The following is a 57,671-nucleotide window of genomic DNA, read 5'->3' as shown; positions in this document are numbered from 1 at the left end:
GGAAGAACTGCGCGAAGGTGATGACGAAATATCTTTTATCCCAATTGTGATGGAAGTAGGAGACGTGGGTATAAAAAAAGGCTGGAAAGAGATCGACTGCACCGGTAGAACCTTCCTTTCTGAACGTAAATTCCCTAAATTGGATGCCGAAGTCGATTTTACTATTGAATAAAAAAACGGAGTCTTTTGGACTCCGTTGTATGTTTATATGGATGTGAATTAGTTAATTACTTTTATTCCGCTTGCCATAAATCTGATTTCCTCCTGTGGCTTGGTAATGGCGTCAATTTCTGCCTGAGACTTTTTCGCGTCTTCAGCGTAGTGCTTCTGTTCATCAACAGAAATTACTTTCGTTTCGGCATTTCCTTCAAGAATTACTGTTTTTCCTTTTAGAGCGGTAGGTACGAAGAACGCGTAGTCTTTCATTTTAACGAAAAATTTCTCGTTGTTATCTGTTTCCACTGTTAACCAGCAGCCTTTTTTGTCGCATACTTCAATTACTTTACCTTTTACCGCAACATTTTCCAGCTTTTTGCTGGATTTCAGTTTCTTCTGAAGCTTTTTAGCAGGTATCGCGTTTTTTTCCGCGGTTACAGAAGGCTGAGATCCATATACTTCACCAACTAAAGCATTTCCTGCGGGTGGACCCACTTTTTTTTCTGTTTCCTGAGCAAACATCACTGTAGAAAATGCCAGCGTTAACAAAAAGACAATTTTTTTCATTTCTTAAATTTTTTCAAAAATAATAAATTTTATTCATCCGAATCCCTTGAAACCAATATTTCATTCAAAAAATATAATTATCGTCAGCTAAAAATGCAAACGGTTACGGAAAATCTATATATTTACTTTTTAAAAGGCACACGGTAAACAGGTTTTAATTTCCAAAACCTTCATCAATTAAAAATTTATGCAGAAAAAACTTAAACTTTGGGACGCTACGATGCTCGTAATGGGTTCTATGATAGGCAGTGGGATATTTATAGTAAGTTCGGATATGATGCGGAATCTGGGTTCCGGTTACTGGCTGATTACCGTTTGGGTGATTACTGCAATTATGACGATCGCTGCTGCAATTTCTTACGGCGAACTGTCAGCGATGTTTCCCAAAGCGGGCGGACAATATACCTACATTACAGAAATTTTCGGAAAGATGACCGGTTTTCTTTATGGTTGGGGACTGTTCACCGTAATTCAAACAGGAACAATTGCGGCTGTTGCTATGGCTTTTGGGAAATTTACAGCCTATCTCATTCCGGCGCTTAATAATTCAGATCCTATTTTCCAGAGCGGAACTTTTCGGATTACCTGGGTTCAGATTTTAGCCATTGTAGTAATCCTTTTACTCACGTATATCAACACGAAAGGAGTTAAAAACGGCAAATTTCTACAGAACTTGTTCACCGCTTCCAAAATAATCGCGCTGATTGGGATCATTGTTTTCGGATTTCTGTTTGTGAAAGATTCTCAGTGGGCTTCAAATATGAGTTTTGGCTGGAACGGTTTTCAGGATTTCGGTAAGGAAGTGGGGAATGATTTGTTACCAACCGGCTGGAAATCCATCGGCAGCATTACGCTTTTGGGCGGAATCGCTGCTGCAATGGTAGGTTCGGTGTTCAGTTCAGTCGCCTGGGAAAACGTAACATTTGTTTCCGGAGAAATCGAAAATCCAAAGAAAAATGTTGTAAAATCAATGGTTTTGGGAACTACCGTAGTTATGGTTTTATACCTATTGGTGAATTTCGTTTATCTAAATGCTTTAGAGCGCGATGCAATCGCTTTTGCCGATAAAAACCGTCCTGCGGTCGCCGCCTCTGAAGTTATTTTCGGAAATCTTGGAACAGTAATTATGGCGGTTCTGGTTATGATTTCCACCTTTGGCTGTATCAACGGATTGGTGTTGGCAGGCGCACGGGTGTTCCAAACGATGGCAAAAGACGGTTTGTTTTTTAAACAGGCCATTGATAATAACAGAAATGATGTTCCGGAAAAGTCCCTCTGGATGCAGGGAATCTGGGCATCAGTACTTGCCCTTAGCGGACAATACGGCGATTTGCTCGACATGATTTCGTTTGTAATTGTGCTGTTTTATATGATCACCGTTTTCGGAGTAATTTATTTACGAATCAAAAAACCTGGAATCGAAAGACCTTATAAAACCTGGCTTTATCCGGTTACACCGCTAATTTATCTGATTATTGGTATGGCATTTTGCGTGCTGCTCATCTGGTTTAAGCCGCAGTACACTTGGCCCGGATTTATTTTAATTTTGCTCGGATTGCCTGTTTACTGGTTTATCAACAGAAAAAATGTTTGAGTAGTTTTTAGGAGCAACACGGTTTGTTTTTCTTTTCGAGTCTTCACCTGCTGTTCATTACAATCTTTTCAGCTGATCGGCGGCGGCAAAGCCGCCGCCGATCAGCTGAAAAAGGATTTCCATTGCCATCAGGGCTAGAATGTCATTCAGTTTTTCTTCCCAAGGGTTTTAAATTATTTGCCTTACTTTTAAAGAAAAATAAAAATGTCAGAATTAGTTCCGGTTTTCCAGTCGTCATATCTTTATGAAATCGAGCTCGCCAAAACCAAGCTCGCCTCGCGCGACATCCCAAGCCATATTAAAAACGAATACGTAAACAACATCGCTGTTTTTCCTATTTCCCAAAACTATTTTCTATTGGTAAACGAGCGGGATTTGGAAGAAGCGCTGAAAATTCTTCAGGAAACAAACGACATCGAAGGAGACGGAAATCCACTGTAACTTCGAAACACAGACAAACTTATTTTTTAGCCCCGATTGCAGCGTAAATCCTTTTTGGTACAATGCCAAAAAGATTGCAGCGGAAAGCGGGACTGCATTCCCTGAGAAGATCCCAGCTTCCTGCTCCTAAAAACCCTCAGTTTTCCTTTTGTCCTGCCTCATAATTCCTTATCTTTGGCTCAAATTTTACAACAAAATGATCGATTGGAAAACCGTAAAAGAATACGAAGATATTACCTACCAAAAAAGTGGTGCCGTGGCAAGAATTGCTTTCAACAGACCCGAAGTCCGCAACGCATTCCGCCCCAAAACTACCTCCGAATTATATGATGCTTTTTACCACGTTTCAGAAGATGCTTCTGTAGGCGTTGTGCTACTTACCGGCGAAGGTCCGAGCCCTAAAGACGGCGGACATGCATTTTGCAGCGGCGGAGACCAGAAAGCAAGGGGCGAACAGGGATATGTAGGTGATGACGGACGTCACCGTCTGAATATTCTTGAAGTTCAACGTTTAATACGTTTCATGCCGAAAGTTGTTATTGCGGTGGTAAACGGTTGGGCAGTTGGCGGCGGACATTCATTACACGTTGTTTGCGATCTTACTTTAGCCAGTGAAGAACACGCGATCTTTAAACAGACCGACGCCGATGTTACCAGTTTTGATGGCGGTTACGGTTCCGCATATTTGGCGAAAATGGTCGGCCAGAAAAAAGCCCGTGAAATTTTCTTTTTAGGAAGAAATTATTCTGCCAGAGAGGCGGAAGCAATGGGAATGGTAAACGCGGTGATTCCACACGCCGAACTCGAAGAAACATCTTATCAGTGGGCGCAGGAGATTTTAGGAAAATCGCCGATGTCGATCCGGATGTTAAAATTCGCAATGAATCTTACCGATGATGGAATGGTTGGCCAGCAGGTTTTTGCCGGTGAAGCAACTCGTCTTGCGTACATGACCGAAGAAGCCAAAGAAGGCAGAAACGCATTCCTTGAAAAAAGAAAGCCCGATTTCGGGGAAAACAAATGGATTTCTTAATTGGTTAATTAACCACCAACCACAACCACCAACTAAATGACAGATTGGATACAAGCCGCAAGATTGCGCACTTTGCCGCTTTCGATGAGCGGAATTATAATGGGTTCCTTCATCGCAAGATGGCGGATTCTCGAAAACGGCGGTACCTGGGACTGGCAGATTTTTGCCATGGCACTTTTGGTTACGCTGCTTTACCAGATTCTCTCCAATTTTGCCAATGATTATGGAGACGGAATTAAAGGCACAGATAAACTCAGAATAAACGAAGCCGAGCAGCGGGCAGTTGCTTCCGGGAGAATTACCCCAAACCAAATGAAGAATGCTGTGATTTTATTCGCCGTACTTTCCTTGATTGCTACAGTTGCTCTTTTATATCTGGCTTTTTTCAGGGAAAATTTAATGAACGAATTCTACACTTTTGTAGGATTGGGCATTGCCTGTATTTTGGCAGCGATAGGGTATACGGTGGGCAAAAAACCTTATGGATACTTAGGATTAGGTGATATTTTTGTGTTTGTTTTCTTTGGTTTGGTTTCGGTTTGTGGAAGTTATTTTCTTTTTACAAAAACTTTCCATTGGGACATGCTTTTGCCCGCAACAACAATCGGAATGCTGAGCGCCGCAGTTCTAAATCTTAACAATATGCGCGATATCGAAAGCGATGCACTCAGTGGAAAGAAAACTTTGGCCTTGCGAATGGGATACCGATATGCAATGGTTTACGAAATCGTTCTATTACAGCTACCCTTAATTCTGATGCTTGTCTTTATGATGATGAACGGCCTTCACGAAAAAGGAAACTATTATGCATTTATTTTCTTTATCCTCGTATTTCCGATGACCGCGCTGAGAAGAAAAATTATGCAGACCAAAGAACCGAAAGAGCTCGATCCATACCTGAAGCAGGTTGGGATTTTTACCCTTATTATAAGTGTTTTAGTAGCTTTCGGCCTGAATTATTTCAATTAAAAATAGTAATCAATGAAAATTCAATTCCTCGGACAAAACTGTTTTTTGTTTACTTATAACGGTAAAAATATTCTCAGCGACCCTTTTTATAATTTCCAGAAAGAAAAATCGGGATTTGATATTGCAATGCAACAAATTGATTATGTGTTAATTACGCATGCGCACGGCGACCATACAGCAGATGTGAAAGAAGTTTTACACTATCATCCTGAAACTCAAATTATTGCCCAACCAGAAATATGTGGATATTTCAGCCATCCGAATTCTGTTGACATCAACTTTGGCGGATCTGCCAAGTTGGATGATTTGAAGATTTCTATGGTTCCTGCGTCGCATACGTCCAGCTTTCCGGACGGAACTTATGGTGGTGAACCTTGCGGCTATATTTTTAGGTTTCCGGGTAAAAACATCTATTTTGCTGGTGATACAGGGGTAATGGCAGATATGGCGCTGTTTCCACAATTATTCGGAAATATTGATCTGGCGATTCTGCCGGTAGGTTCGCATTATACGATGTGTGCAAGAAAAGCAAGTTTTGCAGCTGCAGAACTTTTAAAAACGAAGAAAGTAATCGGCTGCCATTTTGATACATTTCCGCCCATTTCAATAAATCACGATGAAGCTTTGAAAATTTTTGAAGAAAAAGGGGTGGAGTTGTTATTGCCTAAGTTGGGAGAAACCTTTGAAATTTAGGCATAAAAAAATGGCAAGCGATCTACATCACACCGCTACAACCGTTTACCTTTGCTGCGTTCCCACCCTGGAGGATTCACAGGAGCTGGTTGTGTAGGACTTGCCGGTGCAAAGATAGGGCTTTAAATTAAAATTCAAAATTGAAAATAAAAAAAAATCAAAATTTATAAAATCTCTTATGGTTAAAAATGTTTATGCAGTTGGTTTTGTGCTGTTTATCGTAACAATGATTCTTTTCTTTGCTATGTATTTTTTGGGGATGAATGTTGATTATTTCAACAATTCTGTCCTTTTAAACGCATTCTTGCTTCCTGCCGTGTACGTGGCAGGCGCATATATATCTGTAAACTCGGCGAAAAAAATGGGGGAACCGATGGGTTTTCAGGCGGTTTTTGGGAGATCTTTCAAACCAATGTTTGTAGGCGGGTTTCTTTCCATTTTAACCATGTTTCTTTTCCTGAATTTTGCGGATAAAGGTGCCAAGGATTTGCTAAATTTCCAGTATATAGAAAGGCAGAAAACCGAATTGACCAACGAGTATGAAAAGGCTAAAAGTACGATGGTTAAAGATGAAGAGAAAGCTGAACTCGAAAAAAATTACCAGAACCGATTAAAAAGTTTCTCCCCGGAAATGATTAAAGATAAAGACATGTTTTCCTTCCGTCAGTTCACGTATTATTTCGGAGCGATAATGGTTTTTTACGTAATTTTGTCAGTGTTTTTTGCGAGCTTCTTTAGAAGTAGATTAGAAGAATAATTTAGTGGTTATCAGTGCTTTAAACATCAAAAGTATTAGCTAAAAATTTCAACAATATTAAATGAATTTATCCATCATAATACCTCTTCTCAATGAAGAGGATTCCCTTGAAGAATTATTTTCAAGAATTCACAACGTCTGCACGACCTCAAATCTTTCTTACGAGATTTGGTTTGTTGACGATGGCAGCACCGATCTTTCCTGGAGCATCATTGAAAATATGAAAGTTCAGTTTCCCCAGATTCATGGGATAAAATTTTCAAGAAATTACGGTAAGTCTCAGGCTCTACACGCAGCTTTCGAAAAAGCACAGGGCGAAGTCGTAATCACGATGGATGCTGATTTACAGGACTTTCCAGAAGAAATTCCGGATTTATACAAGATGGTGAAAGAAGAGGATTACGATATTGTTTCGGGCTGGAAAAAGAAACGTTTCGACAATGTGATGACCAAAAATCTTCCCTCAAAACTCTTCAACGCAGCTGCCAGAAAAGTTTCCGGAGTCGAACTTCACGATTTTAACTGCGGTCTGAAGGCTTATAAAAAACAGGTTGTAAAATCAATCGATGTTTATGGCGATATGCACCGGTACATTCCGGTTTTGGCTGCCAATGCCGGTTTCCGGAGAATTACCGAGAAAGAAGTACAGCATCAGGCAAGACCTTACGGGACCTCAAAATTCGGTACAGAAAGGTTTGTACGCGGATTTCTTGATTTAATCACGCTTTGGTTCGTAAGCCGTTTTGGCGGAAGACCCATGCACTTTTTTGGTGCAGTTGGTACCCTCATGTTTATTGTAGGATTTTTATCCGCATTCTGGCTCGGAATTTCAAAATTAATCGATGTTTCAAGAGGAATTTATGGACATTTGCTCACCAATAATGCATGGTTTTTTATTGCATTAACGATGATGATTCTGGGAACGTTGCTCTTCATTGCAGGATTTTTGGGCGAAATGATTATTAGAACAAACCGCGAACACAAAAATTATAATATAGACGAGGTAATTTAATCAAATGAAAAATCTGTTTATCTTACTCCTTGCTTTTACTGTCATTTCCTGTGGAGATATTTCTCCCAAAGGGAATATTGAAAGCAAAGATATTCCGCTTGATGAATTTGTTAACCTAAATTTAAAAGGCAAATTCCGCCTGTTTTACATCAAAAGCGACAGCAGTTTTGTGAACGTGGAAACTTACCCGAATATTTTAAATAATCTTAAAATCAAGGTTAAAGACAAAACCTTGAACATCGAGGAAAAGCGCGCTGTAAAAGACATTGACTTTTACAACGTTACCATTTATTCTAAGTATAATCTGGAGAAGGTTTCGATCTCCGACTCTGTAGAAATGAACATTTCCAGCGAAATTAAAACCGACAACTTCCGGTTGAATTTAAAAAATAATGGTAAATTTATTGGGTCAGTTAATTCCCGCCGGGCAGAAGTGGAAATGACGGGAAAAAGCCGCGCGAACTTCCTGGGCAAAACAAAAGATGCGGTAATTAAAATTTCCGATACCGCAAGCATTATCGCTCCTTACTGGAACATCGAAAATTTGAATATTTCCTCACAAAACGGAATTTATGCTGAAGTAAATGTAAAGGATTCGCTTAAAGGAACCATTAAAAATACGTCAAAAATGGTTTACTATGATGATCCGATCCGCGCGTTTAAGAGTGATAAAACGGCTAATGTTCAGAACAGGAAGATGGAGTAATAAAATTCAGTAATATAAACGTTATCAAATAAAATAAACATGACTACTTTAGAAAAAGCAAAACTCTGGCTTACAGATACTTTCGACAAAGAAACACAAAATACCATCCAAAACTGGATTGATACCAATTCTGATGACCTCGAGGATTCATTTTACCGTGAACTGGAGTTCGGAACCGGCGGAATGCGCGGAATTATGGGCGTGGGAACAAACCGACTTAATAAATATACTTTAGGACAGGCAACACAGGGTCTCGCAAACTACCTGCATACGCAGTTTCCCGGTGAAGAGATAAAAGTGGCAATCGCTTATGATGTACGAAATAATTCCAAGGAATTTGGTAAAATGTGTGCGGATGTACTTACAGCCAATGGGATTAAGGTTTTGCTCTTCAAAGAACACCGTCCGACTCCCGAGCTTTCTTTCACCGTTCGCGACAAAAAATGTAATGCAGGAATCGTGCTTACTGCGTCTCACAATCCGCCTGAATACAACGGTTACAAAGTTTATTGGAACGATGGAGCACAAATTGTTCCGCCTCATGATGATTTAATTATAAAAGAAGTTTATTCTGTAAAATTTGATGAAATTAAATTCAGCGGAAATGATGACTTAATTGAATGGATCGGCGAAGAGCAGGATGATGTCTATATCGATGCCTGCATGGAGAATTCGCTTTATCAGAAAGATAAAATCGGCTACGATAACTTAAACATTGTATTTACTTCGATTCACGGAACTACTTATAAAACAGTTCCTCAGGCACTTAAAAAAGCAGGTTTCACAAAAGTTGATCTGGTTCGCGAGCAGATGATTCCAAGCGGAAATTTCCCTACCGTAGAATCTCCAAACCCAGAGGAACCCGCAGCGTTGGAAATGGCGATGGATTTAGCCCGAATTACCAATGGAGACATTGTAATCGGTACTGACCCGGATGGTGACAGATTAGGTATTGCAGTGAGAAATTTAGATGGCGAAATTCAATTGCTGAACGGTAATCAATGCAACACTATTCTTACGTATTACATTCTGGAGCAGTGGAAAAAAGCCGGAAAAATTACCGGTAAAGAATTCATAGGATCCACGATCGTAACTTCTGATATTTTTATTGATATCGCAGCAAAATTTGGTATTGAATGTAAAATCGGCTTAACCGGATTCAAATGGATCGGTAAAATGATCCGGGAAGCGGAAGGTGAGCAGAAATTCGTTTGTGGCGGTGAAGAAAGTTTTGGTTTCATGACCGGAGATTTTGTGCGCGACAAAGATTCATGTGGATCAATTCTCCTGGCATGCGAACTTGCAGCCTGGTGCAAAGCCAACGGAAAAACGGTTTACCAGTATATGATCGAGATTTATGAAGAAATCGGTATGTACTATGAAGGTTTGATCAATGTTGTAAGAAAGGGAAGAAGCGGTGCCGAAGAAATCAAGCAGATGATGACAGATTTCCGTGAAAATCCGCCTCAGGAAATCGCCGGATCAAAAGTGGTGGAAGTTAGGGATTATCAGGAACAGACTTCGCAGAATATTACCGACAGCAAAAAATCTGTAATGGACGGAATTCCCAAATCTAACGTATTGATTTATTACACACAAGACGGAACCAAAGTCTGCGTAAGACCTTCCGGAACAGAACCGAAAATTAAATTTTATGTTTCTGTGAAGGATTCAATCGCTTCTGAGCAGGATTTCCGCGAAAAACTTATTGTTTTGGATCAGAAAATTAATCAGGTAAAAGCAGATTTAAAACTTTAAAAGTCAAAAATTAAATTACCTAATTGAGCAATCATATGAAAGTATCAAAACTCGCCCACAATCTTATCGGTTCAGAAATTATTAAAATTGGTAATCAGGTAAATGATCTGAAAGCGCAGGGCGCCGAGATCGCCAATCTTACCATCGGTGATTTGGATGCCAATATTTACCCGATTCCCGCAAGACTGAAAGAAGAAATTCAGAAGGCTTACCAAAATAACCTGACCAATTATCCGCCGGCAAACGGCCTTTTATCTCTGAGAAAAACTGTTTCCGAAGATTTAAAAAATCGCTGGAATCTTGAATATTCCGCAGATGAAATCTTAGTGGCAGGCGGCTCCAGACCTTTAATTTATGCTACTTTCAAAACGATTGTTGATGAAGGTGATAAAGTAGTGTATCCAATTCCTTCGTGGAACAACAACCATTATGCCTATTTGACCCACGCTGAAAAAATTGAAGTTGAAACGTCTCAGTCCAATAACTTTTTGCCGACTGCAGAGGAATTGAAACCTCATTTGGAAGGTGCAGTTCTGCTGGCTTTATGTTCTCCGCTGAATCCGACCGGAACAATGTTTACTAAAGATCAGCTCACCGAAATTTGTGAACTCATTCTGGAAGAGAATAAAAAACGCGGTGAGAATGAAAAACCGCTTTATCTGATGTATGATCAGATTTACGCGATGCTTACTTTTGATGAAGAGCATTTCAATCCTGTTTCTCTTTTCCCGGAAATGAAGAAATACACCGTTTTTATCGACGGGACTTCGAAATGTTTTGCGGCAACGGGAGTCAGAGTAGGTTGGAGTTTTGGTCCTACGGAAATTATTGACAAAATGAAAGCATTACTCGGCCACATCGGGGCCTGGGCGCCAAAACCTGAGCAGCAGGCCGTTTCGGTATTTTTGGGTGAGCCGGAAAATGTAGACTTTTTTGTGAATGACTTTAAGGGAAAAATCGCTGACAGTTTAAAAATTCTGCATACCGGAATTCAGGAAATGAAATCCCGCGGGTTGCAGGTCGACAGTATTAAACCGATGGGTGCACTGTATCTCACCATTGAGCTTGATTATTTAGGCAAAACAAAACCTGACGGTTCACAGATTGCGGATTCGTCTGACCTTGTATTTTATTTGATCAACGAAGCTGGTGTGGCGCTTGTACCATTTTCGGCGTTCGGAAATTCACGGAATATGCCGTGGTTTAGGGCATCAGCAGGTGGTTTGTCTTCGGACGAAATCAGAAATATGTTGCCAAGACTCGAAAATGCACTTTCAAAACTTTCTTAAGCATGAAAATTATCGCTGTGATACCCGCACGCTATGAAGCCAGCCGTTTTCCCGGAAAGCTGATGCAGATTTTGGGCGGTAAAACGGTAATTGCCACAACTTACCAAAATGTTGTAGCTACGGGTTTGTTCGATGAAGTATTTGTTGCCACGGATTCCGAAATCATTTTTGATGAAATCATCAAAAAAGGAGGAAACGCAGTGATGACAGGTCAGCATGAAACGGGAAGTGACCGAATTGCAGAAGCAGTTCAGAACATTGATTGCGATATTGTGGTGAATGTTCAGGGAGATGAACCTTTTCTGAAAACCGAACCGTTAAAACAGTTAATTTCCGTTTTTGAGGATGATTCTGAAGAAAAAATTTCATTGGCATCACTAAAAATTAAATTAAAAAATACGGAGGAAATAGAAAATCCTAATCATGTAAAAGTGATTACCGATAATCATGGTTTTGCGCTCTATTTCAGCAGGTCTGTAATTCCTTATCCGCGCGAAATTCATCCGGAGGTAGAATATTTCAAGCATATTGGCGTTTATGCTTTCAGGAAAAAGGCACTGATTACTTTCGCCCAACTTCCGATGAAACCACTTGAAATTTCAGAGAAAATTGAATGTATACGCTATTTGGAATACGGGATGAAAATTAAAATGATCGAAACAGATTTCGTAGGAGTAGGCATTGATGTTCCGGAAGACCTGGAGCAAGCACGGGCAATTTTAGGAGCGCGCGAGAGTTCTTAAATTCAAAAAGTATATATTTGACAAATAAACAGACCGATTAATGAGAAAGATATTGCTAGTATTCATCATGTTGATGAGCGGAATTGTTTCCGCACAAACCGCAAAGGAAATTATAGAAAAAAATATAGAACTCTCAGGAGGTTTAACCAACTGGAAACTTTTAAATTCGATCATCATTCAGGGAAGGCTTACATTAGGAATAAACGATCATTATCCTATTAAAATCTTCCAGGAAAGGCCAAATCTTACGAAAACAGTAATTACAATCAATAAAAAGGAGACTGCAATTGAAGGTTACGACGGTAAAAAAGGATATGCCATGAATTATGCGACCAATAAGCTGCAGGAATATCCGAACTATATTGCTGAAAGTTTCGATACCGATTTTATTGACTGGGAAAGCAAAGGATTTGAAGCAAACTATCTGGGAAAGGAGAAAGTAGGAGAAACATACTGTCATAAAGTTGAACTTATAAAAAATGTAAATAAAACACTGTATTATTTCGACTCTAAATCGTATATGCTGCTGAAGGAGGTAAAAACCGATGAAACGCTTGTATACAGTGATTACAAAAAAGTGGGAAGCTTATTGATGCCCTTTAGAATTGAATCTTCGACTCCTAAAAAAGACAGTGATTACGTTATGCTGATTAATAAGATTGAAACCAACAAGGTTCTGCCCCCGAATACTTTTAAATTTTAAGCTAAATACACCTTAAAAAAATGAAAAAAATATTTATAATTCTGTTGTCAATTGGTGCCTTTATTCAGAGTTGCACGCAGCAGAAAAAAGAAATTTCACAGGATAAAAACACAGCCATGAAAAATATTTATGATTATAAAGTAGAAAGTGGAGACGGTAATGAGATAAATTTTGCTGATTTTAAAGGCAAAAAAATTCTCATCGTAAACACCGCATCAGAATGTGGTTTCACACCACAATATGCTGATCTTGAGCAAATTTCAAAGGAATATGCAGACAAGGTTGTTGTTGTAGGTTTTCCTGCAAATAATTTTGGAGGGCAGGAACCTGGAACAAATGAAGAAATTGGAGCATTTTGCCAGAAAAATTTTGGAGTTACTTTTCCTATCGCAGCAAAAGTTTCGGTGAAAGGCGAGGATACTGCGCCGCTCTTTAAATATCTAACGGATAAGAACTTGAATGGCGTAAAAAACACGACCATTCTCTGGAACTTTACTAAGTTTCTTTTAGATGAAAACGGAAAATTAATTGACAGTTTCGTCAGCACAACAAAACCCACCGACGAGGCCATTACAAAATATTTTAAATAAAAAAACCGCAACATAATTGTTGCGGTTTTTTTTAGCGGTAACGCTCGTGTTCCTTATTTTTAGAAAATCTCGCGATAATCGGTTTGAAGAGACTTTTGTATTTCTCAATATCAAAGAGCTGGGAATCAGTTAGTGCTTTATACGTGAGCCATGCACCGAAAGGAAAGAGTACCATATTCGGTAACCACGCCGCCAGATAGGGATCCATTTTGCCGGACCAAGCCATGTTTTCAACGGAAAGATTTAAGACGTAGAAAATAATGAATACCACGATCGCGATTACAACAGGGAGTCCCAATCCGCCTTTCCGGATGATTGAACCCAGACTTGAACCAATCAAAAAGAAAATAAGACAGGTCACCGAATAAGAAAATATTCGCTGTTGGTAAATAATAATACGGGAATAGAATGCGTGTAATCCCTGTATCTGCTCACTTTTATTAATGTTAAGTTGCTTTACGCTTTCTACTTTATTAAATGCAGCATATAGCAGTTCCTGCTTTTTTTTCTGCTTCATGGTGTCCAGTTTCGGAGTCGGGAGGACGGCCTTTTTGGCTGGAGTTTTATCAATATAGCTTACAAAGCCGTTGGTTTGGTTGATCAGTTCACTGCTGATATTTCCTAAAACCACGTTGTTCTCTTTTTTAGCAGCGTCAATGGTGGAGTTGAGTTCGATAAAATTCTGGAAAGAATAATCATCAGTGATTTTCTCAGCCTCGAGAGCCTTATTGATAATATCTGAAATATTGAAATGTGAAACCAACGTATCAAACTTTATCGCCTGATCTGGCTGTTTAAGACGCTGGTTGTAATCGATATTACCAATATTGTCTTCAAAAATATGGCCATTGAACAACACAAGTTTTAAATAATTTCTGTTGTCCGCCTGAACAAATTTTCCTTTTTCGGCTACAATAGACTGCTGGTTTTCATAGGAATTCGCCATTTTATGAATGAAAACCCCTTCCAGATTTTCTCCGTTCTCTCCCGAAATCTTGTCGAATTTCACGCTGTAACCCGGAATCTGCTGTATAAACTGACCCGGTGTAAAATTCAGTGCGGGTTTAGTGGCGGCGATGTTGTAGAGCATGTTTTTCGCTTTCCGCTGAAAGTCGGGTATGACATTATTGGAAAAGACAAACAGAAACAGCGAAAAAATTATTGATACAAAAAACAGAGGCAACATAATTCTGGTGAGAGAAATTCCCGCAGCTTTCATGGCGGCCAGCTCATAACGTTCCCCAAAATCCCCAAAGGTCATAATCGAAGAAAGCAGTATTGTGAGCGGCAAAACAAGTTGTACAACAATTGCAGAAAGGTAGGAGAGTAATCTGAGAATTTCCCAATAACTCAAACCTTTTCCGGTAAATTGTGACAGCCGGATCCATATGATGTTAACCACAAAAATGAAAAACAGCACACTGAAAATAAAAATAAACGGTCCGAAGAAAGTTTTAATGACGTAGCCGTCGAGCTTTTTTATCATGCGTCAAATTTACCAAAAAAATCACAAGCATAAAGTGTTACAGCATTCAAAAAAAAGCCCTCTTTTTTGCAGAGGGCTTTAAATTTTGGAAGTGTTAAAGTTCCGTGTAAATATAGTTTTTATACTGTTCTTTATCAAAGTTAAACATGTTGCTGTTTAAGCTCTGATTCACTTTATAATCACTGATCGCGATTACCGAAACTGAGTTGTCTGTAGAGAACTGTTCAAGTTTAACGATCTGCTTTTTTGCATCATTAATAAACAGATTTACTTCTTTAATACCGTTTTTGGCAGTGGGAATAAGCTTGATTTGATCCGCATTTACTCCATTCACATTTTTTTTACCAATATATTTTACCGTGTAACCTTTCTTATATTCCTCGATATAATTTAAAGGTGAAAACATCTGCTCAGAACCTGTTGGTTTTGCTGCAGTGATTTCCTGGTCTTCGGCAGAAATATTATAGATTTTATTTCCATCAAAAATCTGCTCGGTTCCCATAATTTTAAGTTTATACTTATCCTTAGCGGAGTAGAAGATGCCGGGCTCCGTCTTGGTTACCGTTTTGCCGGCGCCAGTTCCGTATACAAATTTGAAGTAAACATTATTTTTAGATTTATAATTCTGCGCAACTGCATCCAATAAATTTTTAGCTTTTGCGTCAATTTTCTGTGCTGAAAAACTAGCGGCAGTACCGAGTGCAAAAATTCCAAGGGTAAATTTTTTCAATATACTTTTCATTCTTTTTTTTGTTTTTGGATTAAAATTTTTAAGTAAAGTTAAACTGTTGTTTAAAGTTTGCTTTATTTGCGCAATTCTTCCAAAAACTGTTCCAAAGAATTCAGATCACTGATCTGCACTTCTCTTGCCTTAGCACCGTTGAAGCCGCCAACAATGCCGCTTGCTTCCAGTTGATCCATGATTCTTCCCGCGCGGTTATAACCCAATTTAAGCTGACGCTGAAGCATTGATGTAGAGCCTTGCTGAGTTGATACAATGATTCTAGCGGCATCTTCGAAAAGCGCATCTTTTTCATTGGGATCAAATGCTCCAACGGTTGAAGTGGCTTCCTCGCTGGAATATTCCGGAAGCATGAAAGCACTGGCGTAACCCTTCTGTTCACCAATGAATTCTGCAATTTTTTCCACTTCAGGAGTGTCAACAAACGCACACTGAAGACGGAGGATTTCGTTTCCGTTGAAATAAAGCATATCTCCTTTTCCAATTAGCTGGTCTGCACCCGGTGAATCCAGAATCGTTCGTGAATCCACACTTGAAATTACCCGGAAAGCAGCTCTTGCCGGGAAATTTGCTTTAATCATCCCCGTAATTACGTTTACTGATGGTCTTTGGGTGGCGACAATAAGGTGAATGCCGACAGCTCTCGCTAACTGTGCAAGTCTTGCGATCGGGAGTTCAACTTCTTTACCGGCGGTCATAATCAGGTCCGCAAATTCATCTACGACCAAAACGATATACGGCAGATAGCGGTGTCCGTTCTCAGGATTCAGCTTTCTTTCAGTGAATTTTTTGTTGTATTCTTTTAGATTTTTACAGAACGCATTTTTAAGTAAATCGTAACGCTGATCCATCTCAATACAGAGGGAATTCAGGGTGTTAATCACTTTGTGGGTATCAGTAATAATAGCATCGTCACCGTCAGGAAGTTTTGCCAGATAATGTCGTTCAATTTTTGAATAAAGCGAAAGTTCCACTTTTTTTGGATCAACCATCACAAATTTCAGTTCGCTTGGATGTTTTTTATAAAGAAGTGAAGTAAGAATTGCATTGATACCTACTGATTTTCCCTGTCCGGTAGCTCCTGCCATTAGTAAATGCGGCATTTTTGCTAAATCTGCCATGAAAATTTCGTTGGAAATCGTTTTCCCGAAAACCACCGGCAAATCCATATCGGTATTCTGGAATTTCTGGGAAGCAATAACACTTCGCATAGAAACCATGGAAGGATTTTTTCTCGGAACTTCAATCCCAATCGTCCCTTTACCTGGCATTGGCGCAATAATACGGATTCCAAGTGCTGAAAGGTTCAACGCGATATCATCCTGTAATTTTTTGATGGATGCAACCCGTATTCCCGCTTCCGGAACGATTTCATACAAGGTTACGGTAGGTCCTACAGTGGCTTTGATTTCAGCGATTCCTACATTAAAATTTTTGAGTAGACCAACAATTTTATTTTTGTTTTCTTCAAGTTCATCTCTGTTGATGGAGATTTCCTCGTTTCCGTAATCCCTTAGCAGATCTACTGTAGGCATCTGGAATTTCGCCAGATCGAGTTTATGGTCATAAAGCCCGTGTTTATCAACAAGTTCCTGGGATTTTATGTCGGATTCGTCAAGAATATCTATGGTCTTAGCGACTTCAACCTTAAAATCAATGTCATCAGATTTTGTTGATGCTACATTATTGCCCGCAGTCGGATTTAAATTCAAGGAATTTCCATTATTCTCTGTTACGGTCACATTCGAAATTTCACCGTTGTCGAATGAAGTTTTATTTGGTGTTTTAATCGTTTCAAAATCATTACTGATTTCGACCTCAGGAAAACCTTTTACAGGAATTTCCGCTGCAAAAGGAATTGTTTTAGCAGGTGATTGAGCTGGAATTTCATTCCCTTCACTGCTCAGTCCGTCCAGTTCTTCATCCGCTTCGAAATTTTCAGAAGAATTAGGCATCATGGCCTTTACTCGTCCGACCGTATTTTCGTTTAGATCATTAAGTTTCGCTTTCACATTGGAGGGACTCAGGTTGAATTCCAAAATAAAATAAAGTCCGATGCTTACTAAAAGAACGAGCCACAATCCCGCCATCCCGATTACGGACAGTAAAAAATCCATAATCTGGAATCCGTAGACGCCACTCAGAACACCCTGACCTTTGGTAATTGCGCCCATAAAAATTGGCAGCCAGCAAATGAAGAACAAAGAATGACCAATGGTTTTCCAGGGCTTGAAATAATTCTTTTTGAAAATCATCATCCCAACCACAAAAAACAGGAAAGCTACTGCAAAAGCAGCAATTCCAATACTTTCAAAAATAAAAATATTGCCAAGCCAATCGCCAATTTTACCGAAAATGTTAGATGATTGTACCGTTTTATCCAACATTGTACCCGCCTGGCTTTGGTCTGCTTTCCAGTTTGAAAGGTATGATACAAAGGAAAGGGTAAGAACTACAGAAAGCAGAACGAAAAGAACTCCAAAAAATATACGTGGTTTCGAAAGGGTTTTATTCTGTACAGCAGCGTGGGGCGGCGTAGGTTTAGTATTTTTTTCCATAATATGAATGTGGGCAAATTTAATAATAAATTTAAAAGTTTTTTGAGAATTGCTATAATTTTTCACGCAAAATACTTGCTGTTTAAGCGCTTTATTAATGATTTCAGTTATGACTTCAAGATAGGGATTTGTTTCGGAATGGTATTTGAATTTTTAAAACCTAAAAACCCCTAAATTTTAAAAATATGGACAATAATAAAATAAAACAGTCAGAAAAATCTCACGAGGAAAAGAGAAGTTTGGAAAATGACGAGAACCAAGATATTGAAACGCAAAACTCAGCAACTATAAGGTTGAAAGACGTGCGCAACCCAGAAATAACCCAGGAAAATTACGTGAAAGATGCCGAAAATGCAATTCCTCCCTTAGCGTGGAAAAATCAGAAAAAAGCATACGATGATGCTTGGGAAAATAACAAAAACCAACAGTTAGGCGAAGAGGTGTGAAAACTTCTCTAATTTCACAATTTAAAATATTACACTATGATCCCAGAAAATAACATCCCCGAACAAAACGATGAACTTAAAGAAATGAATTATAATCCGCAGGAGGATATATTTAATAAGGAAGAACCCGTTCCTATCGACGGAGACGGAAATCCAATTCTTAACGAAAATTCTAACGACGGCATGCCTTACGGTCTGGATATTCCCGGCTCGGAAGATGATGACAATTTCGAGCAGATTACGGACCAGATTCCGGATGAAGAAAACGTTATTCACACAACAATTGATAATGAAGATGATTCCGGGGAAACAAATGAAGATTTTGTACCTTAAATTTCGGTTAGAAAACATAATATCTAAATTCTCTTTCAATGAAAGGGAATTTTTTTATGAACATAAGCTAGGATTGTATTTTTGAATTTCAATATCTTTAAAACTTTAATTTAATACTTCGAATTTTGGATACAAAAACCTTCCAGGAAAAGATACAGCAGGGAATCCCCAACGAACTTCCGCAACCAAAACCATACGAACCACACATCAATCACGCACCGAAGCGTAAGGAAATTTTAACGGACGAAGAAAAAAAACTTGCGCTGAAAAATGCCCTAAGATATTTCGAGCCGAAATTTCATGCAGAACTTTTACCCGAATTCCGCGATGAACTTGAAAATTATGGAAGAATTTACATGTACCGTTTCCGTCCGGATTACGAGATGAAGGCAAGGCCGATTTCAGAATATCCCGGAAAATCTGAGCAGGCAAAAGCCATTATGCTGATGATTCAGAACAATCTGGATTACGCCGTAGCACAGCATCCGCATGAACTTATTACCTATGGCGGAAATGGCGCCGTATTCAGCAATTGGGCACAGTATCTTCTGACGATGAAATATCTGTCGGAAATGACCGATGAGCAGACTTTAACAATGTACTCCGGGCATCCGATGGGACTTTTTCCGTCGCATAAAGAAGCACCGAGAGTCGTTGTAACGAACGGAATGATGATTCCGAATTATTCAAAACCCGATGACTGGGAAAAATTCAATGCATTAGGAGTTTCGCAGTACGGACAAATGACCGCTGGAAGCTATATGTACATAGGGCCGCAGGGAATTGTGCACGGAACCACCATTACAGTTTTGAATGCTTTCAGAAAAATAAAAAAAGAAACACAAGGCGGACTGTTTGTAACTTCAGGTTTGGGAGGAATGTCTGGAGCACAGCCAAAAGCAGGAAATATCGCCGGCTGTATTACGGTTTGTGCGGAAGTAAACCCGAAAATCACAAAAATCCGTCATGAGCAGAAATGGATTGATGAAGTTCACGAAAATATAGAGGAACTTATTCAAAGAGTAAAGACCGCAAAAGAAAACAGCGAGACTGTTTCTTTGGCGTACTTAGGAAATGTTGTAGAGGTGTGGGAAAAATTTGATGAGGAAAATCTTAAAATTGATATTGGTTCTGATCAGACTTCTCTCCATAATCCGTGGGCGGGCGGCTATTATCCGGCCGGGATTTCCTTTGAAGAATCCAATAAAATGATGGCAGAAAATCCTGATCTGTTTAAAGAAAAAGTTCAGGAAAGTTTAAGAAGACATGCTTCAGCCATTAATAAACATACCGCAAAAGGAACCTATTTTTTCGATTACGGAAATGCATTTTTACTTGAAGCCAGCCGCGCAGGTGCAGATATTATGGCAAAAAACGGCATTGATTTCCGATACCCAAGTTATGTTCAGGATATTATGGGGCCCATGTGTTTTGATTACGGTTTCGGGCCTTTCCGGTGGGTATGTACGAGCGGAAAAACTGATGATTTACAGAAAACAGATGAAATAGCATCAGATATATTAGAAGAAATCATGAAAAATTCACCTGTAGAAATTCAGCAGCAAATGGCGGATAATATCAAGTGGATTAAAGGTGCTCAGGAGAATAAACTGGTGGTAGGTTCGCAGGCCAGAATTCTTTACGCCGATGCAGAAGGAAGAATGAAAATTGCTGAAGCTTTCAATAATGCGATAAAAAGAGGAGAAATAGGGCCGGTTGTTTTAGGTCGTGATCACCATGATGTATCAGGGACAGATTCTCCTTACCGTGAAACCTCAAATATTTACGACGGATCAAAATTCACTGCAGATATGGCAATACAGAATGTAATTGGCGACAGTTTCCGGGGAGCTACCTGGGTTTCTATACATAACGGAGGCGGTGTTGGCTGGGGCGAAGTAATTAACGGAGGTTTCGGCATGCTGCTTGACGGAAGTGAAGATGCGGACCGAAAATTAAAATCGATGCTTTTCTGGGATGTGAACAACGGAATTTCCCGCAGAAGCTGGGCAAGAAATGAAGGTGCAGTTTTCGCCATCAAGCGTGCGATGGAAATAGAACCTAATCTAAAAGTAACGTTGCCTAATCTGGTCGACGAAAGTCTTCTATCATAAAATGCATTTGCAGAAAGATAAAGCACCCCACTAGGGGTGTTTTTTTGTGTATTAAAATATCATCAATAACTTTAATAGTGTATTTCTATACCAATTTAAATTAATTAGTATGATATTTGTCTACTTTTACATCAACAAAAAAATATCTTATTATGAAAAATTTATTTAAACTCTCAGCATTCATGTTTTTATTTGCTTTACTGCTCACCTCCTGTGAAGAAACTAGAGACGATTTTGAAACACCAAAAAGTATTTATGAACTCGCTTCTTCTGATGCGGATCTATCTAATCTGAAAGCCGCGATCGATAAAGCAGGGTTAGCTGGCACATTAGGCGCTTCAGGAAGTTTTACCATATTTGCACCATCAAATGCTGCATTTTCACAATTTCTGGCAGATAATGGTTTTGCCAGTTTGAACGATGTTCCCACAGCAGCTTTAAAGGAAATTTTGCTTAATCACGTACTTGCTTCCAAAGTAATGGCAGCGCAGGTGACCACAGGTTATGTTTCTACTTTAGCGAAAGGAAATGCCTCTTCTGCAAAGAATTTAAGCATGTACATTAACACCGCTTCAGGAGTGAAGATTAACGGAATTTCTACCGTTACAAAAACCGACATCAGTGCAAGCAACGGTGTAATTCACAAAGTGGATAAAGTAATTGGATTGCCAACTGTGGTAACTCACGCTTTAGCAAATCCTAATTTTTCTTCTCTTGTCACCGCACTTACCAGAAGCGACATGCCTAATTTTGCAGCTATATTAAGTGGAACCACCAACTCACCATTTACCGTTTTTGCTCCTACAAATGCAGCGTTTACTTCGCTGCTGACAGAGTTAAGCCTTCCTAATCTTGGTGCAGTACCTACATCAACTTTAGAGAATGTCCTAAAATATCACGTTGTTGCTGGTGCAAATGTATTATCAACTGATATTACCAATAATATGAGTGTCAATACATTCCAGGGTGGCACTTTCAAAATTACCACCACGGGCGGCGTAAAAATTACCGATGCCAATAACAGAATTTCGAATGTAATCGCTACAGATGTTCAGTGCAGCAACGGTGTTATTCATGCCATCGATAAAGTTCTTTTACCATAGTAGTTTAGTTTTAAATGTTAATGTTTGATAAGCGTCCCTTCCGCAGGGACGTTTATTTTGTAAATTGCGAAAATTTTAAAATCCATGAAATTTAAATTTATCATTCTATTCCTTCTTACGTCTTTATCACTGTACAGCCAGGTGGGAAGCATCAATATTAATGTATTTGATGACTTTAGTAAAAAACCGGTTTCCGCAACGGTGAAAATTATGGGTGGAACGGAGCTGCAATTTTCCGGAACCGGAAATATTCTGATTTCTGAAATCAGTTCCGGGACTTATACACTCGAAATAGTTTCAGAAGGTTACAGCCCAAGTTATCTGAATGAGATCAACGTAGTCCCAAACCAGAATCTTACTTTTTCAGTTGGATTAACCAAGTCCGCAACAGAAATTCAGGAAGTTACGATCACCAGAAAAGCGTATAAAACCACCGCAGAAAGTCCACTCTCATTGAGGAATATCACCAGTGAAGAAGTTCAGAAGAATGCCGGTTCAAACCGTGATGTTTCCAAAGCGATTCTCAGTTTTCCGGGAGTTGGCAGTACTGCAACCTTCAGAAACGACCTTTTCATCCGCGGCGGAAGTTCTGCAGAAAATAAATTTTATATCGACGGAATTGAAGTTCCCGTCATTAATCACTTTCAAACCCAGGGTGCGAGTGGCGGTCCGCGAGGCATCATCACTGTAGACTTTATTAAGGATGTCGATTTTTACAGCGGCGCTTTTCCTGCGAGAAGAAACGGTGTTTTATCGTCGCTTTTTGAATTTAATCTTAAAGAAGCGCGAAAGGAAAAGTTAGGCTATAAGGCAGTTGTAGGTTTAGATGATCTTCAGCTCATGGTTGACGGGCCACTTTCTAAAGACCAAACCTGGAGCGGATTGTTCAGCGTAAGAAAATCGAATCTTCAGCTGCTTTTTAAAGCGATTGGTTTACCGTTTCTGCCGAGTTATTACGACGGGACATTTAAAATCTCAAAGAAATTCCAGAGTGGTGATGAACTTTTTTTCCTCGGAATGGGTGCTAAAGACAGTTTTGAATTCAACGAAGATGCCGAACCTACTTTTACTAATTTAACATTAATTGACCGGCTCCCGAATTCGCCCCAGTGGAATTATACAGTGGGAACAGGCTATAGGCACCTTGCAGAAAACGGAAACTGGCTTTTCACTTGGAGCAGAAATATGCTGGACAACCGTGCGCTGAAATATTACAGAAACGTCGAAACTCCCGAGAATCTGCTTTACGATTATAAATCTCAGGAAATTGAAAACAAAATGCGTGTTGACCGTAATTTTACTTTCTCAGATTATCAGTTCAGTACGGGTGCGAACATCAATTTTGCAAAGTATTTCAATAATTCTACCATCAAAAATGTGACTCAGAATGCTGTTAATTTTGATGATTTTACCTCGGAAATTAATCTGATTCAATACGGATTTTATCTTCAAACTGCTAAAAAATTCATTGATAACAGGCTTCAGCTTTCTGCGGGATTCCGTTTGGATGCAAGTGATTATTCATCCAATACAACCAATCCTTTAGAACAGTTTTCGCCGAGATTTTCTTTAAGTTACAAACTTGCAGATCAGTTTACGGTGAATTTCAATACGGGAATTTTCTACCAACTGCCCGCTTACACTGCGTTAGGTTATGTTGAAAACGGAAATCTTAGCAATGAAAATACTTTAAAATACATCAGGAATTCCCATTTAGTGGGAGGAGTTGAGTATAACGGTAAGAATAATCTGCGTATGACGCTGGAGGGTTATTATAAAAAATACAGTAATTATCCGTTCTCGCTCCGCAATCAGATTTCATTGGCCAATATAGGTGCAGATTTCGGTGTGGTTGGCAGCGAGCCTTTGGATTCACGCGGTTTTGGTGAAACCTATGGTATTGAATTTCTCGCACAGAAACGCACTGTGAATAATTTTTACGGAATTTTGGCTTACACATTTGGTTATTCTAAATTTTCCGATGCTGCTGGCAAATTATTGCCGTCAAGTTGGGACTCCCGACATATTCTTACGATGACTGCAGGAAAATATTTCAACAGAAACTGGAATGTTGGTGCGAGATTCAGAATGCAGTCGGGTTTGCCGGAAACGCCGTATGATCTGCAGCGAAGTGCATTGGTCAATATTTGGAACATCAATAATGGTCCGATTCAAAACTTTACTTTACTCAATTCTTCAAGAGGAAATTTTTCGCATCAGTTAGATCTTCGTGCTGAGAAGAAATGGATTTTCAAAAAATGGCAGTTTACCGCTTACATCGATGTTGTAAATGCGTACGGGTCTAAAAGCCCAAGCGGTTTGCCGGTGGTTAATCTGCAGCGTGATACTCAGAACAACGGCGTTATCGCCAATCCCGGCGCTCCGCAAAACGAACAGTATTATCTTTTGGAAACTGGTGAAGCAGACCGTTCTACACCGCTTCCTTATTTTGGGTTTATTTTCGAATTTTAAAAAATATTCTTTAAAAAGACATTCAGTCGGAAAAATTAATGAGAAGATGCGTTTTTAATATCTTCCATAATCCATTCCAGCTGGATGTCTTTTTTTTCTAAAACCTGTTGTGTAGTCGGTAAAATTTCTTTGTGCGGAGTTACCCCTTTTTTGGTTAAGGTAAAATCAATATCCGGCTGAACCAGCATTAAACCAATTGGCAGGTAAAGTTTCGAGTGCGGGAGTTTCTTTGTAGAATACCGCCCTGCAACCGTACCATCGTTTGCTCCACCGGTTTCTTCACCTACCAGAAATGCTCGTTTTTCATGCTTAAGTTTTGAAGGTAGAATAGAGGCGGCAGAGAAACTGCTGCCGTTGATGAGCACATAAATTTTACCCTTAAAATTATTCTCTTTAGGTTTTTTGAGCCCAAAGATTCCGTTATTCCTTAAATAAAATTGGTCACCATTTTTTTTAATGGATAAAGCTGTGCCGGCGAGATAAAAAGGGTAGACCAGGACAGCCACCGGCTTTGTAAGCAGCGAAAATTCTGAAAAATAATTGGCCTGATACATCGCCGAAGGAGAGGTAATTTCAATATCCTTGATAAACTGAAATTTTTCCGGAACCAGATACGAATACAGATTATTGATTTCGGAAAGTGAACCGCCAAGGTTGTCGCGGATATCGAGGATCAGATATTGTGCGGGTGATTTTTTAAGAGCTTCAAAACTTTCTTTGTAAAATTTCTTTGAAAATGTACCGGAAAATGTCTTTATTTTCATGTAAGCAACCGTGCTGTCTTTCGTAGGGAACTGAAGATCGCGGTTGAAACTTTTAGTAACAATATTATAGTCTTTCGTTTTTCCTTTCTCGCTTTTCGTAATCTTTTTATTAGCGTTTTCCACTTTTTTCTTTTCTTCTTTGGTGAATTTTTCCCGCTTGAGATACAAAGTTTTTACTTCGTTCTGATACTGTGTTTCAATCTTTACACTGTCTAGAATTCCGTGTTCCGCGGTAAAATAAGAAGGCCATCTTCTGGCAAGAATGTATTTTTGGAAAGTCTGGTTTTCGCCGTCGCTGTTTACAAAGGGCTTGTATCTGTTCAGAAGATCTTTAGCAGGAATATCTTTAATTTTAAGAATTTCTGTGCCTACATTCATATCTGGAATTTTGTCCGCATTGTCTTTTACAAAAATCCGGTCGCCATCGAGAAGAAAATTATACCGGCTTAGTAATCCTTTCTGTTTTTCAAGATTTTTGATTTCTTTGCGTGTAAGCCGTTTATCCAGCGGAACCAGGCGCAGGTGCGCTTCTTTGATCTGGGCGATAACCGGGGCCAGTTTTCTGTAAAACTCATTCGGTTTTAGAGGTTTATGCAGGGTCGTTTTTAAACTGTCGAATTTATAATCAAGTTCTTCTTTAGAGATGTACCAGTAGAGATTTGGATGGAGTTTCTGCAGTTTTTCGAATGCAAAATCGACGTCTTTCCGCAGTTTTTCGGGAGCGATGGTGATTTCGTGCTTTTGGTTATGTTTTTTTACAGAAACACATGAAGTGAAAAATAGAAGAAGAAGGAAGAGATATGACGTTTTCAAATTAAATAATTTTCATAAAAATATATCTTTTTCTTGAGAAACGGTCTAGTTCAAAAAAAACAAAAAACTCTGCCAGAAGCGCAGAGTTTATATTTTTGTTCAATTATTCAGATTATCCCAAAACCGTTACCGTATTTTGTAGCATTTCGAAAATTGCATCTCTTCCGTTTTCCGGTTTCACGTTCACAGCGCGGGTTCCGTTGAAATGCAGACAGGTTACATAACCCAATTGAGCGGCGTCAAGACAGGTAAATTTCACGCAGTAATCCAGAGCTAAACCTACAATTTCTACCAATTTAATGTCATGGTATTGTAGAAAATCGTCTAAACCAGTTTTCACAAAATGATTGTTATCCTGAAATCCGCTGTAGCTGTCGACATCGGTGTTTTTGCCTTTCTGAATGACGTGGGTAACTTTATCGCGGTTCAGGTCCTTATGAAATTCTGCACCGAAAGTTCCCTGAACACAGTGATCGGGCCACATAAACTGAGGAATTCCGTTGAGAATAATGGTTTCACCTACTTTTTTTCCGTTAGTGGAAGCAAAACTTTTGTGATCTGCGGGATGCCAGTCCTGGGTAAGCACGATTTGATCGTACTGGTTTTCCTCCATTAAAAGGTTAATATAAGGAATTATTTCGTTGGCTCCGGGAACTTCTAATGCACCGCCTTCACAGAAATCATTCTGAACATCTACTATAATAAGGGCTTTCTTCATGTTTTAAGCTTAAATTTTTAATGTAATTTTGTTAAATACAACAAATCAAAACTTTGATTTTATGTTGTAAATTTACGAAACAGAAGCCGCAAAATTTCAGCCAAAAAAAATCATCAGCCAAATCGGCAATTTTTTAATTAACAATGGACAAAACAATACCAGTAAAATTTAGACGGCAACGCAGTCAGGCGAAAAACTGTGATTTTGACTTTAAACTTCCATTAATTGAGAAAATAAGCAGAAGAGGATGGGAGTGAAAAAATCGCTGAACAATCCACGCGATTTACGGGAAATTAAGGCGCGAATTCACAGTCTTTCAGAAGAGTCTGAACCAAAATGGGGAAAAATGAATGCGGCGCAAATGTTACGGCATTGCGACAGGATTCTCGGGGTAGGATTTGGTAAAATTGTTCTACCTAAGATCAATATTATAATAAAATCAGTTGGTATTATAACGAAGATCGAAATGAGAACTTTCAATAATGGAATTCCGCCGAATATGCCCACCTTTAAAGAAGTCAATATAAAAGAAAATTGTAATTTTGAAAAGTCCCGCGAAGAATTGCTGGTATCACTTGATGAATTTACAGAAAGATCAGCAAAAAATAATCTGCTCGCTGAGCATGCGCTTTTCGGGAAAATGACTAAAGAGGATTGGGGATTTATGGAGTATAAACACCTTGATCATCACTTAAAACAGTTTGAAGTATGAGCATATTTAATAAAATATTTTGCGGTTCTGCCGAAGAAAAACAATCGCCGGAATTCTGGAATCACATCAATTCCGAAGCAGATTTAGAGAAAGCAGTGGAGGAGTCGCACAATAAAAAGGTCGCAATATTTAAGCATTCTACAAGATGTTTCATCAGCAAAACGGTTCTGAAGAATTTTGAAAAAGAAGTTGCAGAGTCCGACAAAGATGTTTCATTTTATTTTCTTGACCTTTTGGCGCACCGAGATCTGTCGAATAAAATTGCTGACGATTTGGGTGTTCAGCATCAGAGTCCACAGCTGATTGTTCTGGAAAATGGAAACGCGGTAAAAAACGCGTCGCACCAAAGTATTTCTTTATCTTTAACTTAGTTCCGGAGAGATTGTGATGGAAAATATAGAGAGCTATTTATCGGAAATTCTGGAGATTCCAAAAGAAGCCGTAACCGCATGCAGTAACTTTTATTCCCCTAAAAAGGTTTTGAAAAATGAGTTTCTTCTTCGTGACGGCGATATCTGCAACGGAACTTATTTCGTGGAAAAAGGTTTGCTCAGGATGTATTCTATTGATAAAAACGGTAAAGAACATATTATTCAGTTTGCGCCGGAGAAGTGGCTGATTTCTGACAGAAGTTCGCTTTATTTCAACGAGAAATCGAAATATTATATTGAAGCCGTCGAGGAATCTGAAATTTTGTTGCTTAATGCAGATTTCTTCACCAGCATTAATTTAGAATTTCCTAATACTGCCGAGAATAATGATCTTCTTCTTCAGAAACATATCCGAAATCTTCAGAATCGTGTAAATTCTTTATTAAGCGATACTGCGGAAGAAAGATATATGAGTTTTATCAAAATGTATCCGGATATTCTGCTTCGGGTACCGCAATGGATGGTAGCTTCTTACCTGGGTATTACTCCGGAAAGTTTAAGCCGCGTGCGGAAGGAACTGGCGAGAAAAAATTTCCAGACTTCATAAAAAAAAGGAACTCAAACGAGTTCCTTTTCTAATTGATATAAAATTATTTTCCCAAATAAGATTTCAAAATCTTGCTTCTGGTGTTGTGTTTCAATCTTTTAATGGCTTTTTCTTTAATCTGACGGACTCTTTCTCTGGTCAGGTCGAAAGTTTCGCCGATTTCTTCCAAAGTCATTGGGTGTTTACCGTTCAGTCCGAAATATAAACGAACCAAATCTGCCTCTCTTGGTGTTAGTGTCTGCAAAGCTCTTTCGATTTCAATCTGGAGTGATTCCAGCATAAGATCTTTATCAGGGCTTGGAGATTCACCGGAACGCAAAACGTCGTAGAGGTTAGAATCTTCACCTTCTACCAGTGGCGCATCCATGGATAAATGACGACCGGAGTTTTTCATTGATTCCTTGATGTCGTCTTCGCTCATGTCTAGCACTTCGGCAAGTTCTTCGGGAGAAGGCGGTCTTTCGTTTTCCTGCTCGAGGTGTGCGTAAGCTTTGTTGATTTTATTGATCGAGCCAATCTTATTCAGAGGTAATCTTACAATTCTCGACTGTTCTGCCAATGCCTGTAAAATCGACTGACGGATCCACCAAACTGCGTAGGAAATAAATTTAAAACCTCTGGTTTCATCGTATCTTTTTGCAGCTTTCATCAAACCTAAGTTACCTTCGTTAATCAAATCCGGCAAAGAAAGTCCCTGATTTTGGTACTGTTTAGAAACGGAAACTACGAAACGGAGGTTTGCCTTAATAAGTTTTTCCAGGGCAACCCTGTCTCCCGCACGAATTTTCTGTGCCAAATCTACCTCTTCGTCGGCGGTAATCAAATCCACTTTACCAATTTCCTGTAGATACTTGTCAAGTGATGCAGTTTCTCTGTTGGTAACCTGCTTTGTAATTTTTAATTGTCTCATGTATAAAAACCCGTCCACTTTAGGACTGCATTAGATTATACGATGCCAAAGCCGAAAAGGTTACAAATCGTGTAAAAAAGTATATTTTACGCGAAAAAATTTATAGATATTGGTCTTATTTTCTTTTGTTTCGCATTGCTTTGACCTTGGCAACAGAGTCATCATTCACCAGTCTTTCATATTCCTCGCTTCCTGCGGGATAGATGGCAACTTTACCTTCCTCATTGTGGTGAATTCCGAAGCCGTATCTTTTTAAAAGTGCTGAAGAGCGAAAACATGCCTGACCTTTTGAAAAGAAATCTTTCCGGCCTTCTGCTCTTTCGTTTTCAGTAATATCATTTTTTTGAGCATAGCATTCGAACATTACATCATCTGAGGTGAATTGGTAAGGATTTTCAGCAACCATTTCATACTGAATATTCGCAAGAGTGAGGTTTCTTTTTGTTGGTGGAATTTGGCCGCTGGAAACAGGGCAGTCTTCAGCGATTTCAATAAAGGTATTTTTATAATTTGTAGTGTGGATTTTCATGTTTTGAAAGTTTTTAAAGCCGATGTAAATGTATAAAAAAACTCATTCTGTAGCGTTCAGAATGAGTTTGAATAAATTAATTTAAGGGTCAATTATTTAATAATTAATTTATTAGATTGTTTTTTACCCTGAGCATGATACTGCAGCATATAAACTCCAGTATTTGCTTTCAGTGAAATGTTATTTTTTCCTTTGACAGTGATTGCGGAATAAATGATTCTGCCGTTCATATCAGAAATCACGATGTTTCCTGCATATTCAGTTTCGAATACAAAGTTTCCGTTGCTTGGGTTAGGGTAGATGCTGCTTCTTAAGAGATTTGCATCATTTGTAGACATCGGCTGCCCACAAAGATATGGAGTATAATTTACAGTCCCTTTGGTTGAATCGTCTACACTGTGGAAAATTACACTTTCAACCATTGCATCATCTGACAATTCATTTTCTCTCCAGCAGTTGTTGGTTGCGCTCAGAGGATGCGGTGTATTATTATAAAGTGCATAAATCTGACCTCCGTTTCCATTATTAAAGAAAACATTTTCACCGGTACTTCCCAAGTTTCCACCTCCAAAATCAGCCTGAGCGGTTCCAATTACCGTGATTCCCCAAAGGCTACCACGGATCTGATTTTTTTCTACCTTAATAGCCATCACCTGGCTTCCGCTTCCCGATAATGATATTCCGCTTCCCCCGTTTGCCGGCACCGGCTCTGTATTATTGTCTGTTAAAACATTATTTGAAATGGATCCGGAGGAATTGTTTCCTGCAACGGTAATTCCGTAACGGTTGTCTTTAATAATATTGCCTTCAATCTGAGGATGATTTTCAACTCCTAATAAAGTTGAGACAGAAACGCCTCCAACTTTTGTGAGTGTTCGGTCGCCAATGATGGTATTATTTAAGATTTTTGTAATACCGGTACCACTTGGTCCCATATTGATCTGCGGTCGGTTAGAATTCCCTTTGGTATTACCGTAAAGATAGTTTCCGGTGAATTCTAATGCTACAGATTGGTTTGCACCTGAAGCAACGGCAGGAAGATCATTCTCGATGAACTGGGAATTTCTAACAATTGGGTTTCCGGTAGAGAAATTAAGGGACGCTCCCGTAACAAGACCAGATTTAAAATATCTAACAATGGAATTTTCCATTAAAAAATTTCCAGTTAAAGCCTGTATACCGCCGCCATATTCAAATGTCGTGTTTTTTATGGTTACGGTCGCTGAAGATTCCAGACGTATTCCTTTAAAGATTACTGCAGGATCTGTTGCGGTAACTAAAATATTCCCTGCATTGGTATCATAAGTTCCGGCAATGGTAAGTTGTTTTCCACCATCTATTTTCAGGGTGGTATCTTCATCCATCAGAAGGGTATCGCCATTCGAGATAGTAATGTCTGCGGTCATTTGGTATGCAGTTCCGTTATTTACCAAAACAGCAGGAGCTGCCGCAGAAAGAGACGCAAGGTTATAGGTTATTCCCGTTCCCGGACTTATAAATTGCGAAAATGCCATTGTTGAGGACAGAGATAAAAAAAGAAAAGAGAGTTTTTTCATTATGAATTAATTTTCTTCAAATATAAAATTTATTATGGTGTGAATAGAAATTTGGAATGTTAAAAATAAGTTTTAAATCTTTAATTTTGACTAAAATTGCTGAATTATGAAGTTTTCAAACATTATTATTGGTACGATGCGTTGGGGAGTTTGGGGCGCTGATCATTCTGCGAAAGGAGTTCAGGAATTAGTTGAAACTTCTCTCGAAGAAGGATTTTCAACTTTCGATCATGCTGATCTTTACGGAAACTATACCACTGAGAAGCTTTTCGGTGATGCTTTCTCCGAAATGAAAATCAAAAGGGAAGAAGTACAGTTCATTTCCAAATGCGGAATACAGATGCCTTGTGAGAACAGAAGCTACGGAATTAAATCCTACAATTATTCCCGCGATCATATTTTAAAATCTGTCGATCAAAGCCTCGAAAATCTGCAAACCGATTATCTTGACCTTCTGTTGCTTCACCGACCTTCACCCTTGATGAATCCTGAAGAAATTGCAGAAAGTTTTGCAATTTTGCGGGAACAGAAAAAGGTAAGACATTTTGGAGTTTCCAATTTTTCAGTTTCGCAATATGAGCTTATTAATGATGCATTTCCGTTAATTACCAATCAGGTTGAAATCTCTGTAAATAAAGTTGATGCTTTTTACAACGGAACTCTCGATCAGTTAATGCTTAAAAAACTGCGACCTATGGCGTGGTCGGTCATGGGAGATTATTTTACAGAAAAATCTGCTCAGAATATCAGATTAAAGACGGTCATTAAGGATCTCTGTATAAAATATGAAACGGAAGAAAATCAGCTTCTTTTAGCCTTTTTGTTTGCTCATCCTGCCCGAATTATTCCCGTAATAGGAACGTCTAAGTCTAAGACAATCAAAGAATTCAGAGGAAGTTTAACAATAGAAATGGAAGCTGAAGACTGGTTCAGAATTCTGGAGGCTTCACAAGGAAGAGAGGTGGATTAAAAGATTATTAAAAAAAATTGTTTAATTCAATTTAATTTGTAACTTGCACCCGTTTTTATATCCGAAATCAATCTTTGTTCATCAATTGTTGAGTTTCATTTATAATTTCAACAAGTATTAATTTTTTAATTTTTTTTATGATGAACATTTTTGTTTCAAACATCAATTACTCTACAAGAGAAGAGTCATTGCAAGACCTTTTTTCAGAATTTGGCGAAGTATCTTCTGCTAAAATTATTACAGACAGAGAAACCGGTAGATCTAGAGGATTCGGTTTCGTAGAAATGAGCGACGAAGACGGTAAAAACGCTATCGAAGCTTTAAACGGAAAAGAATTGGACGGTAAAGAACTTAACGTTTCTGAAGCTAAACCAAGAGAAGACAAACCAAGAAGAAGTTTCGACAATAACCGTGGTGGCGGTTACGGTGGAGGAAACCGTGGCGGTGGTTACGGTGGAGGAAATCGTGGCGGTTCAAACTGGTAAGATTTTTGTCTACACAAAATAATGAAGCGGCTTTTAAGCCGCTTTTTTTATGATTATTTTTTCGAATTCAGCCTATTTATCTCCGTCGAATCAAAATATAAGCTTCGCCGAAATAAATATTTTCAGTCACTGAATTTTCCCGGATCAGATTATCAAAGATAATTTTGAGATGGTAATTTCCCAGATCTTTTTCCAGTGCAATCTCGGGAACCAAAAGACGACCGGTGCATTGGTCATATTTACGAAGAAGCTGTTTAATGGCGGGGGTTGCATCCCACTTTTCTTTATTATTCAGCGTAAGAATCAATAGTTCTCCATTGCGTTGCTGGCTGTAAACCCGGAGAATGTCTGTGTTTATGGTCAACCCTTGTTCACTCGGAAAATTCGCCGCTCTCGTAAAGAAATCATAACCCTGGACAGACCTCAAGCGGTTTTCGCTTACAAGTTCAAAGTTTTCTCCCCGGAATGATTTTTTAGTTTTATCTACATTTGAGAAAGCTGACCTGATCTGGCTTTGCACGCCATAAAAATCTCTTTTTTCCAGACTTTTTATAATGAGTTTCTGGTCTTTCCGCGGTATCAGTTGCAGAAGAAAGTCTTTCTCATCGCGTTTCACCAAAAAATCAAATTTACTCGCAATTTCATCTGCAACTGTGTCTGATACTTTTTTACTGAAATTAATTTTTCCGTTTTCAAGGAGCTTATTTTGAATTATCACTTCTCGAAGTTCGGATTTCTGACTTCTTTTTGACACAGAAAAAGTATTCAGATAAGGAAAAACCAAAGAAAATAAGCCAAATGAAAATAAACTTATCGGGATAAATTTAATGGTAGCTTTCTTTGCAACAATAAAATAGAGTACAACGCTTGTGAGCCATAATGCGATGAGCAAAACAAAATATCTGGGTTCAGTATAGCCGTACTCTAAAATTCTGGTGAAAATTGCGGTAAACAGTAATGCCAACAGCGGTATCACTGTAAAATAAAAAATCTTAGAAAAAATTCTTACCCATGATGCTGATAATTCTTTTTTTAAAGGATGAACAAGCAGAAGTGCTAAAATTCCGACCACAGAATATGCGAGTATGAGATACGAAACCCAGCCCCGCGGAAGTTCCCAGTTGATGAGGATTTTCGCAGAGTAAAAGTAAAGAATCACGGCATATAATAGTAGAAGCGGAATCAGGATGTATTGAGTGAAAAACTTCAGGATTACAGGATAAGTTCCGTCTTTTTCCAGTTGCAAAAGCCCTTTTTCATTAAAAAGTAAAAAAATGAAAGTACTTCCGAAAATCGCAAGGAAATAAAAGGTCTCCAGATAATAGCGTTGATTAAAATTAAAATCAAACAGTTTGTCTACCGCTAAAATTGCCAGTTCAACACCGCCCGTTAGAACGCCTGTAAATACTGCGGTGAGAAATAAATTGATGAATAAATTCTTATTAAACTGCCAGAAATTCAGTTCTTTTCCTTTTCCGAAAAATGCAGTAAACGAAACTAAAAGATGCGAAAGTATAAAAGTTGGAACGATTAAAAAAGCATAACGTTCTGTAAAGTATTTTTCATTCTCCGGTAAAATTAGGTAGAAAAAGACCAAAAAAATAACGCCTCCCATTTCCAGAAGAAATCTTTTACCAATACGCTGTGAAAGCATATTTAATGCAAACATCACCGAAATTCCTAAACACGAAACAATTGCGAACTTTATAAAAACAAAGAAATTAGGATGCGAATTGAAGTCGGTGTGAGCAAAACACATCCAGGAAACTGCACCTAAAAAAGACATCAGCAATACCATTGGGTATTCCCGAATGATTTCGCCTGTTTTGCCCGATATGTCGCGTATTTTTTTAAGCATCGGATTAAGATTAAGCTGTTTATTTTTTCTTCTTCTTGTCCTTCTTTTTTCCTTTTTTCTTCTCCTTTTTGTTTGAAGTAATTTCGTTGATAAAATCGCTTATCGGACTTTCATCTTTCGCCTCAGAACGGGTGATTCCGGCGATAATGTTCAATTCATTGTTTGTAAGGAGTTGCTCATCAAGAAGGGTTTTTACGAGCTCCGGAACAGAATTATTGAAATAGTTTTCGGCAAAATTCCTGAGCACAAATTTGCGGTAATCATCATAGGGAATCGCCACGGAATATTTAAAGATTCTGCCTTCTTTTTCGGTGATTAAAAATTCCTTTTCAACAAGAATTTTCATGAAAGTAGAAACCGTATTCTGATGTGGTTTCGGTTCCGGATATGCTTCCATGACTTCTTTCATGTAAGCGGAATTCAGTTTCCACAAAATATTCATCAAGAGCTCTTCCGAATGGGTTAGCGTATTTATTTTCATAGTTTTTAGTGCTGGAATTGGATGTTGGTATAAAGGTAAATAAAAGAAACTAATACAGCGATTACCGCGCCGGTAATCACTTCTCTGGTGGTATGTCTTTTCAGAATTACTCTTGTAATCCCTACCAAAACTGCGATTATTAGCCATAGAAGCCCCAAAACAGGGCTTTCAGCAAAAAATAGTGCCGCTACAAAAACATTGAAGGCGGTATGCATGGAACTTTTAATGAAATAATTGCTGAACTGCAGTACCAGAAGCAGAATCATGAGAAATATCATGAGGACATCCGGGGATGCCGTCGTTATGTAATCATAAATGAGATATACCCCGATACACCCGGAAATAAAAAAATATAAACTCTTCCTTTGGTTGCGGTTAGATACATCCAAATTGGTGTAATTGCCTTTCCTTACATTCCACACAATCCAGATAATAATGGGCAGAACAGTAAGCAGTAAAATGGGTACAAAGGTCTGTATTGAAGCAGCCGCAGAATAATTCTTGGAGCTGATATAAATGAAAAATATGATGAGGGAAACAAGCGGATTAAAGAAATTCGAGATGAATTTTGAAACTCCAATCAAAGCCGGCGGGTAGTTTTTTAACATACGTAAAATTATGGTTCCAAAAATAAGTTTTTTTTAAATGAAGTATGATAAAATTCTCTTTTGAAGCTATCTGTAAAGACAAAGTTTTTTAGTATTTTTGCGACATATTTCGATTAAACATGAAAGAATTTTCAAAAGAAGTGTATCTTCAGTGGTACGAAGAAATGACGATGTGGAGAAGGTTTGAAGACAAATGCCGTTCTCTTTACCTTAAACAGAAAATCCGTGGATTTTTACATTTGTACAACGGGCAGGAAGCAATACCGGCCGGTTTTGCCCATGCAATGGATCTTACCAAAGACAGCATGATTACCGCTTACAGATGTCACATTCATCCAATGGCAATGGGAGTTGATCCGAAAAGAATTATGGCAGAACTCTGCGGTAAAGCTACGGGTACTTCAGGAGGTATGGGTGGTTCTATGCACATCTTCAGCAAAGAAAAAAGATTTTATGGAGGCCACGGAATTGTGGGCGGCCAGATTCCTTTGGGTGCCGGAATCGCTTTCGGAGATAAATATTTCGAAACCGGGGGAGTGAACATCTGTTTCTTCGGAGACGGTGCTGCGCGTCAGGGTTCACTTCATGAAACCTTCAATATGGCGATGAACTGGAAACTTCCGGTAGTATTCGTTGTAGAAAACAACCAGTACGCAATGGGAACTTCGGTGAAAAGAACGGCCAATCACGAAGATATTTATAAACTTGGTCTTGGTTACGAAATGCCTTGCCTTCCTGTAGATGCAATGGATCCTGAAAAAGTGGCGGAAGCTGCCTACGAAGCGATCGAAAGAGCAAGAAGAGGAGATGGACCAACATTTATTGAGGCCAGAACTTACCGTTACAGAGGCCACTCAATGTCTGATGCAGAACCTTACAGATCAAAAGAAGAAGTTGCAGAACACAAGAAAGACGATCCAATCGAGATCGTAAAACAGCGGATTCTGGAAAATAATTGGGCTACTGAAGACGAACTGAATGTTTTGGATGAAAAATCCAGAGATTTCGTTGAAGAATGCGTTGAATTTATGGAGCAGTCTCCATATCCAACTGCAGACAAAGTTTACGAATATGTTTATGCTCAGGAGGATTATCCATTCCTTGACAAATTAGAAAATAACTGATAATTAAATTTGAAATCCGAAGCTGGAGACTGCAAAATCTCCTGCTTCGGCTTTTTAATCTCAAATAATAAAAATTATGGCTGAAGTAATTACAATGCCCCGACTTTCCGATACAATGACGGACGGGAAAGTAGCCAAATGGCACAAAAAAGTTGGCGATGCTGTGAAAGAGGGCGATATTTTAGCAGAAATTGAAACCGACAAAGCCGTTCAGGATTTTGAATCAGAATATAACGGAACCCTTTTGTTTATCGGTACTGAAGAAGGAGGATCTTCTCCGGTAGATTCTGTTTTGGCAATTATTGGTAATGCAGGCGAAGATATTTCAGCATTGAAAGGCGGAAATTCTCAATCAGCATCCGCAGGAACTTCCGCAACAGAAGCAGCAGGAATTCCCGAAGAAAACAAAACCGAACAGAATGTGACCGATGTAGAAACGACCAAGACGGTTGAAAAAGAAGAAGGAACTGCATCAGCAGAAATTCCCGCAGGTGTGGAAGTAATTACCATGCCTCGTCTTTCCGATACGATGACTGAAGGTAAAGTTGCCAAATGGCACAAAAAATTAGGTGATGCTGTTAAAGAGGGCGATATTTTAGCAGAAATCGAAACCGATAAGGCGGTTCAGGATTTCGAATCCGAGTTCAACGGAAATCTTTTATATGTAGGAACTGAAGAAGGCGGAGCAAGTCCGGTGGATACCGTTTTAGCGATTATCGGTCCTGAAGGAACCGATGTTTCCGGAATTATTTCCGGTGGCGGTAAAAAATCAGAAAATAAAACTCCGGTTGCTGAAGCGAAAGCAGAAACATCCAAGACAGAAACAGCTTCGACTCCTGTAGCTGCTTCAACTGGCGAGCGTGTGGCGATTTCTCCTTTGGCTAAAAAAATGGCTGAAGATAAAGGAATCGACGTTCATGCTTTAAAAGGAACAGGGGAGAACGGAAGAATCGTGAAAAAAGATGTGGAAAGTTTCACCCCATCCGCTCAGACCGCTCAGGTAGCAGAAACTAAATCTATTGCTGAAGTGAAAGCTGCTCAGCCTGTAATGAATTTTGTTCAGGGTGAAGATTCTGAAACACCGAATTCTCAGGTAAGAAACATCATCGCGAAAAGGCTTTCTGAAAGTAAATTCACCGCACCGCATTATTATCTGATTGTTGAAATAAACATGGATAAAGCGATTGAAGCCAGAAAAGAAATCAATTCATTGCCTGACACTAAAATTTCATTCAATGATATGGTGATTAAAGCGACAGCAATGGCTTTAAGAAAACATCCGCAGGTAAATTCAACATGGCATGCAGATAAAATTGTTCACCACGGAAACATCAATGTAGGCGTTGCTGTAGCAATTCCAGATGGATTGGTTGTTCCTGTTCTGAAAAATGCAGACCAGATGAATTACAACCAGATTTCTGCCGCAGTGAAAGATATGGCCGGAAGAGCAAAATCCAAAGGCTTGAAGGCCAACGAAATGGAAGGCTCAACTTTCTCTGTTTCGAATTTGGGAATGTTTGGTATTGAGACCTTTACCTCAATTATTAACCAACCAAACTCAGCAATTCTTTCCGTAGGGGCAATTATTGAAAAACCTGTGGTGAAAGACGGACAGATCGTTGTAGGAAATACCATGAAACTTTCACTTGCCTGCGACCACCGTGTGGTTGACGGAGCAACTGGCGCACAGTTTTTACAGACTTTAAGAACATATTTGGAACAGCCTTTAACGCTGCTGCTCTAAATTAAAATTGATATTTCTGAAATCCTTTCAAATGTATTTTTGGAAGGATTTTTATTTACGTATTAAAATCATTTTCACTATTTTTGAAACCATGATAAAAGCAAGCAATATTCATAAATCATACGGTAATCTGGAAGTTCTGAAAGGCGTTGATGTACATATTCTCGAAGGTGAAGTAGTGTCAATTGTCGGGGAATCCGGCGCCGGAAAATCTACACTCTTGCAGATTTTGGGCACTTTGGATACACCGACTAATCCTAAAAGCTTCAACACCCAGATTGCTTTAGCGGGGAAATCGTTTATCGAAATGAGTGACAGGCAGCTTTCAAAATTCCGGAACGAGAATATTGGTTTTGTTTTTCAGTTTCACCAGCTTTTGCCAGAGTTTACAGCGCTTGAAAACGTGCTGCTTCCAACCCGGATTTCAGGAAAAAACGAAAAAGAATCCCTTGATAAAGCTTATTCACTTTTCGAAGACCTGAATATTGCTCACCGGCTCCATCACAAACCTAACGAAATGTCGGGTGGTGAAGCGCAAAGAACCGCGGTAGCAAGAGCACTCATCAATTCACCGAAGATTATTTTTGCTGATGAACCTACGGGAAATTTGGATTCGAAAAATGCTGATGATCTGCATCAACTATTTTTCGATCTTCGCGATAAGTACAACCAGACTTTTGTTATTGTAACCCACAATACGCATCTGGCCGACACAACAGACAGAAAACTGGTGATGAAAGACGGGCAGATTATCTACTGATCCTGCTTATTGTAAATTCTACAATTTTCACTAACTTTAAAAATTAAGAATTTTCTGTTCACCCAGAATCCGAAAAGCTATGTCCATAAAATTCCTTGCAGAAGACGACAGACCACGAGAAAAATTTTTACTCAAGGGTAAAAATGCGCTTTCTGATGCTGAGCTTTTGGCGATTATCATGGGCAGCGGAAACCGCGAAGATTCGGCAGTGGAACTCGGGAGAAAGATTCTGAATTCCGTAGCAAACAATTGGCATAATTTATCACTGCTTTCGCTTTCGGATTTAATGAAATTTAAAGGAGTGGGGGAAGCCAAGGGAATCTCAATAGCTGCAGCCCTGGAAATAGGCCGCAGGCGTGCTGCCCAGGAAGTCCCTGAAAAGATCCAGATCCGCGAAAGCAAGGACATTTATAAAGTGTTGCAGCCTTATCTTTCAGATCTTCAAACCGAAGAATTCTGGGCGATATTCTTAAATCAAAATAACCGGATTCTGGGTAAATCGAGATTATCTGCGGGAGGAATTAACCAGTCTGTTGTTGATGTGCGTATTCTGTTCAAGACAGGCCTGGAACATCTCGCCACGGCAATTGCGGTTGCCCACAACCATCCGTCCGGAAATCTGAAACCCAGCCAGGAGGATTTGCGAATCACCAAACAGATTGCAGATGCAGGAAAAATTCTGAACATCCAGTTGCTGGATCATTTAATTATTTCACAGAATGCTTATTTCAGTTTTGCCGACGAAAATTTATTATGATTAAGAGACTGAATTATCAGCAAATTGACTTTGAAAAATACCAACACTGTATCGAAACTTCGTTGCAGCGTAATTTTTATGCGAAAAAGGAAATTCTCGACACCTTGTGTGAAGAATGGGAACTTCTGGTTTCCGGCGATTATGATTATATAATGCCCGTGCCTTTGAAAAAAAAATACGGATTCCATTTCGTACTGATGCCGCTTTTTTGTCAGCAACTTGGAGTTTTCAGTAAGACGGTTAACCGTGAAATGGAACAGCAGTTCCTTACATTTCTAAAGCGAAATTACAGAGTGTTCTCGTATTACTTCAACCATCAGAATACCTTTAATCAAGATTTGAAGGTGAAGAAAAATTATTTTATCGAGTGTACGGAGTATTCAGTGCTGAGAAAAAATTATTTCAAAGGCCGCAAATCTACTGTGAAAACTGCCCAATATCTTGATTTTAAGGAGGTCGGACTGGCTGAGACCTTCGGTTTCATTAATGATAATTTCAAAGGTCTGAAAAAAAAGAGCGATTTTCAGAAATTCCTTGGTTACCTGAAGTTTCTGGAAACAAAAAAAATGCTCAGGATTTTCGGCGCATTCAAGGATAATCAGTTGACAAGTCTGGCAATCATGATCTGTGAAGGTGACGCTTTTTCATTGCTGGGACTGGTAAATGATGAAAATTACCGGCTGGATAATGGAGCTTCCTATCTTATTGACCGCATTCTTAAGGAAAATATTCACCAGAAATCGTTTGATTTTATGGGCGGTAGCATCCGTGGAATCGAGGTTTTCTTCAAAAGTTTTGGCTCAGTTTTACAGGAATATCCGGTGCTGGAAAACACAAAAAAAGATTTACTGCTAAACATATTAAGGAAGTAGCAAATTATTAGTAATTTTGCACCCTAATTTTCATTATGATCGATTGGCCTTATTTCCCTTACGCGTTTGCGGTTTTGCTGGCGTTACCCTTTCTGGTTTTTATCAGACAGTTCGTGTTCAGCTACATCAAACTCAAGAATCAGGAGATCAAATTATTAACTGTAAAGGGAAATTCCGAGCAGCGGGTTCATGCCTATGAGAGGCTTACCCTGTTTCTCGAAAGAATGAAACCGGCAAATCTCGTCACCAAATTCGACCGTAGCCTTGCACCGAACGAGTACGTTTTCCTTATCGAAAAAACCATTAACGAAGAATTCGATTACAATGCTTCACAGCAGTTGTATTTAACAAAGAATACGTGGAAAAATGTAGTGAGCTGTAAGAACAGTGTCCTTCATCTAATTCATACGACATATGAAAACCTTAGTGATAATGCTACGCTCGATGAATTTAAAACTGTATTTCTCATGAATTACATGAATGAAAATGATTTCATTGCCCAAACTATTGAAGATTTAAGAAAAGAAAACCTAATTGTAAATTAAAATAAATAAATGATACCAAATTTTAAAGCGCATCCATGGCACGGGATTTCAGCAGGAGGAGATGTACCTAATGTTGTAAATGTTTTTGTAGAGATCGTTCCCAGTGATACTATTAAATATGAAATCGACAAGCAAAGCGGTTATCTGAAAGTTGACCGCCCGCAGCAGTTCTCCAATATCATTCCCGCACTTTACGGATTTATTCCGCGTACTTACTGTCATGATGAAGTACTAAAACTTGCAATAGAAAGTGGAGCAGAAGATGTTCAGACAGGTGACCTTGATCCGCTGGATATCTGCGTATTGAGCTCGCATAACATCCACGCAGGCGGTATGTTGATGGAAGCTATTCCAATTGGTGGTTTCAAGATGATTGATAAAGGTGAAGCTGATGATAAAATTGTAGCAGTAATGAAAGGCGATCACGCTTTCGGACACTTCCGCGATATCGAAGAGCTTCCACAGGCCGAGATCAAGAGATTGATGCACTATTTCCTTACCTATAAAAACCTTCCGGATGAACCTGCAAAATGTAGAATCCAGGAAGTTTATGGTGCTGACCATGCAAAAAAGGTAATTAAAGCTTCGCAAAAAGATTATGCAAGCAAATTTGGTGGTTAATCCATCCGATTTTATGAATAAAAAAGACAGGTATACCATATCTGTCTTTTTTATTTTATCGCAGTTTTGCTGAAGAATTTAAAATAAATTGTGTATTTTCGGTTTATGTTTTATTTAACACGATGTTAACATTAAAAAATAATCTATGAATTTATTTATTTTAGTACCCATCTTTGGTATTATTGCCTTAATCTACACTTTTATTCAGAGTTCCTGGGTGAGCAAACAGAACGCAGGTAACGACCGAATGAAGGAGATTAGTGGGCACATTGCCGATGGTGCCATGGCTTTCCTTAAAGCAGAATACAAAATTATGATGTATTTTGTGGTGATTGTTGCTGTATTGCTCGCTTTAATGGGTGCCAGCAACGCCAATTCACACTGGAGTATTGGTCTGGCCTTCATTTTCGGCGCAATTCTTTCTGCCCTGGCCGGATTCATCGGAATGAAAATCGCCACCAAATCCAACGTAAGAACGGCAGAAGCTGCCAAAACATCACTTTCAAAAGCTCTGAAGGTTTCCTTCACAGGAGGTTCCGTAATGGGAATGGGTGTTGCCGGATTAGCCGTATTGGGATTAGGCGCCTTATACCTAATTATTAAACAGATTTTCGCACCGGGTTCCGCAGCAAACACCCATGAAATGGAAAAAGCTATTGAAATCCTTACAGGTTTCTCTTTAGGAGCAGAATCTATAGCACTTTTTGCACGTGTCGGGGGTGGAATTTATACCAAAGCTGCCGATGTAGGTGCCGATTTGGTAGGTAAAGTGGAAGCGGGTATTCCCGAAGATGATCCAAGAAACCCTGCGACAATTGCAGATAACGTGGGTGATAATGTGGGTGACGTTGCAGGAATGGGAGCGGATTTATTCGGATCTTATGTAGCAACAGTTTTAGCAACAATGGTATTGGGTAACGAAACAATTTCCCCGGATCTTTTCGGCGGATTTGCTCCGATTCTTTTGCCAATGCTGATCGCCGGTACAGGAATCATCTTCTCGATGATAGGGACACTATTTGTTAAAATCAGCGAAACAGCTGAACTTGATACTGCTCCGGTACAGAATGCTTTAAACATGGGGAACTGGGGAAGTATTGTACTTACCGCAATCTCTTCTTACTTTCTGGTAAATTATTTATTGCCTGAAACCATGACTTTAAGAGGTCACGAGTTCACTAAGATGGGTGTTTTCGGAGCTATTATCGTTGGTCTTGTGGTGGGAACTCTGATGAGTATCATTACAGAATATTATACCGCCATGGGTAAAAGACCGGTTAAAAGTATTGTAAAGCAGTCCTCAACAGGTCACGCAACCAATATTATCGGCGGACTAGCCGTGGGTATGGAATCTACCCTTTTACCGATTTTAGTTCTGGCTGGTGGTATTTACGGATCTTATCTTTGTGCAGGATTATACGGTGTAGCAATTGCTGCAGCCGGAATGATGGCTACTACTGCCATGCAGTTAGCAATTGACGCTTTCGGACCGATTGCTGATAACGCAGGCGGAATCGCAGAGATGAGCGAATTACCGAAAGAAGTTCGTGAAAAGACAGATATTTTAGATGCAGTAGGTAATACTACAGCAGCCACAGGTAAAGGTTTTGCAATTGCTTCAGCAGCTTTAACAGCGCTTGCGTTATTTGCGGCGTTCGTAGGAATTGCAGGAATTGACGGAATTGATATTTACAGAGCCGATGTATTGGCAGGTTTATTTGTAGGAGCGATGATTCCATTCATATTCTCTTCATTAGCAATCAAAGCAGTGGGAGAAGCTGCAATGGCGATGGTAGAGGAAGTTCGCCGGCAGTTTCGCGAAATTCCGGGAATTCTGGAAGGTAAAGCAACTCCGGAATATGAAAAGTGTGTAGCGATTTCTACGGATGCCTCAATCAGAAAGATGTTGCTTCCCGGAGCAATTGCTTTGGTGTCTCCACTTTTAGTAGGATTTATTTTTGGACCTGAGGTATTAGGAGGATTTCTTGCAGGCGCTACGGTTTCAGGAGTGTTAATGGGAATGTTTCAGAACAATGCCGGAGGTGCGTGGGATAATGCTAAAAAATCTTTTGAAAAAGGTGTGGATATCAACGGGAAAACTTTCTACAAAGGTTCCGAGCCGCACAAAGCTTCTGTAACGGGAGATACAGTAGGCGATCCTTTCAAAGATACTTCCGGTCCTTCAATGAACATTCTGATTAAGTTAATGTCCATCGTTTCATTGGTGATTGCACCTACTTTGGCCATTATGCACAAAGATAAAATTGAAAATAACAGAAGAGAAAAACTGGAATCTCTCAATAAAATGATGGGAGTTACTACTGTTGCAGCTGAGGCTCCGGGTATGGATGCCGGGACTTCTGCTACAGCGCAGACGGTACAAGGCGGTTTAAATGCTGATGGTGATTATGTATATGACACCGGAAATGTTCAGGAAGTGAAACTAACCGATAAATCCATCTTAATGGGGCAGAACAGCCAGCTTTATGCGCTGTATAACGGAATTAAACTTAAAGATCAGGCACTTTTGGATCCGAACACCTGGTTCACCATTGAAAATCTACATTTCCAAAGCGGAAGCAGCGATTTAAAGCCAGGTTCAGAAGCTCAGTTGACAAACCTCGCGGAAATCATGAATGCTTATCCTACTTTAAGAGTAAAATTAGGAGGTTATACTGATGATACCGGAAATGCCGACAGCAATATGAAACTTTCGAATCTCCGCGCCCAAACGGCAAAACTGAAATTACTCGAAATGGGGATTTCGGGTGACAGAATCGAAGCAGAAGGTTACGGCCCGCTCTTCCCAATCTGTGAAGCCAATGATACCGATGAATGTAAAGCACAGAACAGAAGAATAGATGTAAGAGTGCTTAGCTTCTAAAAAAATACTAAAATAATAAATCCCGACTGAAAAGCCGGGATTTATTGTTTAATACTGTTCGTAAAAGAATTTAATAAGTTACCACCGTTTTCTTCTTACATAAATAAAAGTCAGAAGAGCAATAAAAGCCATTAATCCTAACGTGAAAAAATAGCCGGAAGGTTGTCTGAGCTCAGGCATATTCTCGAAATTCATTCCATAAATTCCGGCAATAAAGGTGATCGGAAAGAAATACATCGAATAGATCGCCAGAACTTTCATTACCTGATTTGCTTTCTGGTCGCTCATGGCAAGAAACATCGAAATCAGGTTGGTTACCTGTGCATTCAGGTGTTCAAAATCGGCGATAACATCTTTATGTTTGTCCTTCAGATCTGTCACTTCGGCATCATTAAGTTGCAGGGTCTTAAATTTATCAATCCAGTCTGCAGACATATTCAGGATTCGCGCATTGAGGCCCGATTTTCTTTTTAATTTGTAAAGTCGGCGTATTTGGTTGGAGTTGTTGGTGTTTTTCAGGAAAATTTCGTTCTCAACATTATCCATCGTTTCCATAAGGTTCTGCGATTCATCATCAAAGGATTTCATCACTTTCAAAGCAAGTTTCAGCGCAATAGCATCGGTGGTTATTTCTTTATTTTCAGGGAGAAGAACCTCTTTCTTAAATTCATAGATACTCCTGTTCTTCATACGGTGAACCGTGATGATGATATTCTGAAACAGAAAGATGCCGAGTTTTGTTGAAATGTCACTTATGGTGTTCAGACTCGTGCGCTCCAGTTCCGTATTTTCTCGCGTCAGGAAGAATTTCACCGCATTGTCCTGCTCAAATTTCGGCAGGTGATTCGGATCAATGGTGTCTTCTAACAGCAGGGTATTGATTTCGTATCTTTCGTGGAGAAAATCGAGATCTTCCTGGGTTGGAGCCTCCACATCAATCCACTCGCAGTGGTGGTTCCGGTAAATGATTTCAATTGGCATCCGACAAATTTAATGATATTTTTCAGGTGGCATTAAAGATTTCAAATTCTTTAAATTAAAATTATCTTTGTAGAAATTTAAATCTCCATGATAAAAAGTACAATTAAAGGTATAGGGCATTATGTTCCGGAAAATGTGGTAACCAACGATGATCTTTCGAAACTGATGACCACCAGTGACGAATGGATTACCGAGAGAACAGGCATAAAAGAACGCCATCACCGCAAAAACAGAAATGATGCCGATGAAACCACCGCGTTTTTAGCATTTAAAGCTTCCGAAAAAGCGCTGAAAATGGCTGGTTTAACAGCAAAAGATATCGACTATATTGTTTTTGCAACGCTTTCACCGGATTATTATTTCCCTGGATGTGGCGTACTGCTGCAGGAAATGTTGGGCTGCGATACTATTGGTGCTTTAGATGTAAGAAACCAGTGTTCAGGGTTTGTATATGCCATGAGTGTTGCAAATGCCTTTATCAAATCAAAAACCTATAAAAATATTCTTGTTGTTGGTGCAGAAGTTCATTCATTCGGACTCGATTTTTCTGATGCCGGAAGAGGTGTTTCCGTAATTTTCGGTGATGGTGCTGGCGCAGTGCTTCTATCTGCAACCGAAGAAGACAGTGCCGGTGACATTTTAAGTACAAATATGCATTCCGAAGGTAAATATGCAGATGAGCTTTGTACGAAATTTCCGGGATCCAAATACGGCTGGAGCGACAGGATGCGTTTGGAACCCGAAAATGTTACCGATGCTGAAATTTACCCGGTAATGAACGGAAACTTCGTATTTAAACACGCCGTTACCAGATTCCCGGAAACCATGAAGGAAGCACTTGAATCTGCCGGAAAAAGCATCGATGATTTAGATATGTTTATTCCGCACCAGGCCAATCTTAGGATTGCTCAGTTTGTGCAGCAGAAAATGGGTATTCCGGAAGATAAAGTTTTCAATAATATTCAGAAATATGGCAATACTACTGCAGCATCTATCCCCATCGCGCTTAGCGAGGCGATAGAGCAGGGAAAAATCAAAAGGGGAGACCTTGTACTGCTTTCCGCTTTCGGAAGCGGTTTTACCTGGGGTTCAGTACTCTTTAACTATTAAAAAAAAATGCGTCCATCGACGCATTTTTTTTATTCTACTTTCAGCGAGTCTTCTTTCTGTGACTCGTTTTCAAATGCCGCGGAATCTACCCCGGCATTTCTTCTTTCATCGGCACTGTGTTCTTCTTTGTATTCTTCGCGTTTTTCCTCTTTCTGAGCACAGCTTATAAATGATAAGGTTCCTAAAAGGGCAAGAGCTAATAACTTTTTCATAGTGATAATCTTTAATGTTGGGATGGAGCGGTGCAAAAATGATGCAATTCTTTATTCTTACATTTTAAATGAATATGACTGCAACAAAAATTTGATTATTTCATCGTCATGAGTTTTATCCGGATATGAAATTTGTCAATGTTGATAATTGTCACTTTTATATTTAGTTATAAAGTTATGGTTCTGCGTAAATTTACTTGTGTTTTTAAAAGGAAGTAACTAAAAATCAACATAAAATGACTACTAAAGCCAAAGCAGAACACCAGGTGTATTCCGTAGACGGAGCAAAAGCAAACGCAAACGGATCCAGTAAAAACCCTCTTTCAGAAAAGTACGTTTATTCGTTCGGAGGAGGAAAGGCAGACGGAAATGAATCGATGAAGAACCTTCTCGGCGGTAAGGGCGCTAACCTTGCTGAAATGGCCGGCCACCCCGACCTCAAACTTCCTGTTCCGCCTGGATTTACGGTAACTACAGAAGTATGTACGTATTTCTATGATAATAATAGAACGTATCCCGCTCATCTGGAAAAACAGATCAAAGATGCTCTGGCAGAGGTAGAAACATTAATGGGTAAGAAATTTGGTGATGTAAAAGATCCGCTGTTGATGTCTGTTCGTTCCGGCGCCAGAAGATCAATGCCCGGAATGATGGACACTGTGCTTAATATCGGACTGAATGATGACACCGTAAAAGGTTTGATTCAGGTAACTGGTGACGAGAGATTTGCTTATGATGCCTACAGAAGACTCGTAATGATGTATGCAGATGTCGTTATTGAAAAAGCAGGCGGAATGGAACCTGCCAAAGGAAAAGGCATCCGTAAAATTATGGATGAAAGATTAGGTGAACTTAAAAAGGAAAGGGGCGTAGAACTTGATACCGAAATTTCTGCAGAAGATCTGAAAAAACTGGTTAAGGAATTTAAAGCTTTAACTAAAAAACATTTAAAAGTCGAGTTCCCTGAAGATCCATGGGATCAACTCATGGGTGGCGTAGGTGCAGTATTCGCGTCCTGGAACGGTAAACGGGCCATCGAATACCGCAAAATCGAGAGAATTCCTGATGCGTGGGGAACTGCAGTGAATGTGCAGGCAATGGTTTTCGGAAATATGGGCGACAGCAGCTGTACAGGGGTGGCATTTACAAGAAATCCGGGCAACGGCGACAACCATTTCTATGGTGAATATTTGGTAAATGCACAGGGTGAAGACGTGGTAGCGGGAATCCGTACTCCTGCGCCGATTAACGATTCCTCCAAAAACGATCATTCCAAAGATCTTACAAGTTTAGAAAAGTTAATGCCTAAGCAGTATAAAGAGCTGAATGAAATCCAGAAACGTCTGGAAAAACATTACAAAGACATGCAGGATATAGAATTTACCATTGAGAAGGGTACATTGTATATGCTTCAGTGCCGCGTGGGAAAACGTAACGGTGTAGCTGCAGTAAAAATGGCGGCCGATATGTACAGAGAAAAACTCATCGATGCAGATACAGCCGTAATGCGCGTAGGTCCTAATCAGTTGATTGAACTTCTTTTACCGATGATCGATCCCGAAGAAGAAAAGAAAAACAAGCCGATTGCAAAAGGACTTCCAGCTGGTCCCGGCGGTGCCACAGGACGCGTAATCTTCTCTTCTGAAGAAGCAGTAGAATGGGGGCTGAAAGGCGAAAAAGTAATTCTCGTACGTGAAGAAACTTCTCCTGAGGATGTTGACGGGATGCACAAATCCCAGGCAATTCTTACTACAAAAGGAGGAATGACTTCCCATGCTGCTTTAGTGGCCAGAGGTTGGGGTAAATGCTGTATCGTAGGCTGTAATGATATCCAAATCTTCGAAAAGGAAAAATATTTCCTCACTCACGATGGTAAGAAAATTCATGAAGGCGAATGGCTTACCCTGAACGGAACCACAGGTCTTGCATACGAAGGTGTTTTGGAACTTTCAAATACCGATCTTAATCAGAATGCATCTTATAAAGTCCTGATGACCTTGGTGGATAAAGCTAAAAAATTAGGCGTAAGAACCAATGCTGATACCCCGAAGGATGCACAGCAGGCCGCATATTTTGGTGCCGAAGGAATCGGATTATTCCGTACCGAACACATGTTCTATGGCGAAGGAAGCGAAAAACCACTGTTCCTCCTCAGAAAAATGATTATGAGCACCACAGTGAAGGAAAGAAAATCTGCTTTGAATGAACTCTTTAAATATGTAAAAAAAGACATTAAAGCCACTTTGGAAGTAATGAACGGAAATCCGGTGACCATCCGTCTGCTCGATCCACCATTACACGAATTTGTTCCTCACGACAAAGAAAAATTACAGGAACTGAGCAAAGAACTGGGCGTAAGAATGAGCGTTCTGAACCGAAGAATTCTCGCTCTTCACGAAAATAACCCAATGCTGGGCCACCGCGGTGTACGTTTGGGAGTTTCCTATCCTGAAATTACAGAAATGCAGGTAAGAGCAATCTTAGAATCGGCAGGTGAACTGCAGAAAGAAGGTAAAAAAGCCTTCCCTGAGATTATGATTCCTGTAGTAATGGGCCGTCACGAATTGCGTCACCAAAAAGAAATCGTAGATAAAGTTTATGATGAAGTTCGGGAAGATCTGAATATAAAAGAAATCGCTTTCCTTTATGGAACGATGATCGAAACTCCGCGTGCAGCACTGAAAGGGGATTCCCTTGCTACTGTAGCAGATTTCTTCAGCTTCGGAACCAATGACCTTACCCAAATGTCTTTCGGATTCTCCAGAGATGATATCGGTGGATTCTTACCTAAATATCTTGATTTGAAACTGCTTCCTGAAGATCCATTCGTTTCCATTGACCAGAGTGGTGTTGGGGAACTTATTAAAATTGGGGTAGAAAAAGGAAGATCCGAAAAACCTAAACTGAAAGTCGGAATTTGCGGTGAGCATGGCGGTGACCCGGAATCCGTGAAATTCTGCCACCGGCTTGGTCTGGATTATGTAAGCTGCTCACCTTTCCGCGTACCGATTGCGAGATTGGCAGCCGCGCAGGCAGCAATTGAAGAGAAATAAGCTTTGCACTTATCATTTTTTGAAGAGAAACGGTCCCGAAATTTTGGGACCGTTTTTATATTAATCAAAGATTTCAAATTCATCTCCGTCGTAACTCGCAAAAACCATGGTAGGATAAGAATCCTGATGAAATATATTTCCGTGATGGTCGATAGCGATCGCTCCCGCGAATCCGTCTATTTCTTTTAACTCTGTGAAAGTCTTGCCGAAAGCTTCTTCCAGTTTCATTCCGTCGGTAACTCTGGTAACGATTTTAGCAGCAGTAGCGTTGCTCACAATGTCTTCACCAACTCCGGTACAGCTTACCGCACAATATTCATTGGCAAAATTTCCCGCCACGGTTGCTGAATCGGATATACGGCCCACGATTTCAAAACCTTTACCACCTGTTGAAGTTGCCGCAGCCAGCTTTCCGTTCTGGTCGAGGGCCACGCAACCTACGGTGCCTTTGCCGCCGTTTTTCAGTTTTTCTTCGTATTCCTTTCTGCGCTGCGGGATTTCAGTGGAGTAGTCTGGAAAACCATTTTCCGTGGCATACATTTTTGCGCCGTTGCCGCCGAGAACCCGGTCGTCTTCTTTCATAAGAACCTGAGCGATCTGAATGGGATTTTTTACATTTTCAATATTAATGACACCAGAAAATTTCTGGTTTTGGCCATTCATTAAGGAAGCGCTCATTCTGATTTTCCCGTCGCTCTGGATTTGGGAGCCGGTTCCCGCATTAAAAAGAGCGTCATCTTCCAGAAGCGAAACCACATATACAACCGTTTCTTCTGCACTATGGCTTTTTAAATATTCAAAAGCCTGTGCTGCGATTGATTTTAGTGAATTCTGTTTTGCCACTTTCACTTCGTGGCTTTGGTCACTTTCGGAAAAAAATCCACCGTGGATAATGATTTTCATATAAAAAATTGTGTTTTCTGTATTATAAACAGGTGCGGTAATCTGAATTAGAAAACTAACGGTCCTGCGGAATCGGGCTGTACTGAGAATTTACGATCGTGAGTTCCTTTGTTTTGAGATCGAAGAAATCATTCTGAGACATCACATGAACCGTGAGATTATCGATGGATATCGGCTGGCCAAGGTCGATCTTGGTTAGGTTGGTATCTTTAATGAATCTTCCGTCCACCAGAATCACAAGCCCGGAACCAATCGCGGTCATCGTATCTCCGTGAATATACAGCCCAGTATCCTCACCAAGCCCAATTCCCAGCGTGCGCGGATTGTTGACTACCGCCTGGAAAAGCCTGCCGATTCTGCCCCGCTGAACAAAATGGGTGTCTACAATTACGTTTTCAATGAATCCCAAACCCTGAGTGGTCTTAATTTCACCTTTTAAAAGGGCTTCACTGCTGGAGCCTTGATAGATCATATTTTCCGAAGCTGCTGCGGCTCCTGCCGAAGTTCCTGCATAAATGAAATCCTGCTCCTGGTATTTCAGAAGGATGGCATCGTGGAATCTTGTCCCGCCAAGAATAGAAGTGAGTCTGAGTTGGTCGCCACCGGTAAACATTACTACATCGGCAGCATTGGCGCGCGCAACGATCGCGTCGCTGTTGGCCTGTTCCCGGTTTTGGATGTCAAGAATGTTGACAGTTTTGGAACCTAAAAATTCAAAAGCTTTTTTATATTCTGGACCTACAATCTGCGGAATCTGCGAAGCGGTGGTGATGATCTCAATAATAGAATTTTCCTTTAAACGGGATTCATTGATTATTTTTCTGAGAATTCCGCGCTCAAAAAAGTTCAGGTTTTTTTCTACATTCTGGTCGTAATCGGTTTCTGCAAAACTGCCTTTGTTTACGGCACCTCCGATGATCATTAATTTTCCAACTGGTCTCATAGAATGCAAATGTAGAAAAATTATCAAACTCTCACCCAATGATGCGCCAACAAAATACAACTGAATAACTGATATTTACACAATTATGAGCGTCGAATTTACATGGAATATCAAAAAATTTTGAGGAATTATTATGTTTTTCATTTATCTTTGATTTTATATCACGAACTCACCATCACTAAACTTTACAGAATTAAGTATGAAAATTGAAAAAATACAGGTTTTAAAGGGTCCGAATATTTGGAGCATTCGCAGGAAAAAACTCATTCAGATGCGGCTGGATCTGGAAGAAGTGGAGCACCTTCCCACCAATAAAATTGAGGGTTTCCGTGAAAGACTCGAGAAACTTATTCCTTCGCTTATCACCCACCGCTGTTCCGAAGGTGTAGAAGGAGGATTTTTTCAGCGGGTGGAAATGGGCACCTGGATGGGCCACGTCATTGAACATATTGCACTCGAAATACAGACTCTGGCAGGAATGGATACCGGTTTCGGAAGGACGCGGGAAACCAAATCACCGGGCATTTATAATGTGGTATTCAGTTATCTTGAAGAGAATTCCGGGGTCTATGCTGCTGAGCAGTCCGTAGAAATTGCCGCCCGTCTTATTGATGGCCGCGATTACGATATTGATGCCTGCATACAGGAACTCCGCGAAATCCGGGAGCGCGAAAGACTCGGGCCATCTACCGGCAGTATCGTAGAAGAAGCAGCTGCCAGAAAAATCCCTTGGATCCGGCTCGGCCGTAATTCTTTGGTGCAGTTGGGTTATGGTGTTAATCAGCAGCGTTTTCAGGCAACCATTACCGGTAAAACTTCATCTATTGCAGTGGATATTGCCTGCAACAAGGAATTGACCAAAAAAATGCTTGATGAAGCAGCAATCCCCGTCCCGTCAGGAGATTTGGTTTCCGAACCCGAAGAACTCGAAAAAGTAATCCGTAAAATTGGTTACCCAATTGTGCTGAAGCCGCTTGACGGAAATCACGGCAAAGGATCATCCATTAACGTAAATGATATGGAAAGCGCCATCATCGGTCTTCAGCACGCACAGGCATATTCCAGAAGGGTGATTGTTGAAAAATACATTACCGGCTACGACTTCAGGGTACTGGTCATTAACCACAAGATGGTGGCAGCGGCGCGCAGAGTGCCTGCCCATATTGTTGGCGACGGTGAAATGAACATCCAGCAGCTTATTGATAAAGAAAATCTGGACCCAAGAAGAGGGTACGGACACGAAAATGTCCTCACAGAAATTCTGGTTGATAAAGATACCAACGAACTTCTTGAAAAACTTAATTATTCCCTCGAAACCGTTCCTCAAAAGGGCGAAATTGTTTATCTGAAATCCACTGCAAACCTTTCTACAGGCGGAACGTCCATCGATGTAACTGATATGATTCACCCGGAGAATGTCACCATGTGCGAAAGGATTTCCAAGATTGTAGGATTGGATGTGTGCGGAATCGATATTATGGCCGAAAATCTTACGCAGCCGCTCAAAGAAAGTGGCGGTGCAATACTTGAAGTGAATGCTGCACCGGGATTCCGGATGCATTTGGCACCGAGTGAAGGTTTACCGAGAAACGTAGCTGCTCCGGTAGTAGATATGCTTTATCCTCAGGGTAAACCTTGCCGGATTCCGATCATTGCAGTAACGGGAACCAATGGAAAAACGACTACGACCAGACTGATCGCACATATTGTAAAAAACAACGGTTACAGAGTAGGTTTCACGACTTCCGATGGAATTTATATCCAGAATACCATGCTCACCAAGGGTGATACCACAGGCCCTATTTCCGCGGAATTCGTCCTTAAGGATCCGACGGTAGAATTTGCTGTTCTGGAAACTGCACGGGGCGGAATCCTGAGGTCCGGATTAGGATTCAGTTCCTGTGATATAGGCGTTCTGACAAATATTAAAGAAGATCACCTTGGTTTGAATGATATTCATAACCTCAAAGATCTAACCCGTGTAAAAAGGGTAGTGCTTGATTCTGTTAGAAAAGGCGGCTGGAGCGTTTTGAATGCCGACGACGACTATTCCATGAGACTAATGCCCGATATTGAGTCTAAAGTAGCGATTTTCAGTCTGGACGAGAACAATCCCCATATCCTAAAATTTGCAAAAGAGGGAAAAGTCACCTGCGTATACGAAGATGGTTTCATCACCATCAAAAAAGGCGACTGGAAGATCAGGATCGTAAAGGCCATCAACGTGCCGATCACCATGGAGGGTAAAGCCAGATTCATGATTTCCAATGTGTTGGCGGCAAGTCTCGCGGCGTATTTGCAGGGTTTTGCCATCGAAGATATCGCCAATTCACTCCGAACCTTTATTCCAAGCCCGGCTCTGACTCCGGGAAGACTCAATGTTTTCAGATTTAAAAAGTTCAAGGTTCTTATCGACTTTGCCCATAATCCGGCAGGCTATGAGGCCATTGAAGATTATCTGAAAAATGTGGATTCACCCAAAAAAATAGGAATCATTTCCGGTGTGGGAGACCGCCGCGACGGAGATATCCGCGAGTGTGGTAAGATTGCCGGCAGAATGTTCGACCATATCATTATCCGCAACGAAAAGCACCTGCGCGGCCGAACCGAGGACGAGATCAACGGTCTGGTGATCGACGGTATGCAGAGTTCAGGTAAAGATGTAAGCTACGAGATTATTCCGAAGGAAATCGATGCGCTGAAACACGCAATGAGCCTGGCCGAGGAAAACACCTTTATCACCGCCCTGAGCGATGTTATTTCCAACGCTATCGATCTCGTGCAGGAATACCAGCATAAGGAAATCTTAGAAGAGGGCACAACTCTTTAAGAGCCTTTTTTCGTAAATATAGAATCCCTTCGAATGAAGGGATTTTTTGTGGTAATTTGTTTCTTAATATTACGGGAAGATCATTGCGGAAATGCTTTGCTATCATCAGCATTTTTGTTCTTTCGATGATTCAGATACCTAAAAGTATTTGATAATGAGAATGTTATAAAAATCAAACCTACAACAAAACCGCTCGAACCTGCACCGAAGTTAAAAACTGAGAAACTTATAAAAAGTAAAAAATAGACCATTCCTGTAAGCTGCCAGCAAACTGATGGCTCGGTGTATGCTCTGGAACTCCGGGTAGAATGGGATGAAAATATGGGCTTGAGCTTCTGAGAATCCCAGATTAACAGGACAGTGGAGGAAAAAAGCATCAGCGAAGTAATCAGCCAGGTTCCTTTAAAAGAAAGGCTTATGGTAATGATGCAGATATTAACGATCAGACTGAAATAAATTAAATTTCCCAGCGTAGCTAAACGCTGTGTCATTATTAGAAAGCCGGCCAAAAGCTGTGCAAATCCAATGAAGTTATAATAAAAACCTGACTGATAAAGCCCTTCAAAAAAGTAACCGATCGGATGATCTGTTGAAATTTGAGTAAACCGGTTTCCAATAAGTTTGGTGTAGCCTGAAGGTATAAATGCAGCCCCCAGCAGATAACGCAAATGAATGATAAACCAACGGTTAAAGCGGTTTTCTCTTAACTTTTTGTACTTCATAAGCGGTTAGTCGAAATAACTCAAATGATTGTTACAGTAAAGATTCATCCACTAAATCACCAGTAAATGGTACAGCCATTTCGCAACTTTCTGATAAATTGGAGTATCAAACATCGCGACTTCAAGACACTGTTCGATGATAATAAAAGTTCCAACATATTTAAAAACAGGATGTATATGGCCATTTTTAAGTTGATCCCAAATCCACGCGACAATAATAAGGCTGTCTGCAAGTACCAGTGCAAACCAAATTTCAGGTCGCGGTACAGAAGGAAAGTAATGCCTGAAACGGAACCATGCCGGCCATAAAACCACAATGGTGGCTAACAGCATCAGCCTTTTATGATAATCAGGTTTCTTTCTGTTAATGATGCCGGCTAAAACAAGTCCGAAAAAAAGTACACCTGAAGTTACGACACCTAATAATCCGGAGTACGCCGATTCACCAAACCCCTGCGACATTTCCCGGTGAACCACAAAAATTGCAGTTGGAATCATCGTGATAAAGATTCCTGCAGCAATGAAAATTCCCGAGATGCCCATATATTTGTGCAAACGGTAATTCCTGAAATGTATTAAACTGGTTTGAATGACAAGTAAAAAAATCCACGCGAATGCAAAAGCACCATGAACATGGATAATAACCGGAGCTTCGAAACTGCCCTTGGCAACAGGAATAAAAAAGGTTTTGGCAAAACCTATGAGTGCAGCCAACAACCCTACAATAGCCATGACCAGAAAAAAAGAGGGCTTTCGGTTTTTTAGTATCTTTTCCATCGGATCAACAAGAGGTTATTTTTAAAATATCACATCACGGCTCCTCATTGGCGAATGCTGGGATTACAATGTCTGAACTCTTTCGCCCGTTCACGACCTTAATCATCAGCTAATTACGGTTTACTAAGTTAGAAAAAAATATTCGATGTAATTTCTGATACGCGCTTTTGAATTTCATTATTTTCGGTTGAGAAGTCCAAAAAGTAATGGGATTGCCACCTCTGAGTTTTTTCCGCCTGTCTGTTTTCTGTTTTTGTCCAGGTCGGATAAACCCGAAAACCACGTTTTCCTGTTTTTGCATGTGTAGACAGAATGTGCTGCTTTACCAATACCGATTTAGGAAATAAAAACAATCCATGCTTTTCATTTTCTTCGGTCAGAATGATACAAAAATCAAAATGATCCGTTTCACTGAAAGGTTCGGTTTCATTATCAGCGTTCCGTCTCCACAGCGTCACAAATTGACCCACCTTTTTTGGAGTGATTTTCGCTTTTCTGAATTTGACCTGGTATTTTCCGGCTTCAAAATCATATCCTGAATAGTCTTTTGATTCCGCATCTTCCACAACATTTGAAATTTGCGATAGAGGAGTAGCAGAAAGCAGTTTTTCGAGCCTTATTAATTCTTTAACCATCAGTTTATTTTGTCTGCCAATATCATTTAATTGCAGTTTTTATTCAATCCCCATCTTCATATTTTTAGCGTCGAAATAGATTTGTTTCTGTAAAAAGATTTCATTTCCCAGCATTCCCGACATTCCTGAAAATTTCATGAGATAATACTGTGATTTTGAATATCCTTCCACATAAGTCATAGTGCTAAGCGGGATTTTTGTGTTTTTAAAGATAATGTCTTTTTCTGTTTCGGCGGTATACGTGGTAAGAAGATTATTCCAGGACCGGCCTTTCTCCGTGATGATTTTTGAATTTTTCAGTTTAAGTTTTTCCCAGATATCTTTATTGGTTAGAAGTTGGTATGCACTTGTTCCCGAATCATACAAAAACTCTTCATCTCTACCTTCTAAAACTGCAGGAATAATGATCTTCCGTTTTTTGAATTTAAAGTCAAACGTTTTATTTTCAAAGTTTTTGGGTTCAGATGTTAAGTTGAAAATCACATAATTGTCTTTAAAATTTAGAACTGTTTTCCTGTTTTCAAGCAAATCTGTTCCGATGGTTCCGATGA

55 protein-coding genes and 1 other RNA gene (2 of these 56 running past the window's edge) are annotated in these 57,671 nt (G+C 39.8%); 35 read left to right on the top strand and 21 right to left on the bottom strand.

Annotation, left to right across the window (positions count from 1 at the left end; genetic code table 11):
* A protein-coding gene (locus KTV93_RS01395; protein WP_218249548.1) for a M14 family zinc carboxypeptidase crosses the window boundary here: on the top strand, positions 1 to 172 show its final stretch. Its footprint begins 935 nt before the window's first position; only the last 172 of its 1,107 coding nucleotides appear in the window; the start codon falls outside the window, past its left edge; it ends in the stop codon at positions 170 to 172.
* A gap of 47 nt (positions 173 to 219) precedes the next feature.
* Here the strand turns inward: KTV93_RS01395 and KTV93_RS01390 are convergent, their stop codons facing one another.
* Positions 220 to 723 (bottom strand): DUF4920 domain-containing protein, encoded by a 504-nt coding sequence (locus KTV93_RS01390; RefSeq protein ID WP_218249547.1) that lies wholly within the window; start codon positions 721 to 723, stop codon positions 220 to 222.
* A gap of 187 nt (positions 724 to 910) precedes the next feature.
* Here KTV93_RS01390 and KTV93_RS01385 point away from each other — a divergent pair, with 187 nt between their 5' ends.
* The 5 genes from KTV93_RS01385 to KTV93_RS01365 all read left to right on the top strand — a co-directional run bounded on the left by KTV93_RS01385 (position 911) and on the right by KTV93_RS01365 (position 5,453).
* A complete protein-coding gene (locus KTV93_RS01385) occupies positions 911 to 2,317 on the top strand; it encodes an APC family permease (RefSeq protein ID WP_218249546.1) in 1,407 nt (468 codons plus the stop codon).
* A 204-nt stretch (positions 2,318 to 2,521) separates the two neighbouring features.
* Positions 2,522 to 2,758: a putative signal transducing protein gene (locus tag KTV93_RS01380; RefSeq protein ID WP_218249545.1), complete on the top strand. Its 237-nt coding sequence runs from the start codon at positions 2,522 to 2,524 to the stop codon at positions 2,756 to 2,758.
* A 196-nt stretch (positions 2,759 to 2,954) separates the two neighbouring features.
* A complete protein-coding gene (locus KTV93_RS01375; protein WP_218249544.1) occupies positions 2,955 to 3,791 on the top strand; it encodes a 1,4-dihydroxy-2-naphthoyl-CoA synthase in 837 nt (278 codons plus the stop codon).
* Positions 3,792 to 3,827: 36 nt separating this feature from the next.
* The gene (gene menA / locus KTV93_RS01370; RefSeq protein WP_218249543.1) at positions 3,828 to 4,760 is read left to right on the top strand and encodes a 1,4-dihydroxy-2-naphthoate octaprenyltransferase; all 933 of its coding nucleotides are present in this window, start codon (positions 3,828 to 3,830) and stop codon (positions 4,758 to 4,760) included.
* Positions 4,761 to 4,772: 12 nt separating this feature from the next.
* Positions 4,773 to 5,453, top strand: coding sequence for a metal-dependent hydrolase (locus KTV93_RS01365; protein ID WP_218249542.1), 681 nt, complete (start codon positions 4,773 to 4,775; stop codon positions 5,451 to 5,453).
* Positions 5,454 to 5,461: 8 nt separating this feature from the next.
* Here the strand turns inward: KTV93_RS01365 and ffs are convergent.
* Positions 5,462 to 5,559: signal recognition particle sRNA small type (ffs, locus tag KTV93_RS01360), an RNA gene on the bottom strand.
* A 72-nt stretch (positions 5,560 to 5,631) separates the two neighbouring features.
* On the opposite strand from ffs, the gene KTV93_RS01355 reads away from it, so the two are divergent.
* The 8 genes from KTV93_RS01355 (at position 5,632) to KTV93_RS01320 (ending at position 13,011) form a co-directional block, all read left to right on the top strand.
* Positions 5,632 to 6,210: a DUF4199 family protein gene (locus tag KTV93_RS01355; RefSeq protein WP_218249541.1), complete on the top strand. Its 579-nt coding sequence runs from the start codon at positions 5,632 to 5,634 to the stop codon at positions 6,208 to 6,210.
* Between the two features lie 61 nt (positions 6,211 to 6,271).
* Positions 6,272 to 7,222 carry a glycosyltransferase family 2 protein gene (locus KTV93_RS01350; protein ID WP_218249540.1) on the top strand — a complete coding sequence of 317 codons (951 nt, stop codon included), beginning with the start codon at positions 6,272 to 6,274 and terminating at the stop codon, positions 7,220 to 7,222.
* A gap of 4 nt (positions 7,223 to 7,226) precedes the next feature.
* On the top strand, positions 7,227 to 7,928 hold the full coding sequence (locus KTV93_RS01345; RefSeq protein ID WP_218249539.1) for a GIN domain-containing protein: 702 nt from the start codon (positions 7,227 to 7,229) through the stop codon (positions 7,926 to 7,928).
* Between the two features lie 39 nt (positions 7,929 to 7,967).
* A complete protein-coding gene (locus tag KTV93_RS01340; RefSeq protein WP_218249538.1) occupies positions 7,968 to 9,686 on the top strand; it encodes a phospho-sugar mutase in 1,719 nt (572 codons plus the stop codon).
* Between the two features lie 35 nt (positions 9,687 to 9,721).
* A complete protein-coding gene (locus KTV93_RS01335) occupies positions 9,722 to 10,975 on the top strand; it encodes a pyridoxal phosphate-dependent aminotransferase (protein WP_218249537.1) in 1,254 nt (417 codons plus the stop codon).
* Between the two features lie 2 nt (positions 10,976 to 10,977).
* Positions 10,978 to 11,718: a 3-deoxy-manno-octulosonate cytidylyltransferase gene (gene kdsB / locus KTV93_RS01330; protein WP_218249536.1), complete on the top strand. Its 741-nt coding sequence runs from the start codon at positions 10,978 to 10,980 to the stop codon at positions 11,716 to 11,718.
* 40 nt (positions 11,719 to 11,758) lie between these two features.
* Positions 11,759 to 12,421 (top strand): histidine kinase, encoded by a 663-nt coding sequence (locus KTV93_RS01325; protein ID WP_218249535.1) that lies wholly within the window; start codon positions 11,759 to 11,761, stop codon positions 12,419 to 12,421.
* 20 nt (positions 12,422 to 12,441) lie between these two features.
* Complete coding sequence (locus tag KTV93_RS01320; protein ID WP_218249534.1) at positions 12,442 to 13,011, top strand: glutathione peroxidase; 570 nt, start codon at positions 12,442 to 12,444, stop codon at positions 13,009 to 13,011.
* A 31-nt stretch (positions 13,012 to 13,042) separates the two neighbouring features.
* Here KTV93_RS01320 and KTV93_RS01315 read toward each other — a convergent pair whose 3' ends face one another.
* The 3 genes from KTV93_RS01315 to KTV93_RS01305 form a co-directional block, all read right to left on the bottom strand.
* The gene (locus KTV93_RS01315) at positions 13,043 to 14,497 is read right to left on the bottom strand and encodes an LptF/LptG family permease (RefSeq protein ID WP_218249533.1); all 1,455 of its coding nucleotides are present in this window, start codon (positions 14,495 to 14,497) and stop codon (positions 13,043 to 13,045) included.
* 94 nt (positions 14,498 to 14,591) lie between these two features.
* Positions 14,592 to 15,239, bottom strand: coding sequence for an outer membrane lipoprotein periplasmic chaperone LolA1 (gene lolA1, locus KTV93_RS01310; RefSeq protein WP_218249532.1), 648 nt, complete (start codon positions 15,237 to 15,239; stop codon positions 14,592 to 14,594).
* Positions 15,240 to 15,301: 62 nt separating this feature from the next.
* The gene (locus tag KTV93_RS01305) at positions 15,302 to 17,797 is read right to left on the bottom strand and encodes an FtsK/SpoIIIE family DNA translocase (protein ID WP_218249531.1); all 2,496 of its coding nucleotides are present in this window, start codon (positions 17,795 to 17,797) and stop codon (positions 15,302 to 15,304) included.
* A gap of 185 nt (positions 17,798 to 17,982) precedes the next feature.
* On the opposite strand from KTV93_RS01305, the gene KTV93_RS01300 reads away from it, so the two are divergent.
* From KTV93_RS01300 to KTV93_RS01280, 5 genes are all read left to right on the top strand, one after another.
* Positions 17,983 to 18,243: a hypothetical protein gene (locus KTV93_RS01300; RefSeq protein WP_218249530.1), complete on the top strand. Its 261-nt coding sequence runs from the start codon at positions 17,983 to 17,985 to the stop codon at positions 18,241 to 18,243.
* A gap of 36 nt (positions 18,244 to 18,279) precedes the next feature.
* A complete protein-coding gene (locus KTV93_RS01295) occupies positions 18,280 to 18,576 on the top strand; it encodes a hypothetical protein (RefSeq protein WP_218249529.1) in 297 nt (98 codons plus the stop codon).
* Between the two features lie 125 nt (positions 18,577 to 18,701).
* Positions 18,702 to 20,690, top strand: a complete 1,989-nt coding sequence (locus KTV93_RS01290; protein WP_230259174.1) for a urocanate hydratase — start codon at positions 18,702 to 18,704, stop codon at positions 20,688 to 20,690.
* Positions 20,691 to 20,842: 152 nt separating this feature from the next.
* A complete protein-coding gene (locus KTV93_RS01285; protein ID WP_218249528.1) occupies positions 20,843 to 21,793 on the top strand; it encodes a fasciclin domain-containing protein in 951 nt (316 codons plus the stop codon).
* Between the two features lie 84 nt (positions 21,794 to 21,877).
* Positions 21,878 to 24,265, top strand: a complete 2,388-nt coding sequence (locus KTV93_RS01280; RefSeq protein WP_218249527.1) for a TonB-dependent receptor — start codon at positions 21,878 to 21,880, stop codon at positions 24,263 to 24,265.
* A gap of 35 nt (positions 24,266 to 24,300) precedes the next feature.
* Here the strand turns inward: KTV93_RS01280 and KTV93_RS01275 are convergent, their stop codons facing one another.
* Together KTV93_RS01275 and pncA are read right to left on the bottom strand one after the other, a co-directional pair.
* The gene (locus tag KTV93_RS01275; protein WP_218249526.1) at positions 24,301 to 25,842 is read right to left on the bottom strand and encodes a S41 family peptidase; all 1,542 of its coding nucleotides are present in this window, start codon (positions 25,840 to 25,842) and stop codon (positions 24,301 to 24,303) included.
* A gap of 112 nt (positions 25,843 to 25,954) precedes the next feature.
* Positions 25,955 to 26,560, bottom strand: a complete 606-nt coding sequence (gene pncA, locus KTV93_RS01270; RefSeq protein WP_218249525.1) for a bifunctional nicotinamidase/pyrazinamidase — start codon at positions 26,558 to 26,560, stop codon at positions 25,955 to 25,957.
* Positions 26,561 to 26,807: 247 nt separating this feature from the next.
* On the opposite strand from pncA, the gene KTV93_RS01265 reads away from it, so the two are divergent.
* The 3 genes from KTV93_RS01265 to KTV93_RS01255 are packed head-to-tail and all read left to right on the top strand — an operon-like array spanning position 26,808 to position 28,250.
* The gene (locus KTV93_RS01265) at positions 26,808 to 27,272 is read left to right on the top strand and encodes a DUF1569 domain-containing protein (protein WP_218249524.1); all 465 of its coding nucleotides are present in this window, start codon (positions 26,808 to 26,810) and stop codon (positions 27,270 to 27,272) included.
* Positions 27,269 to 27,643 (top strand): bacillithiol system redox-active protein YtxJ, encoded by a 375-nt coding sequence (gene ytxJ, locus KTV93_RS01260; protein WP_218249523.1) that lies wholly within the window; start codon positions 27,269 to 27,271, stop codon positions 27,641 to 27,643. The genes KTV93_RS01265 and ytxJ overlap by 4 nt, the downstream gene beginning before the upstream one ends.
* Before the next feature lie 16 nt (positions 27,644 to 27,659).
* The gene (locus KTV93_RS01255; protein ID WP_218249522.1) at positions 27,660 to 28,250 is read left to right on the top strand and encodes a Crp/Fnr family transcriptional regulator; all 591 of its coding nucleotides are present in this window, start codon (positions 27,660 to 27,662) and stop codon (positions 28,248 to 28,250) included.
* A 43-nt stretch (positions 28,251 to 28,293) separates the two neighbouring features.
* Here KTV93_RS01255 and KTV93_RS01250 read toward each other — a convergent pair whose 3' ends face one another.
* The 3 genes from KTV93_RS01250 to KTV93_RS01240 all read right to left on the bottom strand — a co-directional run bounded on the left by KTV93_RS01250 (position 28,294) and on the right by KTV93_RS01240 (position 31,245).
* Positions 28,294 to 29,160 (bottom strand): sigma-70 family RNA polymerase sigma factor, encoded by an 867-nt coding sequence (locus KTV93_RS01250; protein WP_039354162.1) that lies wholly within the window; start codon positions 29,158 to 29,160, stop codon positions 28,294 to 28,296.
* Positions 29,161 to 29,275: 115 nt separating this feature from the next.
* Positions 29,276 to 29,689 (bottom strand): DUF6157 family protein, encoded by a 414-nt coding sequence (locus KTV93_RS01245; protein ID WP_218249521.1) that lies wholly within the window; start codon positions 29,687 to 29,689, stop codon positions 29,276 to 29,278.
* Positions 29,690 to 29,781: 92 nt separating this feature from the next.
* The gene (locus tag KTV93_RS01240; RefSeq protein WP_218249520.1) at positions 29,782 to 31,245 is read right to left on the bottom strand and encodes a T9SS type A sorting domain-containing protein; all 1,464 of its coding nucleotides are present in this window, start codon (positions 31,243 to 31,245) and stop codon (positions 29,782 to 29,784) included.
* 106 nt (positions 31,246 to 31,351) lie between these two features.
* Here KTV93_RS01240 and KTV93_RS01235 point away from each other — a divergent pair, with 106 nt between their 5' ends.
* Positions 31,352 to 32,215: an aldo/keto reductase gene (locus KTV93_RS01235; RefSeq protein ID WP_218249519.1), complete on the top strand. Its 864-nt coding sequence runs from the start codon at positions 31,352 to 31,354 to the stop codon at positions 32,213 to 32,215.
* 140 nt (positions 32,216 to 32,355) lie between these two features.
* The gene (locus KTV93_RS01230) at positions 32,356 to 32,700 is read left to right on the top strand and encodes an RNA recognition motif domain-containing protein (protein ID WP_218250466.1); all 345 of its coding nucleotides are present in this window, start codon (positions 32,356 to 32,358) and stop codon (positions 32,698 to 32,700) included.
* Between the two features lie 76 nt (positions 32,701 to 32,776).
* Here the strand turns inward: KTV93_RS01230 and KTV93_RS01225 are convergent, their stop codons facing one another.
* Genes KTV93_RS01225 through KTV93_RS01215 form a run of 3 tightly spaced genes read right to left on the bottom strand, consistent with a single transcriptional unit; the run spans position 32,777 to position 35,647 of the window.
* Complete coding sequence (locus tag KTV93_RS01225; RefSeq protein ID WP_218249518.1) at positions 32,777 to 34,558, bottom strand: DUF4153 domain-containing protein; 1,782 nt, start codon at positions 34,556 to 34,558, stop codon at positions 32,777 to 32,779.
* Positions 34,559 to 34,577: 19 nt separating this feature from the next.
* Complete coding sequence (locus KTV93_RS01220) at positions 34,578 to 35,039, bottom strand: BlaI/MecI/CopY family transcriptional regulator (RefSeq protein ID WP_218249517.1); 462 nt, start codon at positions 35,037 to 35,039, stop codon at positions 34,578 to 34,580.
* 5 nt (positions 35,040 to 35,044) lie between these two features.
* Positions 35,045 to 35,647, bottom strand: coding sequence for a phosphatase PAP2 family protein (locus tag KTV93_RS01215; RefSeq protein ID WP_218249516.1), 603 nt, complete (start codon positions 35,645 to 35,647; stop codon positions 35,045 to 35,047).
* A 119-nt stretch (positions 35,648 to 35,766) separates the two neighbouring features.
* Between KTV93_RS01215 and pdhA the strand changes: the two genes are divergently transcribed.
* From pdhA to KTV93_RS01175, 8 genes are all read left to right on the top strand, one after another.
* Positions 35,767 to 36,771, top strand: a complete 1,005-nt coding sequence (gene pdhA / locus KTV93_RS01210; protein ID WP_218249515.1) for a pyruvate dehydrogenase (acetyl-transferring) E1 component subunit alpha — start codon at positions 35,767 to 35,769, stop codon at positions 36,769 to 36,771.
* Positions 36,772 to 36,847: 76 nt separating this feature from the next.
* A complete protein-coding gene (locus KTV93_RS01205; RefSeq protein ID WP_218249514.1) occupies positions 36,848 to 38,515 on the top strand; it encodes a pyruvate dehydrogenase complex dihydrolipoamide acetyltransferase in 1,668 nt (555 codons plus the stop codon).
* A gap of 91 nt (positions 38,516 to 38,606) precedes the next feature.
* On the top strand, positions 38,607 to 39,275 hold the full coding sequence (locus KTV93_RS01200) for an ABC transporter ATP-binding protein (protein ID WP_218249513.1): 669 nt from the start codon (positions 38,607 to 38,609) through the stop codon (positions 39,273 to 39,275).
* A gap of 79 nt (positions 39,276 to 39,354) precedes the next feature.
* On the top strand, positions 39,355 to 40,032 hold the full coding sequence (gene radC, locus KTV93_RS01195) for a RadC family protein (protein ID WP_218249512.1): 678 nt from the start codon (positions 39,355 to 39,357) through the stop codon (positions 40,030 to 40,032).
* On the top strand, positions 40,029 to 40,904 hold the full coding sequence (locus KTV93_RS01190; RefSeq protein WP_218249511.1) for a hypothetical protein: 876 nt from the start codon (positions 40,029 to 40,031) through the stop codon (positions 40,902 to 40,904). Before radC ends, KTV93_RS01190 begins: the two co-directional genes overlap by 4 nt.
* Before the next feature lie 35 nt (positions 40,905 to 40,939).
* Positions 40,940 to 41,449, top strand: a complete 510-nt coding sequence (locus KTV93_RS01185) for a DUF7935 family protein (RefSeq protein WP_218249510.1) — start codon at positions 40,940 to 40,942, stop codon at positions 41,447 to 41,449.
* Between the two features lie 9 nt (positions 41,450 to 41,458).
* Positions 41,459 to 42,070, top strand: a complete 612-nt coding sequence (locus tag KTV93_RS01180) for an inorganic pyrophosphatase (protein WP_218249509.1) — start codon at positions 41,459 to 41,461, stop codon at positions 42,068 to 42,070.
* Positions 42,071 to 42,215: 145 nt separating this feature from the next.
* Complete coding sequence (locus tag KTV93_RS01175) at positions 42,216 to 44,954, top strand: sodium-translocating pyrophosphatase (RefSeq protein ID WP_218249508.1); 2,739 nt, start codon at positions 42,216 to 42,218, stop codon at positions 44,952 to 44,954.
* Between the two features lie 78 nt (positions 44,955 to 45,032).
* On the opposite strand, the gene KTV93_RS01170 is transcribed toward KTV93_RS01175, so the two are convergent.
* The gene (locus tag KTV93_RS01170) at positions 45,033 to 45,935 is read right to left on the bottom strand and encodes a magnesium transporter CorA family protein (protein ID WP_218249507.1); all 903 of its coding nucleotides are present in this window, start codon (positions 45,933 to 45,935) and stop codon (positions 45,033 to 45,035) included.
* 87 nt (positions 45,936 to 46,022) lie between these two features.
* Between KTV93_RS01170 and KTV93_RS01165 the strand changes: the two genes are divergently transcribed.
* Positions 46,023 to 47,045: a 3-oxoacyl-ACP synthase III family protein gene (locus tag KTV93_RS01165; RefSeq protein WP_218249506.1), complete on the top strand. Its 1,023-nt coding sequence runs from the start codon at positions 46,023 to 46,025 to the stop codon at positions 47,043 to 47,045.
* A 29-nt stretch (positions 47,046 to 47,074) separates the two neighbouring features.
* Here KTV93_RS01165 and KTV93_RS01160 read toward each other — a convergent pair whose 3' ends face one another.
* Complete coding sequence (locus KTV93_RS01160) at positions 47,075 to 47,257, bottom strand: hypothetical protein (protein WP_218249505.1); 183 nt, start codon at positions 47,255 to 47,257, stop codon at positions 47,075 to 47,077.
* Between the two features lie 236 nt (positions 47,258 to 47,493).
* Here KTV93_RS01160 and ppdK point away from each other — a divergent pair, with 236 nt between their 5' ends.
* Entirely contained in the window at positions 47,494 to 50,310 is a 2,817-nt protein-coding gene (gene ppdK, locus KTV93_RS01155; RefSeq protein WP_218249504.1) for a pyruvate, phosphate dikinase, read from the top strand.
* Between the two features lie 60 nt (positions 50,311 to 50,370).
* Here ppdK and KTV93_RS01150 read toward each other — a convergent pair whose 3' ends face one another.
* Together KTV93_RS01150 and KTV93_RS01145 are read right to left on the bottom strand one after the other, a co-directional pair.
* Positions 50,371 to 51,213 (bottom strand): isoaspartyl peptidase/L-asparaginase, encoded by an 843-nt coding sequence (locus tag KTV93_RS01150; protein ID WP_218249503.1) that lies wholly within the window; start codon positions 51,211 to 51,213, stop codon positions 50,371 to 50,373.
* 55 nt (positions 51,214 to 51,268) lie between these two features.
* A complete protein-coding gene (locus KTV93_RS01145) occupies positions 51,269 to 52,156 on the bottom strand; it encodes a cyanophycinase (RefSeq protein ID WP_218249502.1) in 888 nt (295 codons plus the stop codon).
* 199 nt (positions 52,157 to 52,355) lie between these two features.
* On the opposite strand from KTV93_RS01145, the gene cphA reads away from it, so the two are divergent.
* Positions 52,356 to 54,986, top strand: coding sequence for a cyanophycin synthetase (gene cphA / locus KTV93_RS01140; RefSeq protein ID WP_218249501.1), 2,631 nt, complete (start codon positions 52,356 to 52,358; stop codon positions 54,984 to 54,986).
* An 80-nt stretch (positions 54,987 to 55,066) separates the two neighbouring features.
* On the opposite strand, the gene KTV93_RS01135 is transcribed toward cphA, so the two are convergent.
* The 4 genes from KTV93_RS01135 to KTV93_RS01120 all read right to left on the bottom strand — a co-directional run.
* Positions 55,067 to 55,708: a DoxX family protein gene (locus tag KTV93_RS01135; protein WP_218249500.1), complete on the bottom strand. Its 642-nt coding sequence runs from the start codon at positions 55,706 to 55,708 to the stop codon at positions 55,067 to 55,069.
* A 51-nt stretch (positions 55,709 to 55,759) separates the two neighbouring features.
* Positions 55,760 to 56,485, bottom strand: coding sequence for a hypothetical protein (locus tag KTV93_RS01130; protein ID WP_218249499.1), 726 nt, complete (start codon positions 56,483 to 56,485; stop codon positions 55,760 to 55,762).
* A 128-nt stretch (positions 56,486 to 56,613) separates the two neighbouring features.
* Positions 56,614 to 57,120, bottom strand: a complete 507-nt coding sequence (locus tag KTV93_RS01125; protein WP_218249498.1) for a MepB family protein — start codon at positions 57,118 to 57,120, stop codon at positions 56,614 to 56,616.
* Between the two features lie 39 nt (positions 57,121 to 57,159).
* Positions 57,160 to 57,671, bottom strand: the 3' portion of a protein-coding gene (locus tag KTV93_RS01120; RefSeq protein ID WP_218249497.1) for a hypothetical protein. The gene runs 400 nt beyond the window's last position; the window shows 512 of its 912 coding nt (coding positions 401–912); the start codon falls outside the window, past its right edge; its stop codon occupies positions 57,160 to 57,162.

Origin of the sequence: Kaistella faecalis, from assembly GCF_019195395.1 — a bacterium.
In the GTDB taxonomy this organism is placed as follows: domain Bacteria; phylum Bacteroidota; class Bacteroidia; order Flavobacteriales; family Weeksellaceae; genus Kaistella; species Kaistella faecalis.
This window is presented reverse-complemented; position numbering and strand designations above follow the sequence as displayed.

Excerpts from the sequence above, each read along its gene's own strand:
- KTV93_RS01390 (WP_218249547.1), bottom strand. The coding sequence starts at position 723 with ATGAAAAAAATTGTCTTTTTGTTAACGCTGGCATTTTCTACAGTGATG.
- KTV93_RS01385 (WP_218249546.1), top strand. The coding sequence starts at position 911 with ATGCAGAAAAAACTTAAACTTTGGGACGCTACGATGCTCGTAATGGGT.
- KTV93_RS01380 (WP_218249545.1), top strand. The coding sequence starts at position 2,522 with ATGTCAGAATTAGTTCCGGTTTTCCAGTCGTCATATCTTTATGAAATC.
- KTV93_RS01375 (WP_218249544.1), top strand. The coding sequence starts at position 2,955 with ATGATCGATTGGAAAACCGTAAAAGAATACGAAGATATTACCTACCAA.
- menA (WP_218249543.1), top strand. The coding sequence starts at position 3,828 with ATGACAGATTGGATACAAGCCGCAAGATTGCGCACTTTGCCGCTTTCG.
- KTV93_RS01365 (WP_218249542.1), top strand. The coding sequence starts at position 4,773 with ATGAAAATTCAATTCCTCGGACAAAACTGTTTTTTGTTTACTTATAAC.
- KTV93_RS01355 (WP_218249541.1), top strand. The coding sequence starts at position 5,632 with ATGGTTAAAAATGTTTATGCAGTTGGTTTTGTGCTGTTTATCGTAACA.
- KTV93_RS01350 (WP_218249540.1), top strand. The coding sequence starts at position 6,272 with ATGAATTTATCCATCATAATACCTCTTCTCAATGAAGAGGATTCCCTT.
- KTV93_RS01345 (WP_218249539.1), top strand. The coding sequence starts at position 7,227 with ATGAAAAATCTGTTTATCTTACTCCTTGCTTTTACTGTCATTTCCTGT.
- KTV93_RS01340 (WP_218249538.1), top strand. The coding sequence starts at position 7,968 with ATGACTACTTTAGAAAAAGCAAAACTCTGGCTTACAGATACTTTCGAC.
- KTV93_RS01335 (WP_218249537.1), top strand. The coding sequence starts at position 9,722 with ATGAAAGTATCAAAACTCGCCCACAATCTTATCGGTTCAGAAATTATT.
- kdsB (WP_218249536.1), top strand. The coding sequence starts at position 10,978 with ATGAAAATTATCGCTGTGATACCCGCACGCTATGAAGCCAGCCGTTTT.
- KTV93_RS01325 (WP_218249535.1), top strand. The coding sequence starts at position 11,759 with ATGAGAAAGATATTGCTAGTATTCATCATGTTGATGAGCGGAATTGTT.
- KTV93_RS01320 (WP_218249534.1), top strand. The coding sequence starts at position 12,442 with ATGAAAAAAATATTTATAATTCTGTTGTCAATTGGTGCCTTTATTCAG.
- KTV93_RS01315 (WP_218249533.1), bottom strand. The coding sequence starts at position 14,497 with ATGATAAAAAAGCTCGACGGCTACGTCATTAAAACTTTCTTCGGACCG.
- lolA1 (WP_218249532.1), bottom strand. The coding sequence starts at position 15,239 with ATGAAAAGTATATTGAAAAAATTTACCCTTGGAATTTTTGCACTCGGT.
- KTV93_RS01305 (WP_218249531.1), bottom strand. The coding sequence starts at position 17,797 with ATGGAAAAAAATACTAAACCTACGCCGCCCCACGCTGCTGTACAGAAT.
- KTV93_RS01300 (WP_218249530.1), top strand. The coding sequence starts at position 17,983 with ATGGACAATAATAAAATAAAACAGTCAGAAAAATCTCACGAGGAAAAG.
- KTV93_RS01295 (WP_218249529.1), top strand. The coding sequence starts at position 18,280 with ATGATCCCAGAAAATAACATCCCCGAACAAAACGATGAACTTAAAGAA.
- KTV93_RS01285 (WP_218249528.1), top strand. The coding sequence starts at position 20,843 with ATGAAAAATTTATTTAAACTCTCAGCATTCATGTTTTTATTTGCTTTA.
- KTV93_RS01280 (WP_218249527.1), top strand. The coding sequence starts at position 21,878 with ATGAAATTTAAATTTATCATTCTATTCCTTCTTACGTCTTTATCACTG.
- pncA (WP_218249525.1), bottom strand. The coding sequence starts at position 26,560 with ATGAAGAAAGCCCTTATTATAGTAGATGTTCAGAATGATTTCTGTGAA.
- KTV93_RS01265 (WP_218249524.1), top strand. The coding sequence starts at position 26,808 with ATGGGAGTGAAAAAATCGCTGAACAATCCACGCGATTTACGGGAAATT.
- ytxJ (WP_218249523.1), top strand. The coding sequence starts at position 27,269 with ATGAGCATATTTAATAAAATATTTTGCGGTTCTGCCGAAGAAAAACAA.
- KTV93_RS01255 (WP_218249522.1), top strand. The coding sequence starts at position 27,660 with ATGGAAAATATAGAGAGCTATTTATCGGAAATTCTGGAGATTCCAAAA.
- KTV93_RS01250 (WP_039354162.1), bottom strand. The coding sequence starts at position 29,160 with ATGAGACAATTAAAAATTACAAAGCAGGTTACCAACAGAGAAACTGCA.
- KTV93_RS01245 (WP_218249521.1), bottom strand. The coding sequence starts at position 29,689 with ATGAAAATCCACACTACAAATTATAAAAATACCTTTATTGAAATCGCT.
- KTV93_RS01240 (WP_218249520.1), bottom strand. The coding sequence starts at position 31,245 with ATGAAAAAACTCTCTTTTCTTTTTTTATCTCTGTCCTCAACAATGGCA.
- KTV93_RS01235 (WP_218249519.1), top strand. The coding sequence starts at position 31,352 with ATGAAGTTTTCAAACATTATTATTGGTACGATGCGTTGGGGAGTTTGG.
- KTV93_RS01230 (WP_218250466.1), top strand. The coding sequence starts at position 32,356 with ATGAACATTTTTGTTTCAAACATCAATTACTCTACAAGAGAAGAGTCA.
- KTV93_RS01225 (WP_218249518.1), bottom strand. The coding sequence starts at position 34,558 with ATGCTTAAAAAAATACGCGACATATCGGGCAAAACAGGCGAAATCATT.
- KTV93_RS01220 (WP_218249517.1), bottom strand. The coding sequence starts at position 35,039 with ATGAAAATAAATACGCTAACCCATTCGGAAGAGCTCTTGATGAATATT.
- KTV93_RS01215 (WP_218249516.1), bottom strand. The coding sequence starts at position 35,647 with ATGTTAAAAAACTACCCGCCGGCTTTGATTGGAGTTTCAAAATTCATC.
- pdhA (WP_218249515.1), top strand. The coding sequence starts at position 35,767 with ATGAAAGAATTTTCAAAAGAAGTGTATCTTCAGTGGTACGAAGAAATG.
- KTV93_RS01205 (WP_218249514.1), top strand. The coding sequence starts at position 36,848 with ATGGCTGAAGTAATTACAATGCCCCGACTTTCCGATACAATGACGGAC.
- KTV93_RS01200 (WP_218249513.1), top strand. The coding sequence starts at position 38,607 with ATGATAAAAGCAAGCAATATTCATAAATCATACGGTAATCTGGAAGTT.
- radC (WP_218249512.1), top strand. The coding sequence starts at position 39,355 with ATGTCCATAAAATTCCTTGCAGAAGACGACAGACCACGAGAAAAATTT.
- KTV93_RS01190 (WP_218249511.1), top strand. The coding sequence starts at position 40,029 with ATGATTAAGAGACTGAATTATCAGCAAATTGACTTTGAAAAATACCAA.
- KTV93_RS01185 (WP_218249510.1), top strand. The coding sequence starts at position 40,940 with ATGATCGATTGGCCTTATTTCCCTTACGCGTTTGCGGTTTTGCTGGCG.
- KTV93_RS01180 (WP_218249509.1), top strand. The coding sequence starts at position 41,459 with ATGATACCAAATTTTAAAGCGCATCCATGGCACGGGATTTCAGCAGGA.
- KTV93_RS01175 (WP_218249508.1), top strand. The coding sequence starts at position 42,216 with ATGAATTTATTTATTTTAGTACCCATCTTTGGTATTATTGCCTTAATC.
- KTV93_RS01170 (WP_218249507.1), bottom strand. The coding sequence starts at position 45,935 with ATGCCAATTGAAATCATTTACCGGAACCACCACTGCGAGTGGATTGAT.
- KTV93_RS01165 (WP_218249506.1), top strand. The coding sequence starts at position 46,023 with ATGATAAAAAGTACAATTAAAGGTATAGGGCATTATGTTCCGGAAAAT.
- KTV93_RS01160 (WP_218249505.1), bottom strand. The coding sequence starts at position 47,257 with ATGAAAAAGTTATTAGCTCTTGCCCTTTTAGGAACCTTATCATTTATA.
- ppdK (WP_218249504.1), top strand. The coding sequence starts at position 47,494 with ATGACTACTAAAGCCAAAGCAGAACACCAGGTGTATTCCGTAGACGGA.
- KTV93_RS01150 (WP_218249503.1), bottom strand. The coding sequence starts at position 51,213 with ATGAAAATCATTATCCACGGTGGATTTTTTTCCGAAAGTGACCAAAGC.
- KTV93_RS01145 (WP_218249502.1), bottom strand. The coding sequence starts at position 52,156 with ATGAGACCAGTTGGAAAATTAATGATCATCGGAGGTGCCGTAAACAAA.
- cphA (WP_218249501.1), top strand. The coding sequence starts at position 52,356 with ATGAAAATTGAAAAAATACAGGTTTTAAAGGGTCCGAATATTTGGAGC.
- KTV93_RS01135 (WP_218249500.1), bottom strand. The coding sequence starts at position 55,708 with ATGAAGTACAAAAAGTTAAGAGAAAACCGCTTTAACCGTTGGTTTATC.
- KTV93_RS01130 (WP_218249499.1), bottom strand. The coding sequence starts at position 56,485 with ATGGAAAAGATACTAAAAAACCGAAAGCCCTCTTTTTTTCTGGTCATG.
- KTV93_RS01125 (WP_218249498.1), bottom strand. The coding sequence starts at position 57,120 with ATGGTTAAAGAATTAATAAGGCTCGAAAAACTGCTTTCTGCTACTCCT.